General features: G+C 70.9%; 53 protein-coding genes, 2 rRNA genes and 1 pseudogene (2 of these 56 cut by a window edge). 40 read left to right on the forward strand and 16 right to left on the reverse strand.

Annotated elements, in window-relative coordinates:
- The 4 genes from ACVDFE_RS18750 to ACVDFE_RS18765 all read left to right on the forward strand — a co-directional run.
- Positions 1-1,771: ribosomal RNA gene (locus ACVDFE_RS18750) — 23S ribosomal RNA — on the forward strand (it extends 1,313 nt beyond the left edge of the window).
- A gap of 89 nt (positions 1,772-1,860) precedes the next feature.
- A 5S ribosomal RNA gene (gene rrf, locus ACVDFE_RS18755) occupies positions 1,861-1,977 on the forward strand.
- 571 nt (positions 1,978-2,548) lie between these two features.
- On the forward strand, positions 2,549-4,090 hold the full coding sequence (locus ACVDFE_RS18760; RefSeq protein ID WP_458431231.1) for a deoxyguanosinetriphosphate triphosphohydrolase family protein: 1,542 nt from the start codon (positions 2,549-2,551) through the stop codon (positions 4,088-4,090).
- Positions 4,091-4,239: 149 nt separating this feature from the next.
- Entirely contained in the window at positions 4,240-7,032 is a 2,793-nt protein-coding gene (locus ACVDFE_RS18765; protein WP_458431232.1) for a S8 family serine peptidase, read from the forward strand.
- Positions 7,033-7,164: 132 nt separating this feature from the next.
- Here the strand turns inward: ACVDFE_RS18765 and ACVDFE_RS18770 are convergent, their stop codons facing one another.
- Positions 7,165-8,067, reverse strand: a complete 903-nt coding sequence (locus ACVDFE_RS18770; RefSeq protein ID WP_232837002.1) for a hypothetical protein — start codon at positions 8,065-8,067, stop codon at positions 7,165-7,167.
- A 415-nt stretch (positions 8,068-8,482) separates the two neighbouring features.
- Between ACVDFE_RS18770 and ACVDFE_RS18775 the strand changes: the two genes are divergently transcribed.
- The 5 genes from ACVDFE_RS18775 (at position 8,483) to ACVDFE_RS18795 (ending at position 11,098) form a co-directional block, all read left to right on the forward strand.
- Positions 8,483-9,160, forward strand: coding sequence for an acVLRF1 family peptidyl-tRNA hydrolase (locus ACVDFE_RS18775; protein WP_458431233.1), 678 nt, complete (start codon positions 8,483-8,485; stop codon positions 9,158-9,160).
- A 29-nt stretch (positions 9,161-9,189) separates the two neighbouring features.
- Entirely contained in the window at positions 9,190-9,597 is a 408-nt protein-coding gene (locus ACVDFE_RS18780) for a hypothetical protein (RefSeq protein ID WP_458431234.1), read from the forward strand.
- A 61-nt stretch (positions 9,598-9,658) separates the two neighbouring features.
- Positions 9,659-10,111, forward strand: a complete 453-nt coding sequence (locus ACVDFE_RS18785; RefSeq protein WP_360396084.1) for a SigE family RNA polymerase sigma factor — start codon at positions 9,659-9,661, stop codon at positions 10,109-10,111.
- Positions 10,111-10,608, forward strand: coding sequence for a hypothetical protein (locus ACVDFE_RS18790; RefSeq protein ID WP_458431235.1), 498 nt, complete (start codon positions 10,111-10,113; stop codon positions 10,606-10,608). Before ACVDFE_RS18785 ends, ACVDFE_RS18790 begins: the two co-directional genes overlap by 1 nt.
- Before the next feature lie 16 nt (positions 10,609-10,624).
- Entirely contained in the window at positions 10,625-11,098 is a 474-nt protein-coding gene (locus ACVDFE_RS18795; protein ID WP_458431237.1) for a GNAT family N-acetyltransferase, read from the forward strand.
- On the opposite strand, the gene ACVDFE_RS18800 is transcribed toward ACVDFE_RS18795, so the two are convergent.
- Complete coding sequence (locus ACVDFE_RS18800; protein ID WP_458431238.1) at positions 11,082-11,699, reverse strand: NAD(P)-dependent oxidoreductase; 618 nt, start codon at positions 11,697-11,699, stop codon at positions 11,082-11,084. The two genes, ACVDFE_RS18795 and ACVDFE_RS18800, sit on opposite strands and share 17 nt — an antisense overlap.
- Positions 11,696-12,577, reverse strand: a complete 882-nt coding sequence (locus ACVDFE_RS18805; RefSeq protein WP_458431240.1) for an EamA family transporter — start codon at positions 12,575-12,577, stop codon at positions 11,696-11,698. Before ACVDFE_RS18805 ends, ACVDFE_RS18800 begins: the two co-directional genes overlap by 4 nt.
- Before the next feature lie 79 nt (positions 12,578-12,656).
- On the opposite strand from ACVDFE_RS18805, the gene ACVDFE_RS18810 reads away from it, so the two are divergent.
- On the forward strand, positions 12,657-13,547 hold the full coding sequence (locus ACVDFE_RS18810; protein ID WP_360396092.1) for a LysR family transcriptional regulator: 891 nt from the start codon (positions 12,657-12,659) through the stop codon (positions 13,545-13,547).
- Positions 13,548-13,625: 78 nt separating this feature from the next.
- Here ACVDFE_RS18810 and ACVDFE_RS18815 read toward each other — a convergent pair whose 3' ends face one another.
- Positions 13,626-14,378: an SDR family oxidoreductase gene (locus ACVDFE_RS18815; protein WP_360396093.1), complete on the reverse strand. Its 753-nt coding sequence runs from the start codon at positions 14,376-14,378 to the stop codon at positions 13,626-13,628.
- Positions 14,379-14,517: 139 nt separating this feature from the next.
- On the opposite strand from ACVDFE_RS18815, the gene ACVDFE_RS18820 reads away from it, so the two are divergent.
- The 4 genes from ACVDFE_RS18820 (at position 14,518) to ACVDFE_RS18835 (ending at position 19,378) form a co-directional block, all read left to right on the forward strand.
- Complete coding sequence (locus ACVDFE_RS18820) at positions 14,518-16,146, forward strand: ABC-F family ATP-binding cassette domain-containing protein (protein ID WP_360396095.1); 1,629 nt, start codon at positions 14,518-14,520, stop codon at positions 16,144-16,146.
- A 175-nt stretch (positions 16,147-16,321) separates the two neighbouring features.
- Positions 16,322-16,531, forward strand: a complete 210-nt coding sequence (locus tag ACVDFE_RS18825; RefSeq protein WP_030473247.1) for a helix-turn-helix domain-containing protein — start codon at positions 16,322-16,324, stop codon at positions 16,529-16,531.
- A 58-nt stretch (positions 16,532-16,589) separates the two neighbouring features.
- Positions 16,590-17,405 (forward strand): enoyl-CoA hydratase/isomerase family protein, encoded by an 816-nt coding sequence (locus ACVDFE_RS18830; protein WP_360396099.1) that lies wholly within the window; start codon positions 16,590-16,592, stop codon positions 17,403-17,405.
- Between the two features lie 89 nt (positions 17,406-17,494).
- The gene (locus ACVDFE_RS18835; RefSeq protein ID WP_458434357.1) at positions 17,495-19,378 is read left to right on the forward strand and encodes an ABC transporter ATP-binding protein; all 1,884 of its coding nucleotides are present in this window, start codon (positions 17,495-17,497) and stop codon (positions 19,376-19,378) included.
- Between the two features lie 569 nt (positions 19,379-19,947).
- On the opposite strand, the gene ACVDFE_RS18840 is transcribed toward ACVDFE_RS18835, so the two are convergent.
- From ACVDFE_RS18840 to ACVDFE_RS18855, 4 genes are all read right to left on the reverse strand, one after another.
- Entirely contained in the window at positions 19,948-21,519 is a 1,572-nt protein-coding gene (locus ACVDFE_RS18840; protein ID WP_458431242.1) for a penicillin-binding transpeptidase domain-containing protein, read from the reverse strand.
- A gap of 125 nt (positions 21,520-21,644) precedes the next feature.
- Positions 21,645-22,385: an SIS domain-containing protein gene (locus ACVDFE_RS18845; protein ID WP_360396103.1), complete on the reverse strand. Its 741-nt coding sequence runs from the start codon at positions 22,383-22,385 to the stop codon at positions 21,645-21,647.
- Between the two features lie 188 nt (positions 22,386-22,573).
- Positions 22,574-23,227 (reverse strand): nucleotidyltransferase family protein, encoded by a 654-nt coding sequence (locus tag ACVDFE_RS18850; RefSeq protein ID WP_360396105.1) that lies wholly within the window; start codon positions 23,225-23,227, stop codon positions 22,574-22,576.
- Between the two features lie 137 nt (positions 23,228-23,364).
- Positions 23,365-24,189 (reverse strand): alpha/beta fold hydrolase, encoded by an 825-nt coding sequence (locus ACVDFE_RS18855; RefSeq protein WP_360396106.1) that lies wholly within the window; start codon positions 24,187-24,189, stop codon positions 23,365-23,367.
- Positions 24,190-24,313: 124 nt separating this feature from the next.
- On the opposite strand from ACVDFE_RS18855, the gene ACVDFE_RS18860 reads away from it, so the two are divergent.
- The 15 genes from ACVDFE_RS18860 to ACVDFE_RS18930 all read left to right on the forward strand — a co-directional run bounded on the left by ACVDFE_RS18860 (position 24,314) and on the right by ACVDFE_RS18930 (position 40,020).
- Positions 24,314-24,952, forward strand: coding sequence for an alpha/beta fold hydrolase (locus ACVDFE_RS18860; RefSeq protein WP_458431244.1), 639 nt, complete (start codon positions 24,314-24,316; stop codon positions 24,950-24,952).
- Positions 24,945-26,183: an NAD(P)/FAD-dependent oxidoreductase gene (locus ACVDFE_RS18865; protein ID WP_458431245.1), complete on the forward strand. Its 1,239-nt coding sequence runs from the start codon at positions 24,945-24,947 to the stop codon at positions 26,181-26,183. Before ACVDFE_RS18860 ends, ACVDFE_RS18865 begins: the two co-directional genes overlap by 8 nt.
- Positions 26,180-26,857: a DUF1365 domain-containing protein gene (locus ACVDFE_RS18870; protein ID WP_458431246.1), complete on the forward strand. Its 678-nt coding sequence runs from the start codon at positions 26,180-26,182 to the stop codon at positions 26,855-26,857. The genes ACVDFE_RS18865 and ACVDFE_RS18870 overlap by 4 nt, the downstream gene beginning before the upstream one ends.
- A complete protein-coding gene (locus ACVDFE_RS18875) occupies positions 26,858-28,087 on the forward strand; it encodes a class I SAM-dependent methyltransferase (protein WP_458431247.1) in 1,230 nt (409 codons plus the stop codon).
- Positions 28,088-28,233: 146 nt separating this feature from the next.
- Positions 28,234-28,923, forward strand: a complete 690-nt coding sequence (gene shbA, locus ACVDFE_RS18880) for an RNA polymerase sigma factor ShbA (RefSeq protein ID WP_360396115.1) — start codon at positions 28,234-28,236, stop codon at positions 28,921-28,923.
- 68 nt (positions 28,924-28,991) lie between these two features.
- Entirely contained in the window at positions 28,992-30,026 is a 1,035-nt protein-coding gene (locus ACVDFE_RS18885; RefSeq protein WP_458431248.1) for a carbohydrate kinase family protein, read from the forward strand.
- Between the two features lie 129 nt (positions 30,027-30,155).
- Positions 30,156-32,240 carry a transglycosylase domain-containing protein gene (locus tag ACVDFE_RS18890; protein ID WP_360396118.1) on the forward strand — a complete coding sequence of 695 codons (2,085 nt, stop codon included), beginning with the start codon at positions 30,156-30,158 and terminating at the stop codon, positions 32,238-32,240.
- Positions 32,241-33,030: 790 nt separating this feature from the next.
- Positions 33,031-33,819, forward strand: coding sequence for a M23 family metallopeptidase (locus ACVDFE_RS18895; RefSeq protein WP_360396120.1), 789 nt, complete (start codon positions 33,031-33,033; stop codon positions 33,817-33,819).
- A 209-nt stretch (positions 33,820-34,028) separates the two neighbouring features.
- On the forward strand, positions 34,029-34,751 hold the full coding sequence (locus ACVDFE_RS18900; protein ID WP_458431250.1) for an SDR family NAD(P)-dependent oxidoreductase: 723 nt from the start codon (positions 34,029-34,031) through the stop codon (positions 34,749-34,751).
- Between the two features lie 193 nt (positions 34,752-34,944).
- Entirely contained in the window at positions 34,945-36,471 is a 1,527-nt protein-coding gene (locus ACVDFE_RS18905) for an HAL/PAL/TAL family ammonia-lyase (RefSeq protein ID WP_458431251.1), read from the forward strand.
- Positions 36,468-37,226: an L-tyrosine 3-hydroxylase gene (locus ACVDFE_RS18910; RefSeq protein WP_360396125.1), complete on the forward strand. Its 759-nt coding sequence runs from the start codon at positions 36,468-36,470 to the stop codon at positions 37,224-37,226. The genes ACVDFE_RS18905 and ACVDFE_RS18910 overlap by 4 nt, the downstream gene beginning before the upstream one ends.
- Before the next feature lie 13 nt (positions 37,227-37,239).
- Positions 37,240-37,896, forward strand: coding sequence for an O-methyltransferase (locus ACVDFE_RS18915; RefSeq protein ID WP_360396127.1), 657 nt, complete (start codon positions 37,240-37,242; stop codon positions 37,894-37,896).
- A gap of 51 nt (positions 37,897-37,947) precedes the next feature.
- Positions 37,948-38,901, forward strand: coding sequence for an LLM class F420-dependent oxidoreductase (locus tag ACVDFE_RS18920; protein WP_360396129.1), 954 nt, complete (start codon positions 37,948-37,950; stop codon positions 38,899-38,901).
- Between the two features lie 2 nt (positions 38,902-38,903).
- Complete coding sequence (locus tag ACVDFE_RS18925) at positions 38,904-39,473, forward strand: TetR/AcrR family transcriptional regulator (RefSeq protein WP_360396131.1); 570 nt, start codon at positions 38,904-38,906, stop codon at positions 39,471-39,473.
- A gap of 43 nt (positions 39,474-39,516) precedes the next feature.
- Positions 39,517-40,020, forward strand: a complete 504-nt coding sequence (locus tag ACVDFE_RS18930) for an MmpS family transport accessory protein (protein WP_360396132.1) — start codon at positions 39,517-39,519, stop codon at positions 40,018-40,020.
- Here ACVDFE_RS18930 and ACVDFE_RS18935 read toward each other — a convergent pair.
- Positions 40,017-40,466, reverse strand: coding sequence for a peroxiredoxin (locus ACVDFE_RS18935; protein ID WP_360396134.1), 450 nt, complete (start codon positions 40,464-40,466; stop codon positions 40,017-40,019). The two genes, ACVDFE_RS18930 and ACVDFE_RS18935, sit on opposite strands and share 4 nt — an antisense overlap.
- A 32-nt stretch (positions 40,467-40,498) precedes the next feature.
- Between ACVDFE_RS18935 and ACVDFE_RS18940 the strand changes: the two genes are divergently transcribed.
- Positions 40,499-41,410 (forward strand): LacI family DNA-binding transcriptional regulator, encoded by a 912-nt coding sequence (locus tag ACVDFE_RS18940; protein ID WP_458434358.1) that lies wholly within the window; start codon positions 40,499-40,501, stop codon positions 41,408-41,410.
- Here ACVDFE_RS18940 and ACVDFE_RS18945 read toward each other — a convergent pair.
- Positions 41,403-41,777, reverse strand: coding sequence for a hypothetical protein (locus ACVDFE_RS18945; protein ID WP_360396135.1), 375 nt, complete (start codon positions 41,775-41,777; stop codon positions 41,403-41,405). The genes ACVDFE_RS18940 and ACVDFE_RS18945 overlap by 8 nt on opposite strands.
- A gap of 63 nt (positions 41,778-41,840) precedes the next feature.
- Here ACVDFE_RS18945 and ACVDFE_RS18950 point away from each other — a divergent pair, with 63 nt between their 5' ends.
- The 6 genes from ACVDFE_RS18950 to treZ all read left to right on the forward strand — a co-directional run bounded on the left by ACVDFE_RS18950 (position 41,841) and on the right by treZ (position 50,631).
- Complete coding sequence (locus ACVDFE_RS18950; RefSeq protein ID WP_360396137.1) at positions 41,841-42,266, forward strand: RidA family protein; 426 nt, start codon at positions 41,841-41,843, stop codon at positions 42,264-42,266.
- Positions 42,267-42,371: 105 nt separating this feature from the next.
- Positions 42,372-44,198: a 4-alpha-glucanotransferase gene (locus ACVDFE_RS18955; RefSeq protein WP_458431252.1), complete on the forward strand. Its 1,827-nt coding sequence runs from the start codon at positions 42,372-42,374 to the stop codon at positions 44,196-44,198.
- Between the two features lie 87 nt (positions 44,199-44,285).
- Positions 44,286-44,588: a hypothetical protein gene (locus ACVDFE_RS18960; protein WP_360396140.1), complete on the forward strand. Its 303-nt coding sequence runs from the start codon at positions 44,286-44,288 to the stop codon at positions 44,586-44,588.
- Between the two features lie 171 nt (positions 44,589-44,759).
- A complete protein-coding gene (glgX, locus tag ACVDFE_RS18965) occupies positions 44,760-46,868 on the forward strand; it encodes a glycogen debranching protein GlgX (protein WP_360396142.1) in 2,109 nt (702 codons plus the stop codon).
- Entirely contained in the window at positions 46,868-48,961 is a 2,094-nt protein-coding gene (gene treY, locus ACVDFE_RS18970) for a malto-oligosyltrehalose synthase (RefSeq protein ID WP_458431254.1), read from the forward strand. The genes glgX and treY overlap by 1 nt, the downstream gene beginning before the upstream one ends.
- Positions 48,958-50,631: a malto-oligosyltrehalose trehalohydrolase gene (treZ, locus tag ACVDFE_RS18975; protein ID WP_458431255.1), complete on the forward strand. Its 1,674-nt coding sequence runs from the start codon at positions 48,958-48,960 to the stop codon at positions 50,629-50,631. Before treY ends, treZ begins: the two co-directional genes overlap by 4 nt.
- On the opposite strand, the gene ACVDFE_RS18980 is transcribed toward treZ, so the two are convergent.
- A complete protein-coding gene (locus ACVDFE_RS18980; RefSeq protein WP_360396146.1) occupies positions 50,550-50,894 on the reverse strand; it encodes an ANTAR domain-containing protein in 345 nt (114 codons plus the stop codon). The genes treZ and ACVDFE_RS18980 overlap by 82 nt on opposite strands.
- 221 nt (positions 50,895-51,115) lie before the next feature.
- Here ACVDFE_RS18980 and ACVDFE_RS18985 point away from each other — a divergent pair, with 221 nt between their 5' ends.
- The 3 genes from ACVDFE_RS18985 (at position 51,116) to ACVDFE_RS18995 (ending at position 52,452) form a co-directional block, all read left to right on the forward strand.
- Entirely contained in the window at positions 51,116-51,295 is a 180-nt protein-coding gene (locus ACVDFE_RS18985) for a CsbD family protein (RefSeq protein WP_458431256.1), read from the forward strand.
- Positions 51,273-51,902, forward strand: coding sequence for a UdgX family uracil-DNA binding protein (locus ACVDFE_RS18990; protein ID WP_458431257.1), 630 nt, complete (start codon positions 51,273-51,275; stop codon positions 51,900-51,902). The genes ACVDFE_RS18985 and ACVDFE_RS18990 overlap by 23 nt, the downstream gene beginning before the upstream one ends.
- Positions 51,903-52,197: 295 nt before the next feature.
- Positions 52,198-52,452 carry a helix-turn-helix domain-containing protein gene (locus ACVDFE_RS18995; RefSeq protein ID WP_360396151.1) on the forward strand — a complete coding sequence of 85 codons (255 nt, stop codon included), beginning with the start codon at positions 52,198-52,200 and terminating at the stop codon, positions 52,450-52,452.
- Between the two features lie 28 nt (positions 52,453-52,480).
- Here the strand turns inward: ACVDFE_RS18995 and map are convergent, their stop codons facing one another.
- Positions 52,481-53,248 (reverse strand): type I methionyl aminopeptidase, encoded by a 768-nt coding sequence (map, locus tag ACVDFE_RS19000; protein ID WP_458431258.1) that lies wholly within the window; start codon positions 53,246-53,248, stop codon positions 52,481-52,483.
- Positions 53,249-53,296: 48 nt separating this feature from the next.
- Positions 53,297-54,610: an amino acid permease gene (locus tag ACVDFE_RS19005; protein WP_458431259.1), complete on the reverse strand. Its 1,314-nt coding sequence runs from the start codon at positions 54,608-54,610 to the stop codon at positions 53,297-53,299.
- Between the two features lie 112 nt (positions 54,611-54,722).
- Here ACVDFE_RS19005 and ACVDFE_RS19010 point away from each other — a divergent pair, with 112 nt between their 5' ends.
- Positions 54,723-55,193: a hypothetical protein gene (locus tag ACVDFE_RS19010; protein ID WP_360396157.1), complete on the forward strand. Its 471-nt coding sequence runs from the start codon at positions 54,723-54,725 to the stop codon at positions 55,191-55,193.
- Between the two features lie 6 nt (positions 55,194-55,199).
- Here the strand turns inward: ACVDFE_RS19010 and ACVDFE_RS19015 are convergent, their stop codons facing one another.
- The 3 genes and pseudogenes from ACVDFE_RS19015 to ACVDFE_RS19025 form a co-directional block, all read right to left on the reverse strand.
- A complete protein-coding gene (locus ACVDFE_RS19015) occupies positions 55,200-55,589 on the reverse strand; it encodes a zinc-binding dehydrogenase (protein WP_458434359.1) in 390 nt (129 codons plus the stop codon).
- Positions 55,484-56,158, reverse strand: a pseudogene (locus ACVDFE_RS19020) (zinc-binding dehydrogenase); the annotation flags it as partial. The pseudogene ACVDFE_RS19020 and the gene ACVDFE_RS19015, both read right to left, overlap by 106 nt.
- A gap of 24 nt (positions 56,159-56,182) precedes the next feature.
- Positions 56,183-56,569, reverse strand: partial view of a LacI family DNA-binding transcriptional regulator gene (locus tag ACVDFE_RS19025; RefSeq protein WP_458431260.1) — the 3' end only. The gene runs 603 nt beyond the window's last position; 387 of the gene's 990 nt are visible here — the last part of the coding sequence; the start codon falls outside the window, past its right edge; it ends in the stop codon at positions 56,183-56,185.

A 56,569-nucleotide genomic window follows, 5' to 3' on the forward strand; every position in this document is an offset into this window, starting at 1 on the left:
CAGCCGTGGACGCTACGCGAGTGAGAATGCAGGCATGAGTAGCGAAAGACGAGTGAGAAACTCGTCCGCCGGATGACCAAGGGTTCCTGGGCCAGGCTAATCCGCCCAGGGTAAGTCGGGACCTAAGGCGAGGCCGACAGGCGTAGTCGATGGACAACGGGTTGATATTCCCGTACCCGTGTGAACGCGCCCATGATGAACCTTGTGATACTAACCGCCCGAAGCCCTCCGAAGATCCTTCGGGATCGAGGGGTAAGTGGAGCGCGGGACCTGAACTTGTAGTAGTCAAGCGATGGGGTGACGCAGGAGGGTAGCTCCGCCAGTGAGTGGTAGTACTGGTGCAAGCGTGTAGGGAGAAGCATAGGCAAATCCGTGCTTCACATATCCTGAGACGTGATGCGTAGCCGATTGAGGCGAAGTAGAGTGATCCCATGCTGCCGAGAAAAGCCTCTAGCGAGCTTTCACGCGGCCCGTACCCCAAACCGACACAGGTGGTCAGGTAGAGAATACCGAGGCGATCGGGCGAACTGTGGTTAAGGAACTCGGCAAAATGCCCCCGTAACTTCGGGAGAAGGGGGGCCGTAGCGCTTGAAGCCTTTTGCGGGCTAGGGCGAGACGGCCGCAGAGACCAGCGAGAAGCGACTGTTTACTAAAAACACAGGTCCATGCGAAGTCGCAAGACGATGTATATGGACTGACGCCTGCCCGGTGCTGGAACGTTAAGGGGACCGGTTAGTCCTTCGGGGCGAAGCTGAGAACTTAAGCGCCAGTAAACGGCGGTGGTAACTATAACCATCCTAAGGTAGCGAAATTCCTTGTCGGGTAAGTTCCGACCTGCACGAATGGCGTAACGACTTCTCGACTGTCTCAACCGCAGGCCCGGCGAAATTGCATTACGAGTAAAGATGCTCGTTACGCGCGGCAGGACGGAAAGACCCCGGGACCTTTACTATAGCTTGGTATTGGTGTTCGATTCGGCTTGTGTAGGATAGGTGGGAGACTGTGAAGCGGCCACGCCAGTGGTTGTGGAGTCATCGTTGAAATACCACTCTGGTCGTATTGGATGTCTAACCTCGGTCCGTGATCCGGATCAGGGACAGTGCCTGGTGGGTAGTTTAACTGGGGCGGTTGCCTCCCAAAGAGTAACGGAGGCGCTCAAAGGTTCCCTCAGCCTGGTTGGCAATCAGGTGTCGAGTGCAAGTGCACAAGGGAGCTTGACTGTGAGACTGACGGGTCGAGCAGGGACGAAAGTCGGAACTAGTGATCCGGCCATGGCTTGTGGAAGCGTGGTCGCTCAACGGATAAAAGGTACCCCGGGGATAACAGGCTGATCTTGCCCAAGAGTCCATATCGACGGCATGGTTTGGCACCTCGATGTCGGCTCGTCGCATCCTGGGGCTGGAGTAGGTCCCAAGGGTTGGGCTGTTCGCCCATTAAAGCGGTACGCGAGCTGGGTTTAGAACGTCGTGAGACAGTTCGGTCCCTATCCGCCGCGCGCGTAGGATACTTGAGGAAGGCTGTCCCTAGTACGAGAGGACCGGGACGGACGGACCGCTGGTGTGCCAGTTGTTCTGCCAAGAGCATTGCTGGTTGGCTACGTTCGGAAGGGATAACCGCTGAAGGCATCTAAGCGGGAAGCTCGTTCCAAGATGAGGTATCCCACCCTTTGTGGGTTAAGGCCCCCAGCTAGACCACTGGGTTGATAGGCCAGAGGTGGAAGACCGGTAACGGTTGGAGCTGACTGGTACTAATAGGCCGAGGACTTGTTACGAAGACGCTACGCATCCACTGTGCGGTTCTGGAAGAACAACCAGAACCGATCGCGACCCCGCGGGGTTGCTGGTTGTAATTTCATAGTGTTTCGGTGGTTATAGCGTTGGGGAAACACCCGGTCCCATTCCGAACCCGGTAGTTAAGCCCTTCTGCGCCGATGGTACTGCACTGGTTACGGTGTGGGAGAGTAGGTCGCCGCCGAACTTACGTACAGAAGCCCCTGAGGGTCGAGCGCCAGCCGCTCCCCTCAGGGGCTTTCTGCATTTGCCGGCTCACCCCTCCAGCACTCCCGCAGCCGCGCTCCAGCCGCCCCTGCGCTCAGGGCTCACTCGACCGGGTGAACGTTGTCCGGATCTCGTCCTTCCTCCGTCTTGTAGATGTCCACCCATCCGAGCTGTCCGGAACTCATGGTCATCTTCGCCCGCCAATATGGAACCGCGTGGGGGAGGCCGCATGTCCTCAACGACTCCAACCCGACCACTCCCGAGCTGAGCCCCAAGCCGCCCCTCCGGAACTCACCCACCGCGGAGCCCACCGAGCCCAGTCGCCCTCAAGCCGAGTCATCCCACGAACTCGATCACCCCGAAGCCGAACCCAGCCGGCCCAGGCCTCAGCTGCTCCGACCTCGGTCATCCCAACCCCCAGTCACCGCAACCCCAGCCTCCGCAACGCCAATCGCCGCCCAATCCCAGCCACTGCAACCGGAATCACTGCCCAACCCCGGACACCCCAGAGCCGTACCGAACAGCCGACCCGCCACAGGTACCTTCTGCACATGCACAACGAGCAGCGCACCGCCCGCCGGTCCGGGGGCACGAGCAAGACCGCGGACCTCGCGACCAACCCGTTCCGGGTGGACCGCGACCGCGTCGCGAGCTCCCCGTTCTTCGCGCGGCTCGGCGGTGTCACGCAGGTCGTCAGCTCCACCGGCTCCGGTCTGCTCGTGCACAACCGGCTGACCCACAGCCTGAAGGTCGCCCAGGCCGCCCGCGCCATCGCCGAACGCCTCACGAACCGCCCCGAGCTGACCGCGGTGCTGGAGAAGCTCGGCGGTTGCGACCCCGATGTCGTCGAGGCCGCCGCCCTGGCCCACGACCTGGGCCACCCGCCGTTCGGCCACCTCGGCGAGCAGGTGCTCGACCGGTTGGCCCGCCACCGGTTCGCCCTGCCCGACGGGTTCGAGGGCAACGCGCAGTCGTTCCGCATCATCACCACCACCGACGTGCGCGGGCCCAAGGCGCTCGGGCTGGACCTGACCGTCGCCGTCCGTGCCGCGATGCTCAAGTACCCGTGGACCCGTCACCAGGACCTGGGGCTCGCCATCGCGCCCCGCGGTGCGGCCGAGCCGGCTGACATGCCGGGGACCGGCAGTGCGAAGTTCTCCGCCTACGTCACGGAGATGAGCGACCTGCAGCAGGCGCGCGAGCCGTTCGAGGGGCGGATCGAGGCGTGGCAGCAGACGGTCGAGGCGAGTGTCATGGACACCGCGGACGACATCGCCTACGCCATCCACGACCTGGAGGACTTCCACCGGGTCGGGGTGTTGCAGCACGCGACGGTCGCGGCGGAGCTCGGCACGTGGCAGGCGCAGGCGCTGGAGCTCGCCGGGTTGAGCGATGCGGAGCTCGAGGCCGAGATCCGGATGCCGGGGCGGTCGCTGGAGACGTTGCGGCGGCGCATGCACCTCAAGGACTCGTGGGTGATGAACGACGAGGCGTTCGCGATGGCGGTGCGCAAGGTCAGCAAGGAGCTGGTCGACGGGTTGCTCGCGGTGCCGTTCGACGGGTCGGTCGAGGCGGAGCAGGCGGTGGCCGGGTTCAGTGCGCGGTGGACGCGCCGACTGGTCGACGCGGTCGGTGTGATCGAGGAGCCGACGCCGCGATCGGGGCACGTGGTGCTCGCGGTCGCGCAGTGGCACGAGGTGCAGGTGCTCAAGTTCGTCCACCGGCGGTTCGTGTTGTTGCGGCCGGACTTGGCGTTGCACCAGCGCGGGCAGGCGCGGTTGCTGACCTCGCTCGTGGACGCGCTCGACCAGTGGGTCACGGACCGCACCGAGGCGGACCGGTTGCCGCGCAGGCTTCACGACCTCGTCGAGTTGGCCGAAACGGAGTACGCGGCGCTCGCCCGGACGGAGCCGTCCACATTGGTCGGTCCCGCGGGTGAGCTGTCGGTCGGACCGGACGTCGTGCGAGGCCTGGCAAGGGGAAGGGCCGTGGTGGACTTCGTCTCGTCGCTCACCGACAACCAGGCGGCCGCGTTGCTGGAAGCTCTGTCGGGACGAACCGGTCAGTTGTGGACTGACGCGTTTGTTCTGTGAACTGTGATTGCGCCTGCTCAGTGGGAAGTAGCCCAAAAGGATGCTGACTGTGATCAGTCGTGCACCATACGTTGGCGCCTCGACCGGGATCATCCGGTCGTAGGCCGCGTGTTCTCGGGGGACACGCCAACGTTCGGGGGGAAAGCCCTGTGCGCCCATCTCGAAGAGGCACGACACTGGTCACGGCGGGCACCGCGGTGCTGCTGGCCGCGCTGACCGCGGTCACGCCGGCGAGCGCGGATCCGGTCAAGGCGTCGAAGTCCATCAACGACCGCACGGCGGCACAGATCGCCGCGTTGCAGAGCATCAAGAAGTCGCTCACCCCAGCTGAGTCCAAAGTAGACAGCGCTCTGGTCGTCGAGGCCCGCAAGCGCGTCCAGGTCGGCGTCACCAGCGCCCTCCCGCAGGTCCAGACCGGTGTCGCGGTGTCGTCGAGCTCGACGACCGTCGTCGACGTCCGTGCGAAGCAGTACTCCGAGGGCCTGGTCGACGCCGTCCGTGCCGCGGGCGGGCAGATCCGGGCGGTGTCTCCCGAGAACCGCACGGTTCGCGCCGAGCTGCCGCTGACCAAGCTCGCCGACATCGCCGGCCGCGCCGACGTCGCCCGCGTCGAGCGGGGCAGTGACGCGATGACGCAGAGCGTCGAGAACAAGCGGGACCGCAAGAGCAAGAAGGCCGCTCCGTCCAAAGAGGACAAGGCGCGGCAGATCGAGCGCCGGCTCGCCGAGCAGCGGACCGCGGTGCTGGCCGCCAAGACCGCCGAGAGCGACAAGGCCCACAGCGCCGACGCCGCGCGCGGCTCGTTCCACGTCACCGGCGTCGGCGTGAAGCTGTGCGCCCTGTCCGACGGCATCTCGTCGCTGGCCGTGTCGCAGGCCGCGGGTGAGCTGCCCGCCGTCGACGTCGTCCCGGGCCAGGAGGGCTCCGGCGACGAGGGCACGGCGATGCTCGAGATCCTCCACGACCTCGCTCCCAACGCGGAGCTCGGCTTCGCGACGGCGTTCAACGGCGACGCGAGCTTCGCCGACAACATCAGGAAGCTGCGCTTCCAGCTCGGCTGCGACGTCATCGTCGACGACGTCATCTACTTCAACGAGTCGCCGTTCCAGGACGGCATCATCGCCCGCGCGGTCGACGCGGTCGCCGCCGACGGTGCCGTGTTCTTCTCCAGCGCCGGCAACCAGGGCAACGTCGCCGACGGCACGGCCGGCTACTGGGAGGGCAAGTTCGTCGACTCCGGTGTCGGCGTCGGCAAGTTCGCGGGCACCGCTCACGACTTCAACCCCGACCCGAACGCCAAGCAGCTGTTCAACCCGCTGTCGAACTACTCCGGTGACGCCCCGGTCACGCTGCACTGGGCCGACCCGCTGGGCCAGTCGTTCAACGACTACGACCTGTACCTGGTCAACGCCCAGGGCAACGTCGTCACCTTCAGCCAGAACAACCAGGACGGCGCCCAGGACCCGTACGAGCGCCTCAACACCCCGACGAGCTCGACCGGCACGCGGCTCGCGGTCGTCAAGTTCCGCGGTGAGGACGTGCACTTCGGGCTCACGCTGTTCGGCGGCCGCTTCGCCGACTCGAACGACGGGCTGAAGAAGTTCGTCACGCCCGGCGTGACCCGCGGTCACTCCGCCGCCAAGGGTGCGATCTCGGTCGCGGCCGCCCCGGCCGCCGGGGCACTGCCGTTCGACCTCGAACCCGGTGACCCGGCCAACCCGAAGGGCCCGTACCCCGGTGCCTTCGACAGCGCGCAGAAGCCGGAGCGCTTCACCTCCGACGGCCCGCGCAAGACGTTCTTCGCCGCCGACGGCACGCCCCTCGCCGAGACCCGCCAGAAGCCGGACATCACCGCGGCCGACGGCGTCGCCACCTCGGTCAGCGGCTTCAACCCGTTCTTCGGCACCTCGGCCGCCGCGCCGAACGCCGCCGCCATCGCCGGCCTGATCCTGTCCGGCAACCCGACGCTCACGCCCGCCGAGGTCAAGGAAGCCCTCGTCACCACGGCGATCGACATCGTCGAGTCCGGAGTGGACAACCGCACCGGCGCCGGCATCGTCATGGCCGACCGGGCGCTCGCCTACACCGGTGCGTCCCCGCAGGCACTGGCCCGCGCGCAGAAGCCGACCGTCGTGAACGACAACGACGGAAGCGCTTTCCTCAAGCCCGGCACGACCTCCACGGTCACCGTGCCGGTCACCAACGGCGGCGACGGCCCGGCCGCGTCGACGTCCCTGGTGCTGACCTCGCCGACCGCCGGCGTGACCATCGCGCCGCGGTCCAAGTTCTACGGCACCATCGAGGTCGGCCAGACGGCCTCGAACACCTTCAAGGTGACCGTGCCGGCGTCCGCGGGCCTCGGTTCCGCGGTCCGGCTCGACGCCAGGGTGACCTACGCGGGTTCGACGTCGCCGACCACGGCGTCGTTCACCCTCCGCGTCGGTGAGCCGTCACGCGACTTCAAGACGTTCGCCTACACCGGCGCACCGGTCGCGATCCCGGACAACGACCCGACGGGCGCGTCCATCTCCCTGCCCGTCACGGGTGTGGGTGCGGCGTCGAACCTGAAGCTCTCCGTCGACGGTGCGACGTGTTCGACCGCGGACGGTGCCACGACCGTCGGCATCGACCACACGTTCGTCGGTGACCTGGTCGGCACGCTGACGGCGCCCTCGGGCAAGTCGGTCACGCTGTTCTCGCGCACCGGCAGCCTCGGCAACAACATCTGCCAGGCCGTGTTCGACGACTCGGCCGCGCGGGCGTTCTCGACGCTGACCTCGGCCGACCAGCCGTTCACCGGCACCTGGCGGCCGGCCGGACAGCTGTCGTCGCTGCTCGGCGAGGCGGCGGACGGCACCTGGACGTTCAAGGTCGCCGACGTGGTCAGCTCCGACCGCGGCTCGGTCCGGGCGGTGACGCTGCACGTCGCCGGCTGGGTGTGACCTGAACGGCTGACAGGGGCCCTGGCACCGAGCTCACGGGTGCCAGGGCCCCGTCACGTCCTCACCGGCCGCTCAACGCAGGAGGGCCGCCTCCCCACCGGGGAAGCGGCCCTCCTGGGCGAAGCGGAACGACTAGCGGTTCGGCCACTCCCAGCGGATGCCGAACACACCGGGACCGAACCCGAGCGCCACCGCGTGCACCCCGCCGCCGGAGTCCAGCGTCAGGTTGCGGCGGCGGGACGGGGTCTCGTCACCGGCGGGCACGCTGTACTGCTGGACCCGCGAGGGGAGGTTCGCCTCGTCGAAGCGCACCTCGATGACGTACTCGCGGACCGGCAGCCGGAACTTGCGGGCGAACGTGTTGTTGCCCTTCGGGGCGTGGCCCTCGGGGAACACCAGCTGGTACTCCATGATGAGGGTCTCGCCGCGGGTCAGCGGCCGCTCGAACATCATCTCCGCGACCATGATGTTGGCCTCGTGGTCACGGGCGATGCGGCCCAGGTGGCAGTTGCGCACGTTCACGATCTCGGGGAGCACGTCGGACTCCTCGGTCTCGAAGACGAGCGCCCAGCGGTCGGGGCCGTCCTGTTCCGCGCGCAGGATCTGCCGCACCCACACGGACTTCTGCCCGCCGTCGGCAGAGATCTCGATGCGGTCGTGCTGGCTGATCCGGCCGAGCTTCAGGTCGGACGAGGTGTCGACCTTCGAGAGCAGGTTCGCCACGCGTTCGCGGCGAGCCCACAGTGCGTCGATGGGCATCATGGTCGTCGGGCGGCACCGGCGTCCCCGTGGTCGAGGTGGGCCGAGCAGCGCCGAGAGACCGGACTGAGGTACGCCGAGGACCGACTCGAGGTGACGAAGCGCCTCCAGCGACTCCGGGCGCTCTGGCCTGCGCCGCCCGGACTGCCAGTAGCTGAGCGTCGCGACGCTGATCGTCACGCCGCGCAGTGCCAACCGGTGCTGGATGCGGTCGAGGCTGAGTCGACTGGCCTTGATCGCGGCTCGAAGAGCCTCCGGAAACGGTCCGGTGGTCAAGAGCTGCGTAAGGCTGCCGTGGCCCGTTGAGTCGGTGTCGTCAACAGTCAGTGTTGGTCGACCGGCAGCAGTGGTCATGGTGACTCCCCGCTGTCATAAGATCACGCCCCAGTGACCCTACCCGCCCGTGAACTGCGCTGGTCGGCGCCGGATGGAGTCAATGGTTAATCCATACGGTTCACGAGTTCACGCTTTCGAGGCTCATCTGTCAAGCGTCATGAACCGATCAGTAACATCCGCGTGCTGCTCACGCGCCGTGTCGAGGTGGTTCTAGTGTGTGCACGATGACCCCCCTCCGACGGGACCGCGCGCCCGGAGGTTCCCCGCCCGTTCCGGTGGTCCGGACGCGGCCCGCGCGCACCGCCGGATGGGAAACGACCGGGAAACTCCGCATGTCGCGCAGGGTGGCGGGGCGGTGAGCCGGGTCCGGCCCGTTCCCGGAGGGCGCGCGGTGGAGGTCGAACCCGAGCGCGTGCACGGGTGGGTCACGCGGTTCGCGGAGCGTCACGGGCCCGTTGACGTGCGGGTTGATGGCAACGTCGTCATCACCGCGGCAGACGGAGCAACAGCGACCTTCGTCACGCGCGGCGGAACCACCCTCGACGAGGTGGTGGAGAAGCTCGCCGAACCGCGGCGGGTCGGACTCGTGCTCGTCCGGCTCGGCGGTCACAGCGTCGGTGTCGCGTTCGGTGACCGGGTCGAGGTGTCCGCGACCGACCGCAAGCAGGTCCACGGCCGCATCCGGGCAGGCGGCTGGTCGCAGCAGCGGTTCGCCCGCCGCAGGGAGGGGCAGGCGCGCGTCGCGCTGCGGGCCGCCGCCGACGACGTGGCCCGCGTCCTGGTGCCCCGGCTCGCGGAGCTGGACGGCGTGGTGCTGGGCGGCGACCGGCAGGCGCTCGACGTCCTGCGCGACGACCGCAGGCTCGCCGGCGTCTTCACCAGGGCGGAGGACCGGGTGCTCGACGTGCCCGAACCGCGGCGCGCGGTGCTGGACGAGGCCGCCCGCCGCGTCCGGTGCGTCGAGATCGTGATCCAGGACACGCGGGCAACCCGGCCGGGCGCCGACCGCATGGATGGGGGTGAGGGTGCCTAGAGGGCGCCACCGACCTGCTGGAGTCGCAAGTGCGCAAACGAATGGTGATCGTGGCGGGTGCCGTCGCGCTCGGAGCGGTGGGCATCGCGGTACCCGCGCTCGCCCTGAACGGTGGCGGCGGCACACCGGACCACGCGCCGACGTCCTCGGCGCCGCGGCCGACCTCCTCCACGGCGCAGGCCCCGCCGACCACGCCGGCGCCCACCTCGATGTCGAGCACGCCGGAGCAACCGCCGTCGACGACGGTGCTGCCGACGTCCCCCGGGACGAGCCTGCCGCCGACCACGCCGCCGCCGTCGTCGATCCTGCCGACGCCGCTGCCCACCACCCCGCAGCAGCCGCCGACGACCACCTGGGCCACGAGCCCCGCGCTGCCGCCGACGACCTGGACGCCGCCCGCGACGACGCCGCCGGTCTCGTCGCAGCCCGCCGGGTGAGGAGTCACCGCTGAACTGGGAGGCCGAGTTCACCGACTGCTTCGACCGGTCAGCCGACTCGATGCGGTTCACCGCGTTCCTGCTGTGCGGTAGCTGGCACGAAGCGGAGGACGTCGTGCAGTCGGCGTTCTTGAAGCTCTACCTGGCCGGTCCGAAGCTCGCCGACCGGTCGGGGCTCGAACCGTACCTGCGGCAGATCGTGGTGCGGACGTTCCTCGCCGAACGCCGCAAGGTCCGCTGGCGCAGGGAGAAGCTCACCGACACGCCTCCAGAGGGCCTGTCCTCCGCCGCAGGGGCGGAGGACAGGCTCGTCGTCTGGCAGGCGCTGTCCGCCGTGCCCGCACGGCAGCGCGCCGTGCTCGTGCTGCGCTATTGGCACGATCTGAGCGTCGAGGACACCGCCGCCGCGTTGAAGTGCTCCGCGGGCACGGTGAAGTCGCAGGCCAGCAAGGGGCTGGAGACCCTGCGGCGCAAGCTGGGACCGGAGTTCGACCACCTGAGGCTGGAGGTGTGATGGTTCGCGAGGACGACCTGCGGGAGACCTTCTCCGCCCTGCACGCGGAGGGGACGCCGCCGCCCGCCGTCACGGCCGCCGACCTCATCCGGCGCGGGCGGGCCGTGCGGTCCCGGCGGCGTGCGGTCGCCGTGGCCGGCACCGGGCTCGCGACCGTCGGTGTCGTGGCCGTGGCGCTGGCCGTGCTGCCCGGCGCCGCACCACCGGAACCGCTGACACCGGGACCCTCGTCGTCGACCAGCACGCCGGCGCCGGCGAGCACCTCACCGTCACCGGAGTCGGCCGAGCGGACACCGCCGCAGACGACGACGCTGCCACCCGGCACCACCCCGCAGTCGGGCACGCAGCAGACCCCGCCACCGCAGACGCCGCCGCCGGCGTCGAGCCCACCCGGCACGCCGGACACGTCGAACGCGGTGTCCCCGCCGGGCACACCGGCCACCACGACCTCCGCCTCGGGGCAGTTCCTGCCGACCACGCCCACGTCGTGCTGCTGAGCGGCACAATCCGGGCATGACCACCCGGATCCGCCTCGTCGAGGTCACCGACGCCAACCGCGCCGCCGTGGCGGCCGTGCGCGTGCACCCGTCCCAGGAACGCTTCGTCGCCCCGGTCGAGAAGTCGTTCCAGGACGCGGAGGACCACCCGGAGGGCAACCCCTGGTACCGCGCCGCCTACACCGGTGACGTGCCGGTCGGGTTCGTCATGCTCAGCTGGGACGTGACGCCCGGACCGGGCCTGCTGGGGCCGTACTTCCTGTGGCGCCTGCTCATCGGCGCCGAGCACCAGGGCCGCGGCTACGGCACGGCGATCCTCGACGAGGTCGTGGCACTGCTGCGCGCGCACGGCGTTCCCGAGCTGCTCACCAGCTACGTGCCGGGTGAGGGCACGCCGGGGCCGTTCTACCTCGGCTACGGCTTCGTGCCGACCGGCGAGGTGGAGGACGGCGAGGTCGTGCTGCGGCTGGACCTCAGCTCGCGACCGTGAAGTGCCGGTCGCCGCGGGGCCGTTCGAGCTCGTCGACCACCGCGATGGCCAGGTCCGCCGCCGAGATCGCGGACGGACCGGTGAGCATCTCGTCGCCGCCGCGCCGATAAGTGCCGGTGCGCTCACCGGGTTCGAGCAACGCCGGTGGGCTCAGGTAGACCCAGTCCGCCGCGTGCGCCCGGCACACCTCCAGCTGCCGCACGCTCGCCGCCGCGATGGGGCGGACGTGCGCCGGCACGAACCGGTCGTCGTCGAGCACGAGCCCCGTGCCACCCGGTGACCGCAGCGGCGCGGCACCACCCACGACCAGCACCCTCGTCCCGGCGGCCAGCGCGGCGTCCAGCAGTGCCGCGGTGGCCGGCCCGGCGCTCTGCTCCTGCCCCGGCCGCGGCCGGGTGGCGGCGACGACACCGTCCACTCCGGACAGCACGTCGGCCATGAGCGCGCGGTCGGTCGCGTCACCGCGCACCACCCGCACCCCGTCCGGCACCTCGGGCACCGTGCTGCGGACCACCGCCGTCACGTCGTGCCCGCGCCGTGCCGCCTCGGCCACCACCTCGGCGCCGACCATGCCCGCGGCGCCGACCACTGCGATCTTCACCGGAGAACGCCCCTGGCGAGCACGGGCGCGGGACGCTGGCTCGCGACGATCGCGGCCAGTGCGAGGGCGAAACCGGTGAGCTGCACCGGGCCGAGCGTCTGGCCGAGCACCACCACGCCCAGCAGCGCCGCGACCATCGGGGACAGCAGGCCGAGCACCGAGACCGAGGTGACCGGCAGCGTGGTGATCGCGCGGAACCACAGCACGTAGGCGAGCAGCCCGCCGACACCGCCGAGCCACAGGTACCCGATCACCGCCGCCGGCCCGACCGCCGGTGGCGGTCCCTCGACCAGGAACGTCACCGGCACCAGGAACAGCCCGCCCGCGGTCAGCTGCCACCCGGCGAACGCCGTCGGCCCCACACCGGCGGGCCGCCCCCACTTCTTCGTCAAGGTCACGCCGAGCGCCATCGTCGCCGCCCCGCCGAGGCCCGCCAGCACGCCGACGAGGTCGAACCCGGCCGCGGGCCCCAGCACCACGAGACCGACGCCGACCACGCCGACGACACCCCACGCGCACCGCCACGCCGACGGGCTCTCCTTGAGCACCCCGACCGCCAGCAGCGCCACCACCAGCGGCTGGGCCGCCCCCAGCGTGGCCGCGACGCCACCGGGCAGGCGTTCGGCGGCGATGAACAGGAACGGGAAGAACAGGCCGATGTTGAGCACGCCGAGCGCGCCGGCCCGCCACCACCAGGACCCGCGCGGCAGCGTCCTGGTGAACGCCAGCGCGACCAGGCCCGCCGGCAGCGCGCGCAGCAACCCGGCGAACAGCGGGTGCCCCGCGGGCAGCAGTTCAGTGGTGACCACGTAGGTCGAGCCCCAGACCACCGGCGCGAAAGCCGCGAGCGCGGTGCGGGAGAGGTCGTTGTTCTGCACGCCTCACAGTGTTGGTTACCAGCGTGGATGAGTCCAACGCATGTTTGTCACGTCATCCATCGTGGTTCAAGATGGATGGGTGGAACTCCAGCAGATGCGCTACGTCGTCGCGGTCGCCGAGACCGGCAGCTTCACCCGTGCCGCCCAGCGCTGCCTGGTCGTGCAGTCGGCGCTGAGCCACCAGGTCGCCCGCCTCGAACGCGAGCTCGGCGCGCGCCTGTTCGACCGCACCAGCCGCAGCGTGCGGCTGACCCCGGCGGGCACGGCGTTCCTGCCCGCCGCACGCCAGTGCCTCGACTTCGCGGACCGCGCCGCGGCCGAGGTGGCGGCGGCCGTGGGGGAGGTGCGCGGGCGGGTGCTGATCGGCGTGATCCCGACCGTGGCGGCCGTGGACCTGCCGGCGGCGCTGAAGGTGTTCCGGGAGCGCTACCCGCAGGTGCGGGTGGCGTTGCGGATGCAGCCGAGCCACGAGCTCGTCGAGCAGGTCCGCCAAGGCGCCCTGGACCTGGCGTTCCTCGGCCTGCCACCCACCGCGCGCCCCGAGGGGGTGCGCGGGCGTGAACTGGCGCGCGACCGGCATGTCGCCGTGTTCGCGCCATCGCACCCGTTGGCGGAGCGGGACGAGGTGGGGCTGGAGGCGCTGGCCGCGGAGCCGTTCGTGGACTTCCCGACGGGATCACCGGGGCGGTCGCAGTCCGACCAGGCGTTCACGGCGGCCGGGCTGGTGCGGGAGGTCGCGTTCGAGGTGACGACGGCGGAGCTGATGGCAGGGCTGATCCGCGAGGGGCTGGCGGTCGCGGTGCTGCCGTCGCGGTACGCGCCGCGGTTGGGCGGGGTGGTGACCGTGCCGGTCGTGGACGGGCCGGCACGGGTGGAGCACCTGGTGTGGAGCACGGCCGGGCTGACACCGGCCGCCGCGGCGTTCCTGGAGGTGCTCGGGGTGCCGGGGGAGGCCGCGGAGCCGTCCTGAGAGCCGTGTGAGCCGCATCAGGTGGTCCGGGCCTCCGGGGAACCTGCCGCCGCGTCTCATGTCGCGCTGGCGGGCCGTTCAGCCCGCCGTGCCCGTCGCCAGCAGCCCGCCGTCGACCCGCACGGTCTCCCCGGTGATCCACGACGCCGCGTCCGAGCACAGGAACGCCACCAGCCCCGCCACGTCCTGCGGCGTCCCGAGCCGCTTCATCGGGTACTGCTGCGACGCCTCCTCCTCGCGGCCGGTGTAGAGCGCCTCGGCGAACTTCGTCTTCACCACGGCCGGTGCGACGGCGTTGACGCGGACCTTCGGGCCCAGCTGCCACGCCAGCTCCTCGGTCAGGCGGATCAGCGCCGCCTTCGAGGCGCCGTACGCGCCGATCACACCGGTCGAGCGGATGCCGCCGACGGAGGCGACGTTGACGACCGCGCCGCCGTGCTCGCCCATCCACGCCTTCCACGCGAGCTGCACGAAACCCAGTGCCGCCACCACGTTCACGTCGAAGATCTTGCGCACCGCGGCCAGGTCGGCGTCCATCAGGGAACCGAACTGGGGGTTGATGCCGGTGTTGTTCACCAGCACGTCGAGGCTGCCGAACTCCGCCACCGTGCGCGCCACGACCTCTTCGCGGGACGCGTCGTCGCCCGCGTTGCCCTGGACCGTCAGCACCCCGCCGCCGAGCTCGGCGGCGGCCGCGGCGAGCTGGTCGGCCTTGCGGCCGGTGATCGTGACGGACGCGCCGCGGGAGAGCAGCTCGCGCGCGATGCCGAGGCCGATGCCGCGGGAGGCACCGGTGACCAGCGCGGTCTTGCCGGAGAAGTCGTCGCTCATGGCCGGCAATCTATGCGTCTGGACACAGGTGGGAAATCCGGTGGCCCGCGACCAGTAGAATGGTTCGCGTGATCCTCCTGGAGTAGGCCGCCGCAGTACGTGCCGCCCCTTTGCCGTACCCACCTACCCGGAGTCTTCTTTGATCACCGCAACCGACATGGAGTTGCGCGCGGGCTCACGCATCCTCGTGAGCGGCGCCAACCTGCGCGTCCAGCCCGGCGACCGGATCGGCCTCGTCGGGCGCAACGGCGCCGGCAAGACCACCTCCCTGCGCGTCCTCGCCGGTGAGGGCCAGCCCTACGGCGGCACCATCACCCGCAAGGGCGAGCTCGGCTACCTGCCGCAGGACCCGCGCGAGGGCGACCTGTCCGTCATCGCCAAGGACCGCGTCCTGTCCGCCCGCGGCCTCGACCAGCTGCTCCGCGACCTGGAGAAGGCCCAGTCGAAGATGTCCGAGCTGGTCGACCCAGACGAGCTCGAGAAGGCCGTCACCCGCTACGGCAAGCTCGAAGAGCGGTTCGCCGCGCTCGGCGGGTACGCGGCCGAGTCCGAGGCGGCCCGCATCTGCTCCAACCTCGGCCTGCCCGACCGGGTGCTCGCGCAGCCGCTCAGCACGCTGTCGGGCGGTCAGCGCCGCCGCGTCGAGCTGGCGCGCATCCTGTTCGCCGCCTCCGAGGCGGGCATCGGCGCGAAGTCCAGCACCATCCTGCTGATCGACGAGCCGACCAACCACCTCGACGCCGACTCGATCACCTGGCTGCGCGGCTTCCTCAAGTCCCACGACGGCGGCCTCGTCGTGATCTCCCACGACGTCGAGCTGCTCGACGACGTCGTGAACAAGGTGTGGTTCCTCGACGCGATCCGCGGCGAGGTCGACATCTACAACCTCGGCTGGAAGAAGTACCTCGAAGCCCGCGCCACGGACGAGAAGCGCCGTCGCCGCGAGCGCGCGAACGCCGAGAAGAAGGCCGGCGCGCTGATGACGCAGGCCGCGAAGATGGGCGCGAAGGCCACGAAGGCCGTTGCTGCGCAGAACATGGCGAAGCGCGCGCAGAAGCTCCTCGACGGTCTCGACGACGTGCGCCAGAGCGACAAGGTCGCGAAGATCAGCTTCCCGGCGCCGGCCCCGTGCGGCAAGACCCCTTTGATGGCAGAGGGTCTGAGCAAGTCCTACGGCTCGCTGGAGATCTTCACCGGCGTGGACCTCGCGATCGACCGGGGTTCCCGCGTCGTCGTGCTCGGCTTCAACGGCGCGGGCAAGACGACGCTGCTGCGGTTGCTGGGCGGCAGCGAGAAGATGGACGCGGGCCAGGTCGTGCCCGGCCACGGCCTCAAGATCGGCTACTTCGCGCAGGAGCACGAGACGCTCGACCACGGCGCGTCGGTGTGGGAGAACATCCGGCACATGGCACCGGACGAGCAGGAACAGCGGCTGCGGTCGCTGCTCGGCACGTTCCTGTTCAGCGGCGAGCAGCTCGACCAGCCCGCCGGCACCCTGTCCGGCGGCGAGAAGACCCGGCTGGCGCTCGCCGGCCTGGTGTCCTCGGCGGCGAACGTGCTGCTGCTCGACGAGCCCACCAACAACCTCGACCCGGCCTCGCGCGAGCAGGTGCTCGACGCGCTGCGGCGCTACGAGGGCGCGGTCGTCCTCGTCACGCACGACCCCGGCGCGGTCGAGGCGCTGGAGCCCGAGCGGGTGATCCTGCTGCCCGACGGCACGGAGGACCACTGGTCCGAGGACTACCTGGAGCTCGTGCAGCTCGCGTGATCTCCACGCGTCAAAGGACTACCGTGCGCACCCTGTGATCAACTGAGTGTGATCGAATCGACCGTTCGGCGATCTCTTTGCTTGATCACCTGGCGTTCTGCGTGAACCTGTTCGATCATTGCGACGACAGGGGCCGTCGAACGGCCCGACCTGCTCGTACGGAAGGCGGGACGAGGTGGCTGACCTGAAGAAGGGTGCCCGGATCACCGGCGCCACGCGGGACAAGCTGGCCGCTGACCTGAAGAAGAAGTACGAAAAGGGCGCGAGCATCCGGGCTTTGGCCGAAAGCACCGGGCGTTCCTACGGCTTCGTGCACCGGGTTCTGTCGGAATCCGGCGTCACGCTGCGCGGTCGCGGTGGCGCCACCCGGACGAAGAAGAAGTAGTACCCCACCAGACTGCTACTCTCCGGTAACTAGCTTCTAGTCCGCCGGAGGTACCGACATGCCAGTGCCCGCTGTCGACGCTGGTGTGCTCGAGCGCGGTGGCGTCCGGCTCGCTCTTGCCGGACCGCTCGCCACCGTCACGCTCGACCGTCCCGACGTGCTGAACGCGCAGACGCCCGCCACCTGGCAGGCGTTGCGGCACATCGGTGAACAGCTGGACCCGGACGTCCGCGTCGTGGTCGTCCGGGGTGCCGGCCGCGCCTTCTCGGCGGGGCTGGACCGGCGCATGTTCACCGGTGAGCCGGTCGACGGAGAACCCGGTGGCCTGCCGGGGATGCTCGCGCTGCCGCCCGAGGAGGCGGACGCGCGGATCGCCTCGTACCAGGCCGGGTTCACGTGGCTGAGCGACCCGGCGCGCGTGACGATCGCGGCGGTGCAGGGGCACGCCATCGGCGCGGGCTTCCAGCTGGCGCTGGCGTGCGACTTCCGCGTGCTCACCGAGGACGCGCAGTTCTGCATGGCCGAGACCGGGCTGGGACTGGTGCCCGACCTCGGCGGCACACTGCCCCTGGTGCGCCTCGTGGGGTACTCGCGCGCGGCCGAGATCTGCGTGACCTCCCGGCGGGTCCCCGCCGACGAGTCGCTGCGGATCGGCCTCGCGAACTCCGTCGTGCCCGCGGCCGAGCTGGACGCGACGGTCGAGGCGCTGGTGGCCTCCGTGCTCAAGCCGATGGCGGGCGCGGTCACCGAGACGCTGGCGCTGGTGGCGTCGGCGGCTTCCGGCGTGCCCTTCGCCGACCAGCTGGCCGCGGAACGCGCCGCGCAGCTGCGCCGCATCCGCTCGCTCGCGGCACTGGCGTCCGCTCAGAGCTGAACCGCAGCTCCAGGCGTTCTGTGCAGGAATTGTCAGACCGCTGTGCTGTTCTAGAAGGCGTGGACGGCTACAGCTCCTGGCGATTCATGATGGGGGTGACCTCGGACGCACCGGCCAAGGTGCGCCGCGGCACCTTCCGGCGCGTGCTGGCCTTCGCCCGGCCCCACCGCGCGAAGCTCGTCGTGTTCCTCCTGCTCACGGTGATCTCCTCGGTCCTCGCCGTGTCGACCCCGCTGCTGGCCGGTCGCGTCGTCGACGCGATCGTCGGTGGGTCCGCGCCCTCGGTGGTGGTGTGGCTCGCGGTGGCCATCGCGCTCATCGCGGTGGTCGACGCCGGTCTGGGCGTGGTGGAGCGGTGGCAGTCCACGCGCATCGGTGAGGGCCTGATCTACGACCTGCGCCGGGCCGTGTTCGGCCATGTGCAGAAGATGCCGGTCGCGTTCTTCACCCGCACGCGCACCGGCGCGCTCGTCTCCCGGCTGAACAACGACGTGATCGGCGCCCAGCGCGCATTCACCTCGACGCTGTCCGGGTTCGTCACCAACATCATCCAGCTGGTCCTGTCGCTGGGCGTGATGTTCACGCTGTCGTGGCAGGTCACCGCGCTGGCCCTGGTGCTGCTGCCGGTGTTCGTGCTGCCCGCCAAGCGGATGGGCCGGCGGATGGCGGACATGCAGCGCGAGGCCTCCACTCTCAACGCCTCGATGGTCACCCAGTCGACCGAGCGCTTCTCCGCTCCCGGCGCGACCCTGGTGAAGCTCTTCGGCCGCCCGGACCGCGAGGAGCAGGAGTTCTCCGACAAGGCCGCGAAGGTCCGCGACATCGGCATTCGCACCGCCATGGCCACCCGCTGGTTCATGACCGGGCTGACGCTCGTGTCCGCGCTCGCGCAGGCCCTGGTCTACGGCCTCGGCGGCTACCTGGCGCTGACCGGCCACCTGGCCGCGGGCACCGTGGTGTCGCTGGCGCTGCTGCTGACCCGCCTGTACGCCCCGCTGACGGCGCTGGCGAACGCCCGCGTCGACGTGATGACGGCGCTGGTGTCGTTCGAGCGGGTCTTCGAGGTGCTCGACCTGGAACCGATGATCCAGGAACGCCCCGGCGCGCGTGCGGTGCCGGACGGGCCGGTGTCGGTCGAGTTCGACGACGTGCGGTTCGGCTACCCGGCCGCCGCGAAGGTGTCGCTCGCCTCGCTGGAGTCGGTCGCCACCCTGGACACCCGCGGCGGCGAGGAGGTGCTGCACGGCGTCAGCTTCAAGGCGGAGGCCGGTCAGCTGGTCGCGGTCGTCGGCTCGTCCGGCGCGGGCAAGTCGACGCTGGCCTCCCTCGTACCCCGGCTCTACGACATTGACTCCGGGTCCGTGTGCCTGTCCGATGTGGACGTTCGCGACCTGAGCTTCGACTCGCTGCGCGGCACCGTGGGCGTCGTGACGCAGGACGGGCACCTGTTCCACGACACGATCCGCGCGAACCTGGAGTACGCGGCCCCCGGCGCGTCCGACGACGAGCTGTGGGACGCGCTGCGGCGGGCCCGCCTGGTCGAGCTGGTGGAGTCGCTGCCCGACCGGCTCGACACGGTCGTCGGCGAACGCGGCTACCGGTTGTCCGGCGGCGAACGCCAACGCCTGACCATCGCGCGCCTGCTGCTGGCCAAGCCTCGCGTCGTGATCCTCGACGAGGCCACCGCGCACCTGGACTCGGAGTCCGAGGCGGCGGTGCAGGCGGCGCTGACCGAGGCGTTGAAGGGCCGCACCGCGCTCGTGATCGCGCACCGGCTGTCGACCATCCGCAACGCCGACCAGATCCTGGTGCTGGAACACGGCGAGATCGTGGAGCGGGGGACGCACGCCGAGCTGATGCGGGCCGAGGGGCGGTACGCGGACCTGTACAACACGCAGTTCGCCGAGCCCCCGGTCGTCGGGGTGTACCCGACGCCGCAGTTCAGCGCCCACGCGGAGGCCACGTCCCCCTGACGGCACCCGCGCCACGGCGCTCGCGTCGTGGGTGCCGTTGGTCGGCCGCCTTGACGGGGCTCCGCTGGCGCGGCGGCGCTCGTGTCGTCGCGCGACGAGCTGGCGTGAGCGCCGCGCGTGATGCCGCCGGGCGGCGCGTCGTCGCTCGCGCGCACCACGGGGGCGCACGCCCGACGCAACGCCTCGGTCACCACGGCGCTGCGCGCGCCGCTGCATGACGACCGGGCGGCCGCTGTCGTGCCCGAGGCGTCCCGCTGGGCGAGGCGTTGCGCGCCCGTTCCGCCGCCCGGTGCGCCGCACCTCGCCACGCGCCGGGCCGCACCTCGCCACCCGCCGGGCGCCGCCGGGCCTCGCCGCGCGCCGTGCGCCGTACCTCGGCTCACGCCGCGCACCTCGCCGCGCCACCCCACGCGCCGCGCCTCACTGCGCGCCGCACGCGGCACGCGGGCACCAAGGTGACCGCCGCCGCGCCCCTCAGCCTTCCGCCGAACCCACGAGCGTTCCGCCGAAACCTGCTCACCCCAGGCGAACCACCCCTCGGCATCACCTCTGGCGGACCACCCGCAGCATCACCCCCGGAGGAACGCGCCAGCCGCGTTCACCGCACTCTGCGACGACCCGGCCTTCTCGACGAACACCGCGAACGCCACGTTCCCCTGGTAGCCCACGAACCAGCCGTGCGCCGTACCGCCACCGGCCTCGGCCGTGCCGGTCTTGCCGGCCAGGCCGCGGAGACCGGCCAGTTGCTTCGCCGTGCCGCTGGTGACGACCTCGGACATCATCTGCCGCAGCGCGGGCAGTGCGGCGCGGGGCGGGGGCGCGCCCACGTCGCCCGGTACGCCGGTGCGGCCGCGCAGCAGGGTCGGGGTCGGGGTGCGGCCGGAGGCCACGGTGGCGGCGACCAGCGCCATGCCGAACGGGCTGGCCTCGACGTTGCCCTGGCCGAAGCTGTTCTCCACCTGCTGGTCGCCGGTGGCGGGCGGCACCTTGCCGGTGTTGGTGGTGGCGCCGGCCATGTCCCAGTCGGCGCCGAGGCCGAAGCGCTTGGCCATCGCGGGCAGGGCCTGCGGGCCGAGCTTCAGGCCGAGCTGGCCGAAGGTCGTGTTGCAGGACAGGGCGAACGCGGTGTGGAACGGCAGGGTCTCGTGACCGAAGCCGTCGTTGTTCACCGTGCGGGTGCCGATGGTGGCGCGCGCCGGGCACGGCACGGTGGTGCCGGGCTGCACCAGGCCGGCGTCCATCGCCGCGGCCGCGGTCACGATCTTCATCGTCGAGCCGGGGGCGTAGCGGCCGATGAACGGGTTGGTGCCGGCCAGCGCCTTGTTCTGCGCCACCGCGAGGACCTCGGTCGTGGCCGGGTCGAGTGCGACGATCGCGGCGCCCTGCGGCAGGGCGTCGACGGCGGCCTGCGCTGCGGCCTGGCGGGCCGGGTCGATCGTGACGGTGAGCTTCTCGCCCATCTCCGGCTTCTTGCCGTCGAGCGGCACGAACCCGGCGGGTGACTGGAGCCCGACCTCCCAGCCGTCGGTGCCCTTCAGGTCACCCGCGGCACCGGTGATCGTCGTGTACAGGCCCTCCGGCAGCGCACCCGGCACCAGCGGTTTGCCGTCGCGGCCCAGCAGCGCCCCGTCCGCGAGCGCGGCGCGGTAGACCAAGGAACCGCCCTCGGTGAGCTGCGGGTGGATGAGCGCGGGGGTCCAGTGGACCTTCCACGTGGTGCCCGCGCGCTGCAGGCCGATCTTGACCTCGTACTTCAGCACCGCCGAGTTCGGCAGCGACCACGTCACCGCGGCCGGAACCTCGGTCGTGGTCGCGTCCTCCGCGACGGTGGGCGCGGTGAGCAGCCTGGCCTGGTAGGCCGAGGACCCCATGCCCGTCCTGGTCGCGGCGAACGCCTTGCCGGCCACGTCGGGTGCGTCCGTCAACGCGGCGGCGGCGGTCGAGTCGTTCGAGAACAGCCTGGTCGCGAACGACTGCGCCACCGAGCCCGGCGAGTCGACCACCGGCTTGGCCGGTGTCCCGCCCGGTCCGCTCGAACTGGCCGAACCGCCACCCCACAGCATGACGCCCGCCACGCCCACAACGGTGGCCGTGACGAGCGTTCCGCCGATCAACACGAGTCTGCGTGTCCTGCGTTCCACCGGTGAAGCTCCCCCCAGGTAGGTCTTTCCCCGGTGGGAGGCTAACGCGGCGATGTGGAGATCCTGTGGAAGTTCCCGTTGCTGTGACAGCTTTTGGCCGTTAGGACGAGCACCGGCCGATAGGACTAGCCCAGCTGGGGAATCCGGGTCTGGTAGTGCCGCAGCATGTCGGCGTTGGCCGCGTCGCCGCCCTCGACGTTCGCGCTGCGCCACAACGGCAGCTGCACACCCGTCTCGGTCGCCTTGTCGAGCAGCCGCACCATCAGCAGGTTCCACAGGAACGCCGTCGCGATGGTCGACACCGCGGCCGTCACCGGTGCCTGCTCGGGGTAGGTGGAGTCACCGGGCGGCACCAGGTTGTCCAGCACGACGGTCGCGACCTCGGCCAGCGTCGTGCCCGCGCGGCGCGGGGCCTGGGAGCTCGCGGACACCGAGGTGACGGCCACGACCGGGCAGCCGGCCTCCGCCGCCTCCAGCGCCAGCTCCACCGGGTAGTGGTTGACGCCTGAGGTCGAGAACACGAACAGCACGTCGTGCGGCGCCAGACCGGCCTCCCGCAGCACCTCGCCCGCGAGCCCGGAGCGGCGTTCGGCGGCCGTGCTGCTGATCGCACCGTGCATCGGCAGCAGCTCGGGGTGGTAGATCGGGCGCACGCAGGCCAGGCCACCCGCGCGGTAGAAGGTCTCGGCGACCGCCGCCAGGGAGTGGCCGGCGCCGGCGGTGAGGATCGTGCCGTCGGCCTGCACTGCGGCGAGCACCAGCTCCGCCACGTCGTCCAGCGCGCTGGAGTTGTGCTGCTCGACGCGGGTCAGGTGCGTGCGCACGAAGGTGCCGTAGTCGGACCCGGTCACGGTGTCGGTCGTCATGCGGCCCAGTAGTACCCGATTGCCGGAGGCCTCACCAGTAACCCGAGCACCACAACTGCCGATACGCGCCATGAGGGCAGTCCGCGGCGGACGGGGGTGGGTCGGATCAGGCGGTACTTCGTCACCTGGGTCGTGCTGACCGCCGTGTTCACCGCCGCAGCCGCCACGCACATCACCCTGGCGGTCACCTACGCCGAGCTGTGGCCGGTGTGGGTGGCGTTGGCGCAGCTCGTGGTCGCGGTCGGGTGCGCGCGGGCCGCTGTCTGCGCACGGCCCTGAGAGCCGGTGCTCAGGTCCTCCGGCCGGTCCACGTCGGCGCCGTCCGCCACGTCCGAGCACTCGACGTGCCGCACGGAGGCCGACCTCAGGTACTCCCGGGCGCCCTGGTCGCCCGCCGCCGACGACATGACACCGGGGAAGTGGTCGCTGCCGATCAGCACCGGATGACCGATCTCGCCGTCGTACACCGCCCGCGCCAGCACGTCCGGAGCGGCGAGCGCCATCAGCCGGCGCAGTGCGGCGACCGTGACACCGGGGGTGTCCACCGGCAGCACCACCACGGCGTCCACCACGCCCACCGCGTGCAGGCCGGTGCGCAACGACGATCCCATGCCCGACTCCCAGCCGGGGTTGTCGACGACGGTCACCCCGGTCAGCGCCGCCCTCGCCCGCACCTCACCGGCCGCGGCACCCAGCACCACGACCACGGGAGCACAGCCCGCGGACCGCAGCGCCTCGGCCGCGATGTCGACGAAGAGCTTGCCGTGCACCGCAACGAGGGCCTTCGGGGTGCCGAACCGGCGGCCTGCCCCCGCGGCCAGCAGGAGCCCGGCGACGCGCATGCCCCGAACCTAGTCGGTGCGGCGGGCCGGTCGGAAGCCGAGCGCCGTGCGCGACCGGGTGCCGAAGCGCTGCCGCAGCCGCTGACCAGCCAGAACAGCTTCCTCTTCCGGCAGGTGCCGCCAGCGGAGGAGCAGGTTCAGCCGAGGTTCTCCAGGATCAGGCCGGACGCGGCCTCCGGGACCTCCTCGGGAATCCAGTGGCTGACGTCCTCGACCATCTCGAACCGGTACGCGCCCGTGCACCACTTCTCGGTCTCGAACGCCGCCACCGACCCGAACGCCACGTCCTCGGTGCTCCACACGTACATGGTCTTGACGCCGACCTTGTCCGCGACGCCGTCCGGCCTGCCCGCGCGGTACCAGTTGAGCGCCGCCGACAGCGCGCCCGGCTCGGAGAGGCGCTGGACGTACTCGTCGACGTGCGAGGGCCGCACGCGGTACTCGAACATCTGCCGCAGCGCGTGGGCGTTGTTGTCCAGCATCCGCCTCTCGGTGCTGCGCTCACGCCAGTCCAGCACGTACTGCGACCGCATCCGCTGTTCCTCGTCGGTCTGCAACGCGGTCCGCAGGGCGCCGGGGTGCGGGGTGGAGAACACGGTGAGCGTGCGCAGCCGGTCCGGGTGCTCGATCGCCGTCCACCACGCGACCGCGCCACCCCAGTCGTGGCCGACCAGGTCGACCGTGCCCCAGCCCAGCGCGTCGGCCATCGCCAGCACGTCCCCGACCAGGTGCGTCGTCGTGTACTCCTGGTACCGCTCCGGCCGCACGCCGGGGGAGTAGCCGCGCTGGTCGGGCGCGACGGCGCGGAAGCCGTTGGCGCCCAGGACCGCGACCTGGTGCTCCCACTCGATCGCGGCCTCGGGGAAGCCGTGCAGGAGCAGCACCGGGCGGCCGTCCTCCGGACCGGCCGCGATCGCGTCGAAGGTGCCCGCCTCGGTGGGGATGCTGAGGTGCTCGATCACGGGTGCGAACCCTACCTGTGTGACCTGGATCTCAAGATCCGAGCCGAACGGGGCCGTGTGCCGAAGGCCTGGTGTGCATCCGCAAGTCGACGTGGCGAAACCATCGGGCAGAACGAATGCCGTCGTGCTCGTGTTGCACGGCGGACGGGAGCGCAGCACCGAGCCGGTGCGCCGCCACAACCTCGCTCACCTGCGCATGGTCCCGTTGGCCAGGGCCCTGCGCGCGCCGGGCGTCGAGGTGTGGAACCTGCGCTACCGGATGCGCGGCTGGAACGCGCCGAGCCTCGACCCGGTCAGGGACGCCCGGTGGGCGCTCGACCGGATCGGCGAGCTGCACCCCGGCGCACCGGTCGTGCTCGTCGGGCACTCCATGGGCGGCCGGACCGCGTTGCGCGTCGCCGGCGACCCGAGCGTCGTGGCGGTGTGCGCGCTCGCGCCGTGGATCGTGCCGGGGGAGCCCTTCGACCAGCTCAGGGGCAAGGCGCTGCTCATCGCGCACGGCGACCGGGAGCGGATGACCGACCCGGCGAAGTCGCTGGCGTACGCGCGGCAGGCGAAGACCGTGACCGACCGGGTCGCGCGGTTCACCGTCGAGGGCGGCGACCACGCCATGCTGCGCCGGGCCCGCGACTGGACCCGGCTCACCGTCGACTTCGTCCACGGTGAGCTCGGCCTCGAACCGGTGGCGGCGGACATCGCGAACGCGATGCGGGAAGCCTCCCCACGAGGCCTCGACGTCCCCCTGGGAGGGTCGCGTGGCTGAGGTTGCCGTCATCGGAGCCGGGGTCGCCGGGCTCACGGCCGCGTACGTGCTGCAACGCGCGCACGACGTCACGCTCTTCGAGGCCGACGACCGGCTCGGCGGGCACGCGCACACCCACGACCTGGACGGCGTCCACGTCGACAGCGGGTTCATCGTCCACAACGAACGCACCTACCCGAACCTGGTCAGACTGTTCCGCGAGCTCGGCGTGCCCACCCAGGACTCCGAGATGTCCATGAGCGTGCGCTGCGACGGCTGCGGGCTGGAGTACGCCGGGGCGAAGAAGCTGCCGGGCCTGTTCGCGAAGCGCTCCAACGCCGCCAACGCCCGGTACGTGCGCATGCTCGCCGAGGTCACCCGCTTCTACCGGCACGCCCAGCGCGTCCTGCGCAACGAGGAGGCGCACGACGTCACGCTCGGCGCGTTCCTCGCGATCGGCGGCTACTCCCGCTACTTCGTCGACCACTTCATCGTCCCGCTGGTCAGCGCCGTGTGGTCGGCCGGCGCCGCGCTCAGCACGGAGTACCCGGCCTGGTACCTGTTCGAGTTCCTCGCCAACCACGGCATGCTCGCCGTCGGCGGCACCCCGCAGTGGAAGACCGTGACCGGCGGCTCCCGCACCTACGTCGACCGCGCGGTGCAAGGCCTCAGCACCGTCCACGTGGGCACCCCGGTCCGCGCGGTCACGCGCACCGGCGGCGGCGTGGAGATCCGCGACGAGGACGACGTGCTGCACACCGCCGACCACGTCGTCGTCGCCACGCACCCCGACCAGGCGCTCGGCCTGCTCGCCGACCCCACGCGCGAGGAGAAGGAGGTGCTGGGCGCCTTCCGCTACTCCCGCAACGAGACCTGGCTGCACACCGACGCGTCGGTCCTGCCGCGCACCCGCGGCGCGCGGGCGTCGTGGAACCTCTACAAGCGCGCCTGCCGAGAGGACGGCGACCAAGTGCTCGTCAGCTACCACATGAACCGGCTGATGCGGCTGCGGGAACCGCGCGAGTACGTCGTCACCCTCAACCCGCACGACGTCGACCCCGGCCGGGTGCTCGCCAGGATGACCTACGAGCACCCCGTCTACACGCCCGGCTCCGTTGCCGCGCAACGACGTCTGCCCGAGCTCAACACCGGCACCACCGCGTACGCGGGTGCCTACCACGGCTGGGGCTTCCACGAGGACGGCTGTGCGTCCGGCGTGCGCGCCGCCCGGCACTTCGGGGTGGACTGGTGATCTATGACGTCGTCATCACGCACACCCGCCGCGAGCTGATCGACCGGGCGTTCCGCCACCGCGCCTACCTGTGGCTCGTCGACCTCGACGGGATGCCGCGGCTGCCGTGGTGGGCGCGGCTGTTCGCCCGGTTCGAGGCGCGCGACCACCTCGGGTCACCGGACCGGTCCATCAGGGAGAACCTGGAGGAGTGGCTCGGCGAACGCGGGATCGAGCTGGGCGGCGGCCGGGTCCTGATGCTCGCCAACGCCCGCGTGCTGGGGTACGTGTTCAACCCGCTGTCCGTTTATTGGTGCCACAACGCCGATGGCGAGCTCGTGTGTGTGGTGGCGGAGGTCCACAACACGTACGGCGGACGGCACTGCTACCTGCTCCGCACCGACGAGCACGGCCGCGCGTCGGTGGACAAGGAGTTCTACGTCTCCCCGTTCCTCGGCGTCGACGGCCACTACGTGATGAGGCTGCCGGCACCGGGGGAGCGGCTGTCCGTGACCATCGCGTTGCGGCAGAACGGGAAGACCACCTTCAGCGCCACCATGCGCGGGACCCGCACCTCCGGGCTGCGGATGCTCCTGCGCCGGCCGTTGATGCCCCAGCGCGTCTCCGCGCTGATCCGCCGCCATGGCATCGCCCTGTACCTGCGGCGCCTGCCGATCGTTCCCAGGAGTGAGTAGATGAGCACGCTGTCCCTGCCCCTTCCGAACCAGGGCGTCTGGCCGGGCCTGTTCACCGCACCGCGCTCACCCCTGCGCGCGCGCCTCGCCGAGTCGCTGTTCCGCAACGCCGTGCGCACCCTGCCGGTGACCGTGCGGCTCCCGGACGAACGGACGTGGGGCGCGGGCGGACCGGTCATGCGGCTGGTGCGGCCCGCGGCGTTCTTCCACCGCCTCGGCGCCGACGCCAAGATCGGCTTCGGCGAGGCCTACATGGTGGGCGACTGGGAGTCCGACGAGCTCGCGGACGTGCTCACCGCGTTCGCCGCGCGGCTGTCCACGCTCATCCCGCCCGGCCTGCAGCGGCTGCGGCGGTGGGCGGAGCGGCGGCAGACCGAGGTCAACGACATCGCGGGCTCGCGGCAGAACATCCACCGCCACTACGACCTGTCCAACGACCTGTTCGAGCGGTTCCTGGACGAGACGATGACCTACTCGTCGGCGTTGTTCGACGGCGACCGCGGCCTCGACCTGCACGCCGCCCAGCTGCGCAAGATCGACGGCGTCCTCGACTACGCGGGCGTGCGGGCGGGGTCGCGGGTGCTGGAGATCGGCACCGGCTGGGGCGCGCTCGCCATCAGGGCCGCCCGGCGCGGTGCCACCGTCACCTCGCTGACCATCTCCGCCGAGCAGCGCAAGCTGGCGCTGGAGCGGGTGGCGGCCGCGGGCCTGCGCGACCGGGTGGCGGTGCACCTGCGCGACTACCGGGAGGAGCACGGGCGGTACGACGCCGTCGTCAGCGTCGAGATGATCGAGGCGGTCGGCGCCGAGTACTGGCCCGACTACTTCTCGGTGCTCGACCGGGTGCTCGCCCCCGGCGGCCGGGTGGGGCTGCAGGCGATCACCATGCCGCACGACCGGATGATCGCGAGCAAGGCCAGCTACACCTGGATCCACAAGTACATCTTCCCCGGCGGGCTCATCCCGTCGGTGCGCTCGGTCGAGGAGTCGGTGCGCGACCACACCCGCTTGAAGATCACCGAGATGCGCTCGTTCGGCGACGACTACGCCGAGACGCTGCGGCGGTGGCGCGAGAGCTTCCTGGGCCGCTGGGACGAGATCTCCGGTCTCGGCTTCGACGACACGTTCCGCCGGATGTGGGAGTTCTACCTGGCCTACTCGGAGGCCGGGTTCCGGGTCGGCCACCTCGGCGTGCAGCAGTTCGCCATGGCCGAACGACTGGGCCATTAGGACCACGTTCTCCCTCAAAAGGGTGCTGCTTCGCCCACCTGAGGGGACTTCGTGGTCCTCTTGCACGCAGGCGGTATCAAATGGCTCGCTGCGCTCTCTTCTCCAGTGAAGCCCCTAGTGTCGCTGTAGTGGAGGAGGTCGCCGGGATGGTTCAGCCCACAGCCGTGCGGTCCGGTGGCGGTGTCGGCGTCCTCTCAGTCGAAGAGGTCTGGACCGCGCCAACGGTCCCCGTGCGCCGCCGGGCGCGCCAGGAACCGGTCTCCAACCAGTGGCTCGCCGAAGCCGAGTTCACCGACCTCGTCGACGCCGCCCTGGCAGGAGAAAGACGGGCGGTCGAGCACCTGCTCGGCCGCATCCAGCCGCTCATCGTGCGTTACTGCCGCGCCCGCGTGGGCGGCCGGGAACGCACGCTCGTCTCGGCGGAGGACATCGCGCAGGAGGTCTGCGTCGCCGTCCTCGGCGCCCTGTCGAAGTACCGCTACGAGCCCGGCTCGTTCCTGGCCTTCGTCTACGGCATCGCCGCCCACAAGGTCGCCGACGCCCGCCGCCGCGCGGTCCGCAACCGCGCCGAGGTCGTGCCCGAGTTGCCCGACTGCGCCTCCGACGAGGCCGGCCCCGAGCAGCACGCGGTCAACGGCGAGATGATGGCCCAGGTCACGCGGCTGCTGCACCGGCTGCCGCCCCGCCAGCGCGAGATCCTCGTGCTGCGGGTGGCGGTGGGCCTGTCCGCCGAAGAGGTCGCGCTGGCCGTGTCGTCGACGCCGGGTGCGGTGCGGGTCGCCCAGCACCGCGCGCTGACCAGGATGCGGGAGATGATCGCGGAGGAGACGGGCTGAGGTCCGCGGCGTCCTCCTGAGCGCGGCCCCGCGTGGAATTGTCGGTGTCGGGTGGCATCGTGGACCACATGGCGGAACCCGACTTCGACGTGCTCCTCACCGGGATGGTCTTCCTCGACATCATCTTCACCGGCCTGCCGCGGCCACCGGCGGCGGGCACCGAGGTGTGGGCGGACGGGCTCGGGTCGTGCCCCGGCGGGATCGCGAACCTCGCCGTCGCGTTGCGCAGGCTGGAGCTGAGGACCGCGCTGGCGGCCGCGTTCGGCGAGGACGCCTACGGCGACTTCTGCTGGGACGTGCTGGCCGAGCAGGAGGGCGTCGACCTCTCCTACTGCCGCCGGTTCTACGGATGGCATTCACCGGTGACGGTGTCGATGGCGATGGAGCACGACCGTTCGATGGTCACGCACGGGCACAAGGCACCCGTTGTCGCCGATGACCTGTTTTCGCCGCCGCCGTCGGCAAAAGCCTGTTTTGTGCACATTCAGGCGGAAGACGAACAATGGGTGCGCACGGCGAAGCAGAACGGCGCGAAGCTGTTCGCCGACATCGGCTGGGACCGCACCGGGGCGTGGTCGCCGGAGCTGCTGCGCCGTCTTGACGGATTTGACGTCTTCCTCCCGAACCACGTGGAGGCGCAGGGCTACACGCGCACCGACACGCCGGAGGCCGCCGCGCGCGCGTTGGCCGAGCACGTGCCCGTGGTGGTTGTCACACGCGGGGGAGGCGGAGCGGTCGCCGTCGACAGCTCCACCGGGGAATGCGTGGAGGTGCCGGGGCTGAACGTGGCGCCGCTGGACGCGACCGGAGCCGGTGACGTGTTTGGGGCGGGGTTCGTGATGGGCACACTCGCGGGGTGGCCGCTGGAGCACCGCGTGCGTTTCGCGAACCTGTGCGCGGCGCTGTCAGTGCAGCACTTCGGCGGTTCGCTGTCGGCACCGGGCTGGGGAGACATCGCCGTCTGGTGGCGCACGGTGAGCCGGCGACCCGACGAAGAGCTTCGCCCGCTACGGGTTCCTCGACGACCTGCTGCCCCACCACACGGGGGTCGAGGTCCGGCGCGCCAGCCCGACGATCGGACTGCGGTTGCTCCGGTAGGTTGAAACCAGTCGATCAGCGGACGCAACCTCACGGGTCTCCCGCGCGACTTAATACGTAGAGCTTTCTCTGGGGTTCGGTTCGGAAGGAGTTGCGGTTTGTTCGCCGCACGCGCGTCAGGCTTGGTCAAGTTGATGGGGTTGTGCCTGACGGCGGGCGTGCTCCTGGCAGCGATGGTGTTCCCGTTCGCAGGAGGGCTGGGGCTCGCGTCGAACCGCGCCGCCGACCAGGTCGACCAGACGTCGGGTGACCTCGCCAAGGGGGAGCTGCCGCTCGTCACCACCATCACGGACATGAACGGCGAGCCGATCGCCTACCTGTACGACCAGTACCGGATCCCGCTGGAGTCGAACCAGATCTCCGACACGATGAAGGCCGCGATCCTCGCGATCGAGGACAAGCGGTTCTTCGAGCACCGCGGCGTCGACTGGCAGGGCATCGCCCGTGCCGCTGCCAAGGCCGGTGTGGACGGTGGCGCGACCCAGGGCGCCTCGACGCTGACGCAGCAGTACGTCAAGAACTACATGGCGTTCGTGCTCGGCGCCGACAACGAGCAGGAGGCCTGGGAGAAGGCCACCGAGGCGACCGTCGGCCGCAAGCTGCGCGAGGCGCGCGTCGCGTTGCAGCTCGAGCAGCAGATGTCCAAGGACGAGATCCTCGCCGGCTACCTGAACATCGTGCCGCTGGGCAACCAGACCTACGGTGTCGGTGCCGCCGCCAAGGCGTACTTCAAGACGACCGCCGACAAGCTGACCGTCCCGCAGGCGGCGCTGCTCGCCGCCATCGCGAACCGCCCGTCGTCGCTGAACCCCGGCGCGAACCCGGAGAAGGCCCTCGAACGCCGCAACACGGTGATCGACAAGATGCGCGAGAACGGCGCGTTCGGCCAGGACGAGACCGAGGCGAAGAAGAAGGCCGACGAGTACAAGGCCGAGCCGCTGGGCGTGACCGACGACCTGCAGATCCTGCCCAAGGGCTGCGTCGGCGCCGGTGACGGCCCGATCTACGGCTTCTTCTGCTCCTACCTGCTCGACTACCTGCAGGACGCGGGCATCACGAAGGCGCAGCTGCAGCGCGGCGGCCTCACGATCAAGACGACGATGGACCCGAAGGCCACGAAGGCGGCCAAGACGGCCGCCGAGCAGCAGGTGCCGAAGATGCAGAACGGCATCGCGAACGTCATGTCCGTGGTCCAGCCCGGCAAGGACAAGCACCGCGTCCGCGCCCTCGTCGCCTCCCGCGACTACGGCAACAACGCCGACCTGGGCCAGGTCGCCCGCCCCGTGCCCGCCGAGGTGCTCCCGTTCGGCCCCGGCTCGGTCAACAAGGTCTTCACCGCCGCCGCGGCGCTCGAGCAGGGCGTGACGGGCATCGACCGCGAGATCCCGGTTCCGAAGGTCCACTACTCCCGCGTGTACCCCAACGGCGGTTCGGCGTGGAAGGTCGAGAACGCGGGCAGCGGCTACGCGGAGAAGATGTCGCTGACCCAGGCGCTCGCCACGTCGCCGAACACCGGCTTCGTGATCCTGCAGGAGAAGACCGGCCTCGACCGCGTCGTCGACATGGGCTACCGCCTCGGCATGCGCGAGACCCTCGCCACCCACAACCGCGGCGCCGAGCCCCTGAAGTCCGACGGCTCCAACGGCCCCTCCCAGGGCGACTGGACCAAGCAGAACAACGCCGGCTCCTACACCCTCGGCCCTGGCGCGACCAGCGTCCTGGAACTGGCGAACGTCGCCGCCACCATCGTCTCGAACGGCAGCTGGTGCCCGCCCACCCCGGTGGAGCAGGTCCTGGACCGCCACGGCAACCCCATGCCGCTGAAGGAGAAGCCCTGCGAGCAGGCCGTCACCCCTGACCTCGCCAACTCGCTGGCCCAGGGCCTGTCCCACGACACGGTCGGCTCCGGCACCGCCGCTGACGCCGCCCGCGCCGCCGGCTGGACCCGCCCGACGATCGGCAAGACCGGCACCACCGAGGAGCACAAGTCGGTCGCCTTCATGGCCGCCACCCCGCAGTACGCGGGCGCCGTCATGACCTACGCCGACGGCAACCGCCCCGAGGTCATCTGCGCGAACCCGATCCGCTTCTGCCCCGGCTCCAACTCGGGCGTCTACGGCGGCCAGGTGGCCGCGCCGACCTGGTTCAACGCGATGAAGGTGATCCACGAGGGCCTGGACCCGGCCCCGCTCCCCCCGGCGGCGGCGCGCTACAAGTAGCTCCTTCCGCTTTCTCCGGGCCGTCGGATGCGTGATGCGTCCGGCGGCCCTTTGCGTTGCGCCGGTGGGTGGGGGTTGCACCCGTCCTCGGTTCGCTGGGGAAGAGGGGAGGGGTGGGCGGCCAGGGCTGGGCTCGCGCCTCTGCAGGAGCTTCGGCGCATGGGTGCCAGGTGCCAGGTGGCGGGTGGCGGGTGGCGGGTGGCGGGTGGCGGGTGGCGGGTGGCGGGTGGCGGACGATCGCGTCCGTGGCGTCCGTCTTGCTCGGCCGATGCCGTCAGGCACGCTCGCGCAGGGGTCCCCTCGCGTTTCGGGTCCCCCGCGACCCAACGTACGCGCGGGGTCTGACAGTTTCGCGAGGTCGGCGCCGCGATCGTCGCGAAGCGCGACAAGCGGGGTTTCCGGTCGCGTACGGCTGGCGGACCCCTCACACCACCCCGTCGGCCTTTCTCGATAAAGCGACTGACCAGTACAAACACCGAAGAACGGCATTGGTCTAGTGGTCGTTATCAACCGCTGACCTCACTCGACTACTCAAAGTAGCCATGAGTGGGCTCCGTCACCCAAATGACCACATCGCTTGCTTCCGGCGATAACGCGAGGTTACGTTCCCTGCCGCATGTCACGGTTCGATAACCGCCAGGACACGGACCCACCCCCGAAGGGGTCCAGTCCACCGCGCGCCATCCGGGTCCCCGAAACCCCGGCGCGCACAGCAGGCGGATCGGACTCCCCCCGAGTGTGCATGGAGGCAGTTTTGGCACGGCATCGTGCGAAGGGTCCGCTGATCGACGTGATCGGCAGAGTGGACCTGGACCGCAAGAAGGCCGTCACGGCGGTCGTCGCCGCAGGTGCCCTCGTCGGCGCCGGCTTCACCCAGGCGATGGCCACGGTCACCCCCGTCGACCGGATCGTTCCCGTCGCCGCCACGTCCGAGTTGGCGGCGGCGATGACCCAGCAGCAGCACCAGCCAGGAGCGGTGGAGACGGTGCACGCCGTCGACACCGCCGTGGAGACGCGCCACCTGTTGCAGGCCGAGCAGCTCCAGGTGCAGTTCAACGTCCGCGAGGCCATGAAGGCCGCGGAGGGTGCGTACGCGCAGCGGCAGGAGGCCATCAGGGCCGAGGCGGCACGCGTGGCGGCCGAGGCGGCGCGTGAGGCGGCGCGCAAGGCGGCGGAGGAAGAGGCCCGCAGGCCCAAGGCGGTCAAGCCGGCGCAGGGGTCGTTCACCTCGGGCTTCGGTGCCCGGTGGGGGACCAGTCACAACGGCGTCGACATCGCCAACGCCATCGGCACGCCGATCCTGTCCGTCCTGGACGGCACGGTGGTCGAGGCCGGACCCGCCAGCGGGTTCGGGCTGTGGGTGCGGGTGCAGCACGCGGACGGCACCATCACCGTCTACGGGCACGTCAACACCATCGACGTCGCGCAGGGTGCCGTGGTGAAGGCCGGGCAGCAGATCGCGACCATGGGCAACCGCGGTCAGTCGACCGGGCCGCACCTGCACTTCGAGGTGTGGGTCGACGGGTCGCAGAAGATCAACCCGGTGGGCTGGCTGGCGGCGCGGGGCATCTCGCTCTGAGCGCGGCCAGACGCCGAGGTGGTTCACGCCGGTAGGCCCGATCGGCTCAACGGCGAGGAGTTCGCGGTCACGCAGGGCGACGTCACCTGGCCGTGCGTGACCGCGGAGGTGGCGCCGTGCGAGGACGTGCGCCAGGTTGTGTCTGTGAACGAGACACCGAGGTCCGCGTCCGGTCAGATCCTCCGCCGCCTGCCGGGGAACGACGGCTGATGCGCGTTCTCATCACCGGCGGTGCCAAGGAGCTGGGCCGGGCCTTCAGCGACGCCGTGGGCGCGCGCGGGCACCGGCTGGTCATCACCGGCCGCGACGAACGCGCGCTGGCCGTGGCCGAGCAGGAGCTGCGGGCCCGTGGTGTCGAGGTCGAGGCGCACGTCGCCGACCTCGCCGACCCGCAGGCCACGCCCAAGCTCATCGAGAGCGTCGGGCCGATCGACGTGCTCGTCAACAACGCCGCGCTCGGCGGGCCGGTCGGGCCGACGTGGGAGGTCGACGAGAACGAGTGGTGGCGGACCTTCGAGGTCAACCTGCGCGGGCTCGCGCTCGCCACCACCGCGGCGCTGCGCACGATGACCAGCGGCCGGATCGTCAACATCGTCAGCAACGCCGGTGTGCACCGCTGGCCGCTGCTGTCGGCGTACTCCGTGTCCAAGGCGGCCGTGCTCAAGCTGGGGGAGAACCTCGCCGCCGAGCTGAGGGACCGGCCCATCGCCGTGCTGAGCTACGACCCCGGCATGGTCGACGTCGGCCTGATGGGCCGCGGCAGCAGGGCCGCACCGGACGACGAAGCGGGGCGCAGCGTCGCGCGGTGGGCGAGGTCGCAGCGGGAGCAGGGCAGGTTCACCCCCGTGGAGCAGTCGGCCGGCGTCCTGGCGCGCATCGTCGACGGGGAGTTCGACCACCGCTCCGGCGGGCTCGTCACTCCCGCGGACTGAGACACCGCCGCACGGGAGAGCGCTGTCACCCGATCGTCAACAGGCAATCTGACCAGTTGGTACGGAAGGCCCTTCCTCGCCGGCGGGTCAACCGGGGATCGTCGCGGGTACTGCTGAGGTCGTTGCGCGGCACGGTTTCGTGTCGCGCCGAACGACATGCGCTGAACCAACGCCCGATCCCCCTGGAGGCGTCGTGCCCGTGCGAACACCCGCTGCTGCCCTGAGCCTGACGGCGGCCCTGCTACCCGAGCACCTGGAGCGAGCGAGAGGACCGCTGAACGTCGCGCTGCCCGACGAGGTGCGGGCGCGGATCGCGCACTGCCGTGCGTTCGTGCTCGAGGTCAGCGGCTCCGGCCGCGCGATCTACGGTGTCACAACGGGTTTCGGGCCGCTCGTCGAGTTCGGGGGTCGCGAGGACGGCGGCAGCCAGAGCGACAACACGATCCTGCACCACATCGTCGGCCACGGCGAGCTGCTGCCGCCCGAGGTCACCAGGGCCGCGGTGCTGGCCCGGCTCTTCTCGTTGGCGCACGGGCGTTCCGGCGTCTCGGAGCACGTCGTCGACGCACTGGTCGCCATGCTCGCGACGGACTTCGCGCCCGCCGTGCCGCGGCTCGGCTCGGTCGGTGCGAGCGGCGACCTGCAACCGCTCGCCTACGTGGCACACGCGTTGCGCGGCAACGGGAACGCGTTCCTCGGCGGCCGGCTGGTGCCCGCGGCCGACGCGCTGCGCGAGGCTGGTCTGCGCCCGGTCGAGCTCGACGGTCGCGACGCCCTCGCCGTCGTGAACGGCATCTCGGTCACCGCCGCCGTGCTCGGTCTCGCCGTCGCGCAGGCACAGCGGTCGCACCGCGTCGCGGAACTGCTGTCCGCCTTGCTGACCGACGTCCTCGGCTGCGGCACGGAGTTCGCGTCACCCGCGCTGCTCGCCGCGTTCGGCCACCCGGACGTCGCCGACGTCGGTGCCGCGCTGCGGACCTGGTTGCGCGGCAGCACCCCCTCCGGTCAACGCCCCCTGCAGGAGGCGTACAGCATCCGGTGCGTGCCACAGCTGGCCGGTGCGGCCCGCACGAGCATCCGGCACGCCGACGAGGTGGTGCGCCGCGACCTCAACGGCGTGAGCGACAACCCGTTGTTCTTCCCCGAGACCGGGGAGGTGCTGCACGGCGGCAACTTCTTCGGCCAGCCCAGCGCCTTCGCCGCCGACGCGCTCAGCCTCGCCCTGGCCCAGCTGGGCAACCTGGCCGAACGCCAGCTCGACCTGCTGGTCGACCCGCACCGCACCGGCGGCCTCCCGCCCATGCTCAGCCCGGCGCCGGGACAGCAGCACGCGGTGCAGGGCATCCAGATCTCCGCGACCGCCACGGTCGCCGCCATGCGCAGGGCCACGCTGCCCGCCTCGGCGCAGAGCTTGCCGACCAACCTGCACAACCAGGACGTCGTCCCGTTCGGCACGCAGGCCGCGCTCACCGCGCTCGACCAGACGAGGCTGCTGCGCTACCTGCACGGCGGGCTCGCCGTCGCGCTGCGCCAGGCCGTCCACGTCGGCGCCCGCCGCCCGCGCGCCCCGAGGCTCGCGGACGTGGTCGACCGGATCGCCGCCGAGGTGCCGGCGATCGAGGAGGACCGGCCGCTGGACACCGCGATCGGCCGGGTGGCCGACCTGCTGGACGAGATCGTCGCCGCCGAGAGCGCGACGGAGAAGGACGGTGTGGGATGAGCGCGCCCGTTTTCAGCCCGGTCTGGGGGCACGCGGCCGTCGACCTGCCGGTGCTGCGACTGCCGATGCCCGGTTCGGAACTGATTCCGTGCGCGGATGACTGCTACCAGATCCCGCTGGAGATCAGCGTCCCCGATGACGAGGTCGGACGGGCCGTCCACCGGTGGTTCCTGGGGCACCACGGCGCATTTTTCGTCTGGAGGTTTCTTTCGGCTTCACTCGATAGGCTGATACGCGAGCGTGATTCGCAACTAGTCCGCCTCACTGCGCTTGGATACGACGCGTACTCGGTGCTGCTGGCGTATTCGGGCAGCTGTTCCCGTGAGGTCTACGAGGACGTCATCCGGCCGTTGATGACGTCGTTCGACCCCGCGTTCAGCGGGCGCTGGGCACGTGACTACGAGCCCGTGCCCGGTCTGCTGCGCAGGGCCCGTGCCGCACTGGGGCCCGCGGCGGCCGCACCCCTGTCCTCCGCGAGCAAGGCGAACCTGTTGGCACACATGGAGGTCATGCGCAGACTCGTGCCGGACGGCGACTCGCTGCTGCGCGAGTCCGGTCGTGCGCGCATGTCCACCACCGACGCAGAACGAGACAGGTTCGACGAGTTCTTCCTGGTCAGCCGCGAAAACGTGTGCTCCAGCCGTTACCGTGCACACCGCGCCGCCGTCTTCGCCGCCATGGACCGCGACCTCGCGAAGCACCCGGTGCGACCCGAGTACGCCGACACCCTCAGGACGTTCGCCACCCGACTATGAGAGAAGGCCGCGCGTGAACGACTTCAAGGCCGTGGTCATGACCCCGCAGATCTACCGCTACGTGCGCGAGCAGGCAGGCCAGCCCAGTGCGGTGCAGGAGAAGCTGATCGCGCGGACGCTGGAGCTCGGCGACTCGGCGGAGATGCAGGTACCGCACGAGCAGGCGGTCCTGTTCTCCCTGCTGGTCAAGCTCACCGGCGCGCAGACCGTGGTCGAGGTCGGCACCTACACCGGGTACTCCACGCTCGCGTTCGCGCAGGCGCTCCCACCGTCAGGCAAGGTCATCACCTGCGACGTCTCGCCGGAGTGGACCCGCATCGCCGAGGAGGCGTGGCAGGCCGCCGGCGTGCGGGACCGCATCGAGCTGCGGCTGGGCCCCGCCGGGCAGACGCTCGCGGAGCTGCCCGAGGAGCCCACGATCGACCTGGTGTTCATCGACGCGGACAAGGTCGGGTACGCGCACTACTGGGACCTGCTGGTGCCGCGTGTGCGGCAGGGCGGACTGCTGCTCGCGGACAACACCCTCTACTACGGCGGCGCCGCCGACGAGCAGCCCGAGGGCAACGCGGCGGCGATCGACGCGTTCAACCGGTTCGTGCTGGCCGACCCGCGGGTGGAGTCGGTGCTCGTGCCCATCGCCGACGGCCTGACGCTCGCGCGGAAGTTGTAGGCATACCGACCGGTCGGTAGGGTGTCGCCCAAGTGGACTTGGGAGGCGCTCATGGCTCGTTGGGGAATCACGCTGCCGCTGATCGGCGTGCCGGTGCTCGACCACCGCGCGCTGGTCAGCGAGCTGGCCGACCTCGGCTACACCGACGTGTGGTCGGCCGAGACGACCGGGACGGACGCCTTCACGCCGCTCGCGCTGGCCGCCCAGTGGTCGTCGTCGCTGCGCTTCGGCCCCGCGATCGCCCCCGTCTACACCCGCGGTCCCGCGACGCTCGCGATGACGGCGGCGACGCTGGCCGAGGTGACCGGCGGCCGGTTCGTGCTGGGCATCGGCTCGTCCTCGCCCGCGATCGTGCAGCGCTGGAACGCGATCCCGTTCGAGGAGCCGTTCAAGCGCACCCGCGACACCCTGCGGTTCCTGAAGTCCGCGCTGGCGGGGGAGAAGGTCAGCGCCGACTACGACACGTTCTCCGTCAAGGGCTTCAAGCTGGAACGCCCGCCGGCCGAGCGGGTGCCGATCATGCTCGCGGCGCTGCGCCCGAACATGCTGCGCCTGGCCGGTCGTGAGGCCGACGGCGCCATCACGAACTGGCTCGCCGCCACCGACGTCGCACAGGTCCGGTCCGAGCTGGGCGCGGACTCCGAGCTGGCCGCCCGGATCTTCGTCTGCCCGACCGAGGACGCCGACGCCGCACGCGCGCTGGGCCGCATGCTGATCAGCACCTACCTGACCGTGCCCGCCTACGCGGCGTTCCACGACTGGCTGGGCCGCGGCGAGGAGCTGCGCCCGATGCACGAGGCGTGGGCCGCGGGCGACCGCAAGGCCGCCGCGAGGTCGATCCCCGACTCCGTGGTCGACGCCCTGGTCGTGCACGGTTCCGCCGACCGCTGCCGCGAGCGCGTCGCCGAGTACCAGGCCGCCGGCGTGGACACCCCGATCATCGCCCTGCTCCCGACCGGTGGCGACCAGGTCGAGCAGGTGCGCGCGCTGGCACCCAAGGGGTAGCGGTGCCGGGCACCACCGAGCAGCGGATCATCGACGCGGCCGTCCGCCTGTTCGCGTCGCAGGGCTACGACGCGACCTCGGTGCAGGAGATCGTGGCGGCCGCCGAGGTCACCAAGGGCGCGCTGTACCACTACTTCCGCTCCAAGGACGACCTGCTCTTCGAGATCTACCGGCTGCTCATCACCGCCCAGTCCGCGGACATGGACCGGATCATCGCCGCGGGCCTGCCCGCGGCCGAGACGGTGCGGGAGATCCTGACGTCGCTGGTGGTCTCCACCGCGGAACGGGCCGACGAGACCGCCGTGTTCGTCCGGGAGATGCCGCGGCTCGGCGAGGAGCGGATGACCGACTTCCGCGCCGAGCGCCGCCGCTACCACGAGACGTTCCTCGCGGTGGTCGAGAAGGGCCAGGCCTCCGGCGAGTTCAGCTCGACGGTGCCGGCGGAGACCGTCGCGCGGATCGCGTTCGGCGTCGTGAACCAGCTGCCCACGTGGTACCGGCCGGACGGGCCGAAGTCACCGGCCGCCCTGGCGGGGGAGATCGCGGACTTCGTGCTGGCCGGGCTGCGGTAACGGGGAGCCGCGGGAGATCGACCTCTCTGCTGGGGAGGCACCGATGTCGAAGCAGCCACCGGAGTACGGCGTCGCACCGCCGATGCACGAGGTCCCGCCGTCACCGCGGTGGCCGTGGGTCCTGCTGCTCGTGGTCGCGGTGCTGGCCGTGGGCGGAGTGCTCCACGGCGGCAAGGTCGTCGACGCGGTGCGGGAGGCGGCCGGCGGGATGACGAGCGGCGAGGTGGCGGTCGCGGAACCGACCGGTCAGGAACCGCCGCCCGCACCCGGCAAGCGCGTGGTCGTGTTCGAGGTGACCGGCACCGGCACGGCGTTCACCGTCGCCACCACCGTCGGGGCTTCCGTGCAGAACGAGACCGGTGTCCGGCTGCCGTGGACCCGCACCGTCGAGGTGCCCGCCGACGAGCTCTCGAAGTCGGTGATGCTCGTCGTCGTGGCCGGTGCCGACGGGGCCGAGGTGCACGGCCGGTACACGATCGACGGCACCACCGTCCGGGAGGGCAAGGCCTCCGGGCCCTACGGCGTGCTGACGATCACCGACAGCTAACGCGCGCGCAGCGCGGCCAGCGCCTTGTCCGCGTGCGCGTTCATCGAGAACTCGCTCTTCACGACCTCCATGACCCTGCGGTCGGTGCCGATGACGAACGTGTGCCGCTTGACCGGCAGCGGCCCGAACCGGCGCTTCACGCCGAACTGCTCGGCGACCTCACCCTCGACATCGGACAGCAGCGGGTAGTCGAAGCCGTTGAGCTCCGCGAACTGCTTCTGCTTGGCCACGTCGTCGGTGGAGATGCCCACGCGCTGGGCCCCGGCCTCGGCGAACTCGGCGGCCAGGTCGCGGAAGTGGCAGCTCTGCGCGGTGCAGCCGGTGGTCATCGCGGCGGGGTAGAAGAACAGCACGACCGGGCCGTCGCCGAGCAGTTCGGACAGCGTGCGGGCGACTCCGTCCTGGTCGGGCAGGGTGAAGTCGGGGGCGAGGTCGCCGGGCTTCATGGATCTCCAATACGCTCGGGGCCGTGACCAGCATGTCCGACGTGGCCAAGGCCGCAGGGGTGTCCGCTGCGACCGTATCGCGCGCGCTGCGCGGCGAACCGGGTGTGTCGGAGGCGACGAGGCAACACGTCAGCGAGGTCGCGCGGCGGATGAAGTACGCCATCGCGCGTGATGCCTCCTCATTGGCCGGTGGCCGGCGTTACACGATCGCGGTCGTGACCGCCGAGGTCAGTCCGGTGCTCGCCGGAGCGGAGGGCGCGCTGCGGGCGGCCGGGTACGACGTGCTGCTGTACGTGCTGGGCACGCGGGAGGCGCGCGCGAAGTTCTTCGACGAAATGCCGCTGGGCCGCCGGGTCGACGGGGTGCTGCTGCTGTCGATGGCGCTGGCCGAGGCGGAACGGGCCGCGCTCACGGCGCTGGAGGTCCCGCACCTGACCGTCGACGACACCGACCTGCGGCACGCGCTGCAGACCGCCGTCGAGCACCTGAAGCTGCTCGGCCACGAGGACGTGGCGCTGGTGCTCGCCGACGGCGTGGACGAGTCCTACGACGAGATCCTGGTGGCCGCCGGGCTCACCGTGCGTCCCGAGTGGACGGTCTGGTGCTCGCCCACGGTCGACGGCGGCGAGCAGGTGGTCGACGTGCTCCTGGACGGCGAGCGCCTGCCCACCGCCGTGATCAGCTCCAGCGGTGCCGCGGCCGTCGGGATCTTCCTGCGCATGCAGCGCGACGGGCGGGCCGTGCCGGACGAGCTGTCGATCGTGTCGCTCGACGGCCAGGAGCTCACCCGCGTCGTCGGCCTGACCGCGGTCGAGGGGGCCGCGAAGGAACAGGGCGAGCGGGCCGTCGCGGACCTGTTCACGCTGATCAGGGGCGGCGAGATCGAACCGGTGGAGCACTCGGCGCGGCTGGTGGTGCGCAACTCCAGCGGCCCGGTCAGCTGATCCCGCCGTACGTGCCGCCGAGCGTGCTGCGGCTGACCTCGACCGCGCTGCCGCGCACCGTGCAGTCCGCGTACCGCACGAGGTGCCAGTCGATCGGCGACCACCACGGCGGCTCGCCGCTGTCCGCGGTCACGTACACGGTGCCGTCGCCGGAGCGCATCGAGCTGGAGCCGCCCGCCGAGCGGATCTCGTCCGGGGTCAGCTCGCCGTCGGCCGCCGCCGTCCGGAGTGCCGCCGTGATCCGGTCGACCTCGCGGTCGGCGAGGGTGCTCGCGAGACCCCAGGAGAACACCGTCCACAGCACCGCCACGACGACGAGCGCCACGACACCGAGCACGACCCTGACGCCGATCCGCAACGCCCCCATGGGGCCGACGGTACCGCCGCCGCGCGACCCCGCGGGCACATCCGCGGAAAGTACTGTGGCGCCATGCCCGCCGAAGAGCGCCTGACCCGGCTGCCCGCCCTGCCGGACACCCCCGGCTACGCCCACGCGGTGGCGGTGAGCGGGAGGCTCCTGTTCGTCTCCGGTCAGGTCGCGGTGGACGAGACGGGACGTGTGGTCGGGGTGGACGACCTGGCGGCGCAGACCAGGCAGGCGCTGAGCAATCTTCATCACGTCATTTCGAGGTTTGGCGCCGACTGGTCGGATGTCGTGAAGTTCACGTGGTACGTGCTCGACGCGTCGGAAGTGCAGACCGTCCGGGACGTGCGTGACGAAATGCTGCGGCCGGTGCTGGGAGACGTGCACAACCCGGCGAGCACGCTCGTCCAGGTCGCGGCGTTGTTCGGGCCGGAATTTCTCGTCGAGGTCGAGGCCGTGGTCGCCATTCCCGATCAGCGATCGGATGTTTGACGAAAACAGGTGTGCGGGGTGGTGCCCGACCGGTGTGCACCCTTCGGGTGACCGGGGTCCATTTGCTCTGGCAATGGACGCGCACCTGTGACATAGCTTGTACCTGTGGAGGAGTTGGTGGCGCGGCTGGCGGACGCTTGGGGCGTCGCCACGAGGTACGAGAACTCCGATCAGCAGCAGGTGACCGTCGAAACGGACGTCGTCGTCGCTGTCCTCGCGCAGTTCGGCGTGGACGCGTCCACTCCGGACTCCGTCGAGCGCGAGCTGGCTCTGGTCGAACGCAGGCGGGCGGAGCAGGCGCTGCCGCCGACGATCGTGATCCGCGAGCAGGAGACGTACGACCTGCGCGGGCCCGCGACCGTCGAGCTGGAGGACGGCGGGACGGTCAGCGTTGAGCGGCACCTGCCGGACTCGTTGCCGCTCGGGTGGCACACGATCCGCACCGCGACGCAGACCGTCACCCTGGCCGTGGCGCCCAGGACGTTGCCGGACGTGCCGCATACCTGGGGCTGGATGCTCCAGCTGTACGCCGCGCGTTCGCAGGAGTCGTGGGGGATGGGCGACTTCGCCGACCTCGCGACCGTCGCCCGGCGCAGCAGCCAGGAGCTCGACGCGGGCGTCGTGCTGGTCAACCCGGTGCAGGCGCCCAGCCTGACGCACCCGGTCGAGCGCTCGCCGTACTCGCCGACGAGCCGCCGGTTCGCGAACCCGCTGTACCTGCGCATCACCGACACCGCCGAGTTCCTGCAGGCCTGCCCGCGGACCCGGCAGCTCATCCGCGACCTGCGCCCCGCCAACGAGGACCTGATCGACTACGACGCCGTGTGGGACGCGAAGCGGCAGGCGCTGGAGCTGCTCTTCCCCGGCGGCGAGATCGAGATGGACGCCGACCTGGAGCGGTTCGCGACCTACTGCGCGCTCGCCGAGGTCCACGGCAGCGACTGGCGCACGTGGCCGGCCGACCGCGCGGAACCACCGGCCGAACGGGTCGCGTTCCACGCCTGGGTCCAGCACCTGTGCACCCGCCAGCTGCAGGACGTCCGGCTCGCCGCGCACGAGGCCGGCATGGCCGTCGGCGTCATCCACGACCTCCCGGTGGGCGTGCACCCCGGCGGCGCCGACACCTTCGCCGACCCGGACGCGTTCGCCATCGACGTCAAGGTCGGTGCGCCACCGGACGCGTTCAGCGCCGACGGCCAGGACTGGGGACTGCCGCCGTGGCGCCCCGACAAGCTCGCCGAGACCGGCTACCGGCCGTTCCGCCAGGTGCTGCGCAGCGTGCTGCGGCACGCCGACGGCATCCGCATCGACCACGTCGCCGGCCTGTGGCGGCTGTGGTGGATCCCGCCGGGCGAACCGCCGTCGCGCGGCACGTACGTCCACTACGACGCGGACGCGATGCTCGGCGTGCTCGCGCTGGAGGCCTACCGCGCGGGTGCCGTGGTCGTCGGCGAGGACCTCGGCACGGTCGAGCCGGTCGTCACGAAGACGCTGCAGGAGAACGGCATGCTCACCAGCGCCGTCCTCTACTTCCAGCGCGACTACTACGCGGAGGGCCACCCGCTGGTCCCGCCCGCGCAGTGGAACCCGAAGGCGATGGCCAGCATCTCCACCCACGACCTGCCGACCGCCGCGACGTTCTTCGCCGGTGAGGACGGTCCCGACTTCGACGAGCTGATGCGCGCGGAGGGCATCGACCCCGGCGACCGCGTCGCCGGTGCCCACGAGCTGCTGGCCCACGCGCCCTGCGCGCTGGTGCTGACCTCACCGCAGGACGCGCTGGGGGACACCCGGCAGCCCAACGTGCCGGGCACGGTCGACGAGCACCCGAACTGGCGGATCCCCCTCCCCGTGCCGCTGGACGAGTTCTTCCCACTGGTCAGGGACATCACCCGCCCCCTGCGTCAACGCACACCGGAAACACCCGCTTAACGGCAGGTCGCCGACCTGCGGAGTACTGTTGGGCCGTCACCCGACGGCGGACGACGAAGCCCGGATCTTTTGGAGGTGGCGTACCAGATGAGCTCAGCCGTGAGCACGCGGACACCGACCGACGTGCTGGAACTGGCTGTCGAGCAGGTCCTCGCCGCCGTGCGGCCGACCACGCTCGGCGACCCGCTGGCCGGGGCACGGCGTGCGGAGGAATCGCTGCGCGACGCGCTGCGGGACGCCGGTCCCGCACCGGACAACGAGGCCCTCACCCACGCGCTGGCGTGCGCGGAGGCGGCGGTCGAACACCTGAAGTACTGCGAGATCCAGGAAGCCCGCACGTTGCTCATGGCCGCACGTGGGCAGCTGGTGCTGGCGCACGCAAGGGCGTGACCGCTCGACGCGCCGGGGTTGGTGCACCCCGTGCTGCCCGCACGGTGGACCGGACCCCGGCACGGCCGCGGGAACTGACCCGCGCTTCCGCGCAACGCCACCCGCGCGGAATGCCGCATCTCGGTTAGACGGATAGGGTCGTGTGGGTATCGCTACCGCGTGAGGAGCATCGTGCGACCCTGGCCCGGCAGGCCGTATCCGCTAGGCGCTGGTTATGACGGCGTAGGAACGAATTTCGCCCTGTTCTCCGAAGTTGCCGAGTACGTGGAGCTCTGCCTCTTCGACGACGACGGCACAGAGACACGCGTCCGGTTGCCCGAGGTGGACGGTTTCGTGCACCACGGCTACCTGCTCGGCGTCGGCCCCGGCCAGCGGTACGGGTACCGCGTGCACGGGCCGTACGACCCGGAGCGGGGCCTTCGCTGCAACCCCAACAAGCTGCTCATCGACCCGTACGCGAAGGCCATCTCCAACGGCCTCGCGTGGGATGAAGCGCTCTACGGCTACAAGTTCGGCGCGCCCGAGGAGCGCAACGACGCGGACTCGGCGCCGTTCGTGTCGAAGTCCGTGGTGGTCAACCCGTTCTTCGACTGGACGAACGACCGCTCGCCCAGGACGCCGTACAACGAGAGCGTCATCTACGAGGCGCACGTCCGCGGCCTCACGATCGACCACCCGGAGATCCCGCCGCGACTGCGCGGCACCTACGCGGGACTCGCGCACCCGGTGATGATCGACCACCTGATCAAGCTGGGCGTGACGGCGGTCGAGCTGATGCCCGTGCACCAGTTCATCAGCGACCACACGTTGCAGGAGCGCAGGCTCAGCAACTACTGGGGCTACAACACGATCGGGTTCTTCGCGCCGCACGACGGCTACGCGGCCATGCCGCTGAACCAGGTGCAGGAGTTCAAGGGCATGGTCCGCGCCCTGCACCAGGCGGGCATCGAGGTCATCCTCGACGTGGTCTACAACCACACCGCCGAGGGCAACCACCTCGGGCCGACGCTGTCCATGAAGGGCATCGACAACCTGGCCTACTACCGGGTGATGGACGACGAGCCCAAGTTCTACATGGACTACACGGGCACCGGCAACTCGCTGAACGTGCGGACGCCGCACACGTTGCAGCTGATCATGGACTCGCTGCGGTACTGGGTCACCGAGATGCACGTCGATGGCTTCCGGTTCGACCTGGCGGCGACGCTGGCGCGGGAGTTCTACGACGTGGACCGGCTGGCGACGTTCTTCGAGGTCGTGCAGCAGGACCCGGTGGTGTCGCAGGTCAAGCTGATCGCCGAGCCGTGGGACGTCGGTCCCGGTGGGTACCAGGTGGGCAACTTCCCGCCGCTGTGGACGGAGTGGAACGGCAAGTTCCGCGACACCGTCCGGGACTTCTGGCGCGGTGAGCCGGCGACGCTGGGCGAGTTCGCCTCGCGCATCACCGGGTCGTCGGACCTGTACCAGGACGACGGCCGCCGGCCGTACGCGTCGATCAACTTCGTCACCGCCCACGACGGCTTCACGCTCAACGACCTGGTGTCGTACAACGAGAAGCACAACGAGGCCAACGGCGAGGACAACAACGACGGCGAGAGCCACAACCGCTCGTGGAACTGCGGCGTCGAGGGACCGACCGACGACGAGGAGGTCGTGGACCTGCGGGCCCGCCAGCGGCGCAACCTCATCGCCACCCTGATCCTGTCGCAGGGCGTGCCGATGATCCTGCACGGCGACGAGTTCGGCCGCACGCAGAACGGCAACAACAACGCCTACTGTCAGGACAACGAGGTCTCCTGGGTCGACTGGTCGCTGCTGGAGCGGCACGCCGAGCTGGTCGACTTCACCTCGGCGCTGACCGCGTTCCGCAAGGCCCACCCCGTGTTCCGGCGCAAGCGGTTCTTCGCGGGCCGGCCGATCCGCAAGGGCGACGAGCTGCGCGACATCGCGTGGTTCACCCCCTCCGGTGAGGAGATGACCGAGCAGAACTGGGAGGACGACTTCGGCAAGTGCATCGTCGTCTTCCTCAACGGCGAAGGCATGCCGGACCTCGACTCGCGCGGCATGCGCGTGGTCGACGACTCGTTCCTGATGGCGTTCAACGCACACCACGAGGACATCCAGGTGACATTGCCCGACAGCTCTTACGGTACCGAGTGGACGGTCGTGGTCGACACCGCGACCGGCCAGGTCGGCGGTGCCGGCAAGAAGCCGATCGCGGCGGCGGGCAGCCTCGCGCTGACCGCGCGCTCGCTGGTCGTGCTGGAGAGGACCGCCTGATGGGCGCCCCGTACTCCACCTACCGCATCCAGTTCACCCCCGGCTTCACCTTCGCCGACGCCGAGAACATCGCGGACTACCTGCACCGCCTCGGCGTGCACGGGCTCTACGCGTCACCGCTGCTGGAGGCGCGCGAAGGCTCCACGCACGGCTACGACGTCACCGACCCGACCCGCACGCGGGAGGAGTTCGGCGGCAAGCAGGCGCGCGAAGCGTTGCAGGACAAGCTGACCGAACTCGGCATCGGCCTGTACGTCGACATCGTGCCGAACCACATGGCCGTGCCGAACCCGTGGTGGGAGGACGTCCTCGAAAAGGGCCAGGAGTCGGAGTACGCCAAGTACTTCGACATCGACTGGTCCTCGGGGCGGGTGCTGCTGCCGGTGCTGGCCGAGGACGCCGAGGACGAGGAGCACGACCACTTCGTCAAGGTGAACTGGCGGCGCGGCAACCAGGAGCTCAACTACCGCCGGTTCTTCGACATCACCGAGCTGGCCGCGATCCGGGTCGAGGACCCGGACGTGTTCGACATGACCCACCACGAGGTGCTGCGGTGGGGCGCGGAGGGGCTGCGGATCGACCACCCGGACGGCCTCGCCGACCCCGGCGGCTACTTCCGGGCGCTGCGCGCGAAGTTCGACGGCTGGATCGTCGTCGAGAAGATCCTCGGGCCGGACGAGACGCTGCCGCAGAGCTGGCCGGTCGACGGCACCACGGGCTACGACGCGCTGCGCGAGATCTGCGGCGTGTTCATCGCGCCGACGGACGCGTTCGAACCCCGTGACGGGCAGCCGACCTTCCACGAGGTCGAGCACGCGTCACGCCGCCAGGTCGCCGACTCGATCCTGGTCGCCGAGGTGCGCCGGATCGCGCGGCTGGTGAAGGACGTGCCGTTCGAGGACGCGTGCGCGGCCGTCGCCGAGGTGATGGTCAACTTCCCGGTGTACCGGTCCTACCTGCCGGAGGGCCTGGAGCACTGGGACACCGCGGTGCGGCTGTCGTCCTCGCCCGCGGTCGAGGCGCTGGACGAGCAGGTCCGCGCCGACCCGCACGGCGAGCTGGCCACCCGCATCCAGCAGACCTCCGGCATGGTCGTCGCCAAGGGCACCGAGGACACCGCGTTCTACCGGTACACGAACTTCGTGGCCCTCAACGAGGTCGGTGGCTCACCGGACCGGTTCGGCATGCCGGTGGAGGAGTTCCACCAGCGCGCCGCCGCCCGCGAGGCCAGCTGGCCGCGGTCGATGACGACGCTGACCACCCACGACACCAAGCGGTCGGAGGACGTGCGGGCCCGGCTCGCCGTGCTGGCCGAGATCCCGGACGAGTACCTGGCGTTCGAGGAGACCATGACCGCGCGGCACGGGCTGTCCGAGCCGTCGCTCAACCGGCTGGCCTGGCAGTCGCTGCTCGGCGCGTGGCCGATCACCGAGGACCGGCTCGCGCAGTACCTGGAGAAGGCCTCGCGCGAGGCGAAGGTCAAGACCTCGTGGGTCGACCGCGACGCCGAGTTCGACGCCGAGGTGGCCGCGTGGCCCGCGAAGGTGCTCGGGCTGCCCGAGGTCGCCGCGTTCGCCGAGCGGCTCACGGTGCCGGGCTGGTCGAACTCGCTGGGCCAGAAGCTGGTCCAGCTCACCGCGCCCGGCGTGCCGGACATCTACCAGGGCACCGAGCTGTGGGATTACTCGCTGGTCGACCCGGACAACCGCAGGCCGGTCGACTACGAGCTGCGCAGGGAGCTGCTGGCCCGCATCGAGGACGGCTGGGTGCCGGAGGTCGACGAGACCGGCGCCGCGAAGCTGCTGGTGGTGCACCGGGCGTTGCAGGCCAAGGCCCGCGGTTTCCACGGCTACCGCCCGCTGCGCGCGGAGGGACCCGCCGCCGAGCACGTGCTCGCGTTCCAGCGCGAGCACGTCATCACCGTCGCGACCCGGCTCCCGGTCGGGCTGGCGCGCAAGGGCTGGCAGGGCACCGCGCTGCCGCTGCCCGGTCCGGAGTGGACGGACGTGCTCACCGGGCGGCCGGCGACCGAGGACCTGGCCGCGCTGCTCGACCGCTACCCGGTGGCTCTGCTCGTGCGAGGGGAATCGTGAGCTTTTCCGTGTGGGCACCGAAGCCCGAGTCCGTGCACGTCCGGGTCGACGGCGTCGACCACGGGATGAAGCGCGACGGCGACTGGTGGCACTGCGACGTGAGCGGCACCGACTACGCGTTCGTGGTCGACGGCCAGGCGCTGCCGGACCCGCGGTCGCTGTGGCAGCCGAACGGCGTGCACGAGGCGTCCCGCGTCTACGAGCACACCTACGAGTGGCAGGACGGCGGCTGGACCGGCCGCGCGCTGCCCGGCGGGGTGATCTACGAGCTGCACATCGGCACGTTCACGCCCGAGGGCACGTTCGACGCGGCGATCGGGAAGCTCGACCACCTGGTGGACCTGGGCATCACGTTCGTCGAGGTCATGCCGGTCAACAGCTTCGACGGCGTCGAGGGCTGGGGCTACGACGGCGTGCTGTGGGGCGCGGTGCACGAGCCCTACGGCGGGCCGGACGGCTTCAAGCGGTTCGTCGACGCCTGCCACGCCCGCGGCCTGGCCGTGCTGCTTGACGTCGTCTACAACCACCTCGGTCCGTCGGGGGCCTACCTCGACCGGTTCGGCCCGTACTTCGCGGGCAGCAACGACTGGGGTCCCGGCCTCAACCTCGACGGCGCCGGCTCCGACGAGGTGCGCCGGTACGTGCTCGACAACGCCCTGCAGTGGCTGCGCGACTTCCACGTGGACGGGCTGCGGCTCGACGCGGTGCACGCACTGGCCGACCGGAGCGCGGTGCACCTGCTGGAGGAGCTCGCGGTCGAGGTGGACGCGTTGTCGGCGGCGGTCGGGCGGCCGTTGACGCTGATCGCCGAGTCCGACCTGAACGACGCGAGACTGGTGACCGCGCGGGAGGGCGGGGGAACCGGCCTGCACGCGCAGTGGTCGGACGACCTGCACCACTGCCTGCACGTCGCCCTGACGGGTGAGACGTTCGGGTACTACGCGGACTTCGCGGCACCGGGAGCGCTGAAGAACACGCTGGAGGGTGTCTTCTTCCACGCCGGCACCTGGTCGTCGTTCCGGGAGAAGCACCACGGCAAGCCGGTCGACACGGCGTTGATCCCCGGCCACCGGTTCCTGGCCTACACCCAGAACCACGACCAGGTCGGCAACCGGGCGGCCGGTGACCGGTTGCCCGCATCCGTGCCCACCGGGAAGTTGTTGTGCGCGGCGGCGATCGTGCTGTGCTCGCCCTACACGCCCATGATCTTCATGGGGGAGGAGTGGGCGGCCTCCACGCCGTGGCAGTTCTTCGCGTCCTTCCCGGACCCGCAGCTCGCCGAGGCGGTCAGGACCGGGCGGCGCAGGGAGTTCTCCCGCCACGGGTGGGGCGAATCAGACGTACCGGACCCCATGTCGCCGCAGACCGTGGAGAACTCTCGGCTGAGGTGGGACGAGGTCGGTGAGGGGAAGCACGCGAAGGTGTACGAGACCTATCGCGCGCTGATCGCGTTGCGGCGCTCCCGCCCCGAGCTGGCCGATCCGCGACTCGACCGGTTCGTGGTGGAGCAGGACGGGGAGTGCTTCGTGCTGCACCGCGGGCAGACCCGCGTGGTGGTCAACCTGGGCACGACCCCCGTCCCGCTGCCTCACGGGGATGTGCTGCTGACCTCCTCGGCGAACCCGTCGTCGCTTCCTCCGGACTCGTTCGCCGTGGTCGCGTTGACGTGATCCCACAACACCTGGTCGGCCGGGTTCACCGGCCGGCCGAGGTGGGCGTGCACGAACGCGGCGACCAGGCGGTCGGCCGCGACGTGCAGCTTGATGTTGTGGTGCTGTGATATCTGCACCAGCAGCTGGAACGCCTGCTGGGGTGTGCAGGGTTTGCGTGCGGCGATCAGGCCCGTGGCCTGCCCGATGACGGTCCGTGACGCCAGGGCCTTGCGCAACCCTGCCACCTCGGCCTCGAGGGCGGTGATTCTCGCGGACGACACCGCCGGCTCCTTTCACGTCGTCATGGTCACAGCGGCATGCCGGTGGGACGACGACGCTCCAGGTAGCTCATCTTGCGAAGGGCGGGCACACCCAGAGCAAGCCGTCTCATCGGCTTGCGGCTGGGTTCTCAACCGCGAGTGATCACCTTATCAACTGTTTGGATCGCTGCTCGCCGGGTAACCGGTCGGCGTAGCTGACCGCTAGTGGAGGAGCCTGATCCATGGGTGCCGACGAGAAGTTCGAGAACAAGGCCGAGGAGCTCAAGGGCCGCGCCAAGGCCGCGGTCGGCGACGCCACGGACAACGAGCAGTGGCAGGCCGAGGGCCGCGCGGAGCAAGCCAAGGGCGCTCTGAAGCAGGCCGGCGAGAAGGTCAAGGATGCCTTCCGGTCGAACAAGTAAAGACACCGCGTCCGCCGCCCAGTTCGTCCCCGAGGGGAAGAGCTGGGCGGCGTTGCGTTCTGCTGCCGCCGGCTGCCGCGGGTGCGAGCTGTACCGCGACGCCACCCAGACGGTGTTCGGCGAAGGGCCGGTGAAAGCCCGGCTGATGATGGTGGGGGAGCAGCCCGGCGACCGCGAGGACGTCGACGGCCACGTGTTCGTCGGCCCGGCGGGCCGGTTGCTGGACAAGGCGTTGGCTGCCGCTGGCATCGCCCGGCCCGACGTCTACCTCACGAACGCGGTGAAGCACTTCAGGTTCACCGCGCGCGGCAAGCGCAGAATCCACCAGCAGCCACGGCGTTCCGAGGTCGTCGCGTGCTTCCCGTGGCTGCGCGAGGAGCTGCGGGTCGTGAAGCCCGACCTGGTGGTGTGCCTGGGTGCCGTGGCGGCGAAGGCGTTGCTGGGGCCGTCGTTCAAGCTCACCGAGAACCGGGGCCGGGTGGTGGAGCACGACGGGCTGCGGGTCGGCGTGACCGTGCACCCGTCGGCCGTGCTGAGGGCCGAGGACTTCACCGAGTCCTACGACGCGTTCGTCGCCGATCTCACGGTGCTGAAGAAGGCGCTCTGAGGTTCGGTCGTCTCGGTGCGGTTCCCCGGAAATGGGACAACCCCCGGACGACTCCCGCGTGAGCGGGCCGAGCGGGACCAGCGCTCGAAGTCCGGGGGTCGGGTGGCTGCCTGGGTTTCGCCAGGCGTCACCGAGGGCTGGTCCTAGCGGACAGCCACCTCACGAGTCCGATAGCTATACAACTTTGGACCACCTCCTCTCTTGTGTACTTCGAACCTATGCGTTGGTCGGCCGCCCGTGCAACGGACTTTTCTCACGCCGACCGGAGGGCGGAGTTCGCGTAGAATCCGCAGGCATGGTGCGCATCCCCTTGAGTTCGCTGCAGCGGGAGCGGGGCAGGCGGCTCGGGCAGTTGCTGCGCGACGCGCGCGGCCAGGAGAGCATGGTCGAGATCGCCGCCAGGGCCGGTCTGTCCGCCGAGACGGTGCGCAAGATCGAGACCGGTCGCGCCCCCACACCGTCCTTCTTCACGATCGCGGCGCTCGCCGGCGCGCTGGGCATCTCCCTGGACGCGCTCAACGAACTCCTGACCCCTCAAAAGTCAGCCTGACCCCCTCTGCTGTTCAGGCAAGAGGGAGTCAGGGCAGGGTCAGGATTGTGGGGCCGTCGACGGTGATGGCCACGGTGTGTTCGACGTGGGCGGCGCGTGAGCCGTCGTCGGTGCGCAGGGTCCAGCCGTCGTCGTCGCTGCTGTAGCCGTCACGGCCGCCGGCGTGCAGCATCGGTTCGAGGGCCAGCACGACGCCGGGCACGAGCTTCAGGCCCTCGCCGGGCTTGCCCTCGTTGGGGACGAACGGTTCCTCGTGCATCGCGCGGCCGATGCCGTGACCGCCGTGGTGCCGGAGCAGGCCGTAGCCGCCGGCACGGGCCACGGAACCGATGGCGTGCGAGATGTCACCGATCCGCGCGCCCGGCCGGGCGGCGTCGATCCCGGCCCGCAGGGCGCGTTCGGTGCAGTCGATGAGCGCGAGGTCGGCGTCGGTGGCGGTGCCGATCACGAAGCTGGTGGCGGCGTCACCGCACAGCCCGTCGACCACGGCGCCGCAGTCGATGCTGACCAGGTCGCCGTCACCGAGCACCTGCGGCCCCGGGATGCCGTGCACGACGGCGTCGTTCACCGACGCGCAGATGACACCGGGGAACGGGCTGGGCGACCACCGCGGGTGGTAGTCGAGGAACGGCGACGTCGCACCGGCCCCGAAGATCACCTCCCTGGCCACCTCGTCGAGCTCGCGCAGGGTGACCCCCGGTGCGGCGTGGGCACGGCACGCGGCGAGGGCCCGCGCGACGACGCGACCCGCTTCACGCATGACGTCCAGCTCGGCGGCGGACTTCAGTTCGATCACGGTATAACTATACCGAACCAGGCAAGCAGGGCCTGTGCCGCAAGCGGTTCAGCCGGCGGTGCTCCGCCGTGCCGACCTGGCCACGCCGACGGCCGCGATGACCGCGAACAGCACGCCGGTCGACAGGATCTGGCCGCGGGCCTGGGAGTCGGCCAGCATCAGCCCGACGATCCCCACGATCGCCGCCAGCGCGAGCCACGACAGGTACGGGTAGCCCCACATCGGCACGACCGGGTCGGCGATGCCGCGGCGCATCCGCAGCTGCGACACGGCGATGAAGCCCCACACGACCAGCAGGGCCGAGCCGACGGCGTTGAGCAGCAGCAGGAACACCGTGTCCGGCCACAGGTAGTTGAGCCCCACCGACACGAAGCCGAACGCCACCGACGCCAGCACGGCGTTGCGCGGCACGCCGTTCCTGCGCCGCAGCAACGACTTCGGCGCCTCGCCGCGGTCGGCGAGCGAGGACAGCATCCGGGCCGCGCCGTACAGGGTGGCGTTGATGGCGCTCAGCAGCGCCACGAAGATGACGACGTTCATGATCTGCGCCGCGCCCGGGATGCCGATCCTGGTGAGCACCGCCACGTACGGGCTCGCACCGACCTCGGAGTCGTTCCACGGCAACAGGGTCACGACGACGGCCATCGAGCCGAGGTAGAACACCAGCAGCCGGGTGACCGACGTGCGCACCGCCTTGCCGATGGCGCGCTTGGGGTCCTCGGCGTCGGCGGCGGCGATCGTGACGACCTCCAGTCCGCCGAACGCGAACACGACCGCCATCAGCCCGGCGACCACGCCGCCCCAGCCGTGCGGGAGGAAGTCGCGCAGGTTGCTCACGCCGGGGGAGTCCACACCGGGCAGCAGACCGAGGACCGCGGCACCACCGAGCAGCAGGAACAGCACGATCGCGGCGACCTTGAGGCCCGCGAACCAGAACTCGAACTCGCCGAAGTTCCGCACGTTCGCCAGGTTCACCGCCGTCAGCACCGACATGAACACCAGCACCCAGGCCCACTGCGGCACGGCGGGCAGCCACCCGGACGCGATCTTCGCCGCCCCGGTCGCCTCGACCGCGAGCACCACGACGACCGCCGACCAGTAGCCCCAGCCGACGGTGAACCCGGCCCACGGCCCGATCGCCTTCTCCGCGTGCACCGAGAACGCGCCCCCGCTGGGGTGTTCGGCCGCCATCTCCCCGAGCATGCGCATCACGAGCAGCGCGAGCAGCCCGGCGAGCCCGAACGAGATGAGGACCGCCGGTCCGGCAATGGCGATGCCCGCCCCTGTCCCGACGAAGAGACCGGCGCCGATCACGCCGCCCAGTGCGATCATGGTCAGGTGGCGTTCACGCAGGTGAGTCACGCTCTCCAGCCCCGTTCGAGTGTGCCGATGGCGGCCCGATAGTGAGTTCATGGCGGCGGGGAGTCAAATCGTGTGATCGGCGTTACACCTCGATCAAGTGAGGGTGAGATCCATGAGCTCGCCTAAGGGAGTACTACCGCACCCCGACACGTTCTCCGCGGCCCAGCAGCGCTACTCGGACTGGGGCTGGCTCGTGCTGCGCTCCGAGAACAGGCTGCTGCTGACCACGGACCACCAGGTCTCCGCCGTCGAGCTCGGTTCCGCGATCGGCGAGGAGGTGCGGCACTACCTCGCCCTGCGGATGCTCGGCGGACCGGTGGTGGCGCTGCCGGGGGCTCCCGGGCGGTGGCTCCTGCTCACCGAGTCCGCCGACGAGGCGTCGCAGGTGAACCTGATCCGCCTGCGGGCCCGCGGCGCGCTGACGCACCGGCTGGGCACGCTCGTGCCGCTGCCGCCGTCGCGGATCGACCGCGGGGGTGTCGGCTGGCTGGGGGAGACGCCGGTGGACCGGCCGTTCCTGCCGCCGTTCTCGGCCGTGGTGGCCGCGCTGCGGGCGGTCACGGAGACCGCCGCGCTGCGCTGACCCGCCTCAGACGAGCAGGAGCGACTTGCCCAGCGTCGTGCGCTCCTCCAGCGCCCGGTGCGCCTTCGCGGCCTGCGTCAACGGGTAGGTCGCGCCGATCACCGGGCGGAGCCGGCCCCGTGCCGTGAGCGCGAGCGCTCCGTGAGCAGCTCGTGCACCGTGGCCGGAGCGGGTGGACCGTCTGCCAACGGGTAGTCCACGTGCACCTGCCGGTGCCGCGCGAGCTCGGGGTCGATGTCCGCGAAACCGTCCGACGTGCCGTAGGTGACGAAGTGCCCACCCGCGGCCACGGTCTCGAACACGGCCCGGCCGAGCGGCCCGCCCGCACCGTCGAAGGCCACCTGCACGCCGTCGGTCGCGTCGAGCACGCGGTCCTGCCAGCCCTCGGCCGAGCAGTCGACGGTGACGTGCGCTCCCAGGTCCTCCGCCAGGGCGAGCTTGCGGTCACCGCGGGCCGCCGCCACGACCAGGGCCCCGGCGGCACGGGCCAGCTGCACGAGCAGGGAGCCCGCGCCACCCGTCGCGGCGGCCACCAGCACCCAGTCACCCTCGCCGATCTCCACGCGGCGCAGGAGGTTCAGCGCCGTGACGCCGTCGTGCAGCAGCGCCGCCGCCTCGGGCGAGCCCAGGCCGTCCGGCACCGCGACGACGTCACCGACCGGCACGACGACCTGCTCCGCGTACCCCGCGGGGCCGCGCGCGACGACGTGCCGGCCGACCCACGCCGGGTCCACGCCCTCGCCTGCCGACAGCACGTGTCCCGCACCGCCCCCACCGGGCACGTAGGGCGGGTGCGTGGGGAAGTGCTCGAGGCCCCAGCCCCGCCGCAGCAGCGTGTCGAGGAAGATCACGTCCGCGGCCGCCACCCCGACCACGACCTGTCCCGGCCCGGCGACCGGGTCCGGCACCTCCTCCGCGACGAGCACCTCGGGACCACCGAACCCGTGCACGCGAACAGCCCGCATCACAACCCCCACCTCGACGACCGGTCAGGACGCCGACCCCAGGAGCTCCACTTGGCTGGAGATCAAGGTGCTCGCCCGGTGCTCGCGCGGGCCACGAGCGTCGTCGGGAAGCTCCCGCGTCCGGGCCTCGCCACCGCCGAGGAGGTCCGTCAGCAGGTCGACGGCGACCTGACCGCCCTCCTCGGTCGGCATCGTCACGGTCGTGAGCGCGGGCGAGCACATCGCCGCGTACAGGATGTCGTCGAACCCGGTCACGCTCACCTGCTCGGGCACCCGCACGCCGCGCGCCGCCAGGTGGCTGAGCACGCCGAGCGCGACCAGGTCGTTGTAGGCGATGAACGCCGTCGCACCGGTCGCCAGCGCCCGTTCGGCCGCGACCAGCCCGCCGGCGAAGTTCGGCTCGAACGACCC

The organism is Lentzea chajnantorensis (assembly GCF_054300775.1).

Excerpts from the sequence above, each read along its gene's own strand:
- ACVDFE_RS18760 (WP_458431231.1), top strand. The coding sequence starts at position 2,549 with ATGCACAACGAGCAGCGCACCGCCCGCCGGTCCGGGGGCACGAGCAAG.
- ACVDFE_RS18785 (WP_360396084.1), top strand. The coding sequence starts at position 9,659 with ATGCGGTTCACCGCGTTCCTGCTGTGCGGTAGCTGGCACGAAGCGGAG.
- ACVDFE_RS18790 (WP_458431235.1), top strand. The coding sequence starts at position 10,111 with ATGGTTCGCGAGGACGACCTGCGGGAGACCTTCTCCGCCCTGCACGCG.
- ACVDFE_RS18795 (WP_458431237.1), top strand. The coding sequence starts at position 10,625 with ATGACCACCCGGATCCGCCTCGTCGAGGTCACCGACGCCAACCGCGCC.
- ACVDFE_RS18815 (WP_360396093.1), bottom strand. The coding sequence starts at position 14,378 with ATGAGCGACGACTTCTCCGGCAAGACCGCGCTGGTCACCGGTGCCTCC.
- ACVDFE_RS18830 (WP_360396099.1), top strand. The coding sequence starts at position 16,590 with ATGCCAGTGCCCGCTGTCGACGCTGGTGTGCTCGAGCGCGGTGGCGTC.
- ACVDFE_RS18835 (WP_458434357.1), top strand. The coding sequence starts at position 17,495 with ATGGGGGTGACCTCGGACGCACCGGCCAAGGTGCGCCGCGGCACCTTC.
- ACVDFE_RS18845 (WP_360396103.1), bottom strand. The coding sequence starts at position 22,385 with ATGACGACCGACACCGTGACCGGGTCCGACTACGGCACCTTCGTGCGC.
- ACVDFE_RS18850 (WP_360396105.1), bottom strand. The coding sequence starts at position 23,227 with ATGCGCGTCGCCGGGCTCCTGCTGGCCGCGGGGGCAGGCCGCCGGTTC.
- ACVDFE_RS18875 (WP_458431247.1), top strand. The coding sequence starts at position 26,858 with ATGAGCACGCTGTCCCTGCCCCTTCCGAACCAGGGCGTCTGGCCGGGC.
- shbA (WP_360396115.1), top strand. The coding sequence starts at position 28,234 with ATGGTTCAGCCCACAGCCGTGCGGTCCGGTGGCGGTGTCGGCGTCCTC.
- ACVDFE_RS18885 (WP_458431248.1), top strand. The coding sequence starts at position 28,992 with ATGGCGGAACCCGACTTCGACGTGCTCCTCACCGGGATGGTCTTCCTC.
- ACVDFE_RS18890 (WP_360396118.1), top strand. The coding sequence starts at position 30,156 with ATGGGGTTGTGCCTGACGGCGGGCGTGCTCCTGGCAGCGATGGTGTTC.
- ACVDFE_RS18900 (WP_458431250.1), top strand. The coding sequence starts at position 34,029 with ATGCGCGTTCTCATCACCGGCGGTGCCAAGGAGCTGGGCCGGGCCTTC.
- ACVDFE_RS18910 (WP_360396125.1), top strand. The coding sequence starts at position 36,468 with ATGAGCGCGCCCGTTTTCAGCCCGGTCTGGGGGCACGCGGCCGTCGAC.
- ACVDFE_RS18920 (WP_360396129.1), top strand. The coding sequence starts at position 37,948 with ATGGCTCGTTGGGGAATCACGCTGCCGCTGATCGGCGTGCCGGTGCTC.
- ACVDFE_RS18930 (WP_360396132.1), top strand. The coding sequence starts at position 39,517 with ATGTCGAAGCAGCCACCGGAGTACGGCGTCGCACCGCCGATGCACGAG.
- ACVDFE_RS18935 (WP_360396134.1), bottom strand. The coding sequence starts at position 40,466 with ATGAAGCCCGGCGACCTCGCCCCCGACTTCACCCTGCCCGACCAGGAC.
- ACVDFE_RS18940 (WP_458434358.1), top strand. The coding sequence starts at position 40,499 with ATGTCCGACGTGGCCAAGGCCGCAGGGGTGTCCGCTGCGACCGTATCG.
- ACVDFE_RS18945 (WP_360396135.1), bottom strand. The coding sequence starts at position 41,777 with ATGGGGGCGTTGCGGATCGGCGTCAGGGTCGTGCTCGGTGTCGTGGCG.
- ACVDFE_RS18950 (WP_360396137.1), top strand. The coding sequence starts at position 41,841 with ATGCCCGCCGAAGAGCGCCTGACCCGGCTGCCCGCCCTGCCGGACACC.
- ACVDFE_RS18960 (WP_360396140.1), top strand. The coding sequence starts at position 44,286 with ATGAGCTCAGCCGTGAGCACGCGGACACCGACCGACGTGCTGGAACTG.
- treY (WP_458431254.1), top strand. The coding sequence starts at position 46,868 with ATGGGCGCCCCGTACTCCACCTACCGCATCCAGTTCACCCCCGGCTTC.
- ACVDFE_RS18985 (WP_458431256.1), top strand. The coding sequence starts at position 51,116 with ATGGGTGCCGACGAGAAGTTCGAGAACAAGGCCGAGGAGCTCAAGGGC.
- ACVDFE_RS18990 (WP_458431257.1), top strand. The coding sequence starts at position 51,273 with ATGCCTTCCGGTCGAACAAGTAAAGACACCGCGTCCGCCGCCCAGTTC.
- ACVDFE_RS18995 (WP_360396151.1), top strand. The coding sequence starts at position 52,198 with ATGGTGCGCATCCCCTTGAGTTCGCTGCAGCGGGAGCGGGGCAGGCGG.
- ACVDFE_RS19010 (WP_360396157.1), top strand. The coding sequence starts at position 54,723 with ATGAGCTCGCCTAAGGGAGTACTACCGCACCCCGACACGTTCTCCGCG.